Origin of the sequence: Flavobacterium notoginsengisoli (assembly GCF_014207905.1) — a bacterium.
GTDB classification, from domain to species: domain Bacteria; phylum Bacteroidota; class Bacteroidia; order Flavobacteriales; family Flavobacteriaceae; genus Flavobacterium; species Flavobacterium notoginsengisoli_A.
This window is the reverse complement of the sequence record NZ_JACHLB010000003.1, coordinates 519,042-576,712: the sequence shown is the minus strand read 5'-3', so window position 1 is coordinate 576,712 and position 57,671 is coordinate 519,042. Positions and strand designations below refer to the sequence as shown.

Below are 57,671 nucleotides of genomic sequence, written 5' to 3'. Positions count from 1 at the left end.
TTTACAATGTTGCACAAGGAATTCAGCAGCAAGTAAAAGACGAAACATTAGACACGCCAGATGTAGAAGAACCTGCAAAAGCCGAAATGTTTGTTTACCCAAATCCTACCGCTGACTTTGTTAATATAAGTATGAATGGAATGGAATTGGAAGGCGGACAGCGATCGTACCGACTTTACGATATCCAGGCGAGGCTTTTAAAGCAAAACACAATCAATCAAGCTGATACCCAAGTCAGTCTAAACAATCTTAGTCCATCTATATATATATTGGTAGTATATGTAGATAACAAGATTTTGAAATCATTTAAAATTATTAAAAATTAAAAACGGAAGATCTAATGAAACTGGCACATACCCTCATATTATTATTTGTAACTGTATCACTTAAGGTATTTGCACAATCACCTGAAAAAATGAGTTATCAGGCAATCATTCGTGCACAAGATAATAGCTTAGTTGTTAATTCGAAGATAAGCCTAAAAGTTATTGTTCATCAGAGTACCGCAACAGGAACTACAGTTTATCAAGAAACACATTCTCCGACTACCAACAGTAACGGTTTGGTTTCTTTAGAAATAGGAACTGGTACAATTGTAACAGGAGATTTTAGTAAAATTGCTTGGGATAAAGGACCTTATTATATAGAAACGCAAGTTGATGTTAAGGGAGGAAGCAATTTTAATATTACAGGAGTAACACAACTTTTAAGTGTGCCTTATGCTTTGTATGCAAAAACTGCAGGAGGAACTTCAAGCACTCCGTTTAGATCAGCAATTATTGCATTTACTTCTTCTAGAAATATTGCAGCTGGCGATGTCAACAATACAATCGAATGTGCAACAACGTCTACATTGACCTTGACTTCAGATTTTGGAAGCATGGCGGTTGGTGAAACTATTAACTTAGAAGCTCATAATGGTGCTGTATTAACTGTACAAGCGGCTTCGGGTGTAACGCTTAATTATACTGCAGCTGGAAGCGCTAAATTTACAAGTACAGCCGGAAACGTGAGATTTGGATTTCTTAGAAAAACAGGAACAAACTCCTATATTATATCAGGACAATGAAACATTTAATTTATTTTTTACTTCTTTCAACGGCCGGTTTTTCACAGAATTATCAATATGCACTAGATGAGGCTCCGGTTAAAACTACTCCAGAAACTCCAGTTGTAAATAATCAGGCTGAAGAGACAGCCTATTTTAGTGCCTATTTGTTGCCTATCACACAAAAAGCAACTATTCAGCAGGCTTTAGATAAATATGGTTCTGTAAGATTGGAAAAAGGAGATTATTCAGGAGTTAATATTGTGATGAAAAGTAATCAGAGATTATACGGACATCCTACATTAACTCGAGTTTCTAATATTACGATAGCTGCAGGAAGTAGCAATGTTCGTTTAGAGCAATTGTCATTTGTAGATAGAACGCTAAGTTTTGAGGCTGGTGCGGTAATTTCAAATAGCATATTTAAAACTTTAAAATATGTCTATGTAAGTGCGGTTGGAGCAAAGTTGGAAAATAATGAACTAATTAATATTGGTGGACAAATCAAATTTGATTGCAGTGCATCTGGATATTTTAGAAATAATAAAATAATCAAACATCAGGCACAGTCTATTTCTAATCAGTTGATTATGAAAGGGAATAGTACAACACCAAGTTACGGAAACGTTAATTTGCATTCTAATTATTTAACTCCAGTTGGAGATGCTACCGACATTGATGGTTTACAATCTGCTACTTTCGTAGGAGTTGATAGTGAAGGGTGGAATCTTAATGGACAAGGTACAAAAGCGATGTTTAGCGCTAAAAATATGGGTGATTTAAAAATTACCGACTTTGGAGGTGGAAATGCTTATTCTGCTGTTAAAACAGGTTCTTTTGACATTGATGCTCAAAATGTATTCTTTTTGAATAAATATCTTCGTAATACAAATGATATCATATCGGCAAGAACCAATATGTTTTTGGTTGACGGTGAAGGTGGATACAAAAGAGGAAGCGGAACTGTGACTGGATTTGATTTATGGGCTAATTTAGATCATAGTAATTCTGTTAAGTATAATAGTGTTGAACAAACGGCTGCTATAACAAACTCCACTTTACTTGCAAATCTTAGTAGTGTTATTTTAGGAACTAAATATACCCCGTGGGCAAGACCAAATTGGGAAACATTGCCAGATCCGTTAGGAGCAAATTGGAAAACAAATAGAACTGGTAAAACAGATCAAACGGCTTATATTCAAAATTTAATTGATACAAAAGGAATTGCAGAGTTACCAGAAGGAATATTTTATATAGGATCTACTTTAAAGGTTCATCTAGACGGAAATCATGGTATAATTGGGCAAGGAACAGGAAAAACTGTTATTGTCGGTTTAAAAGATGATTTTCCTTTGATTACTCTTGATACGGGAACTGATAGTAATTTTACTCTAGCGCATTTGACATTGCAGGGCGGTAGTGTCGGAATTTACGCTGGAAAAGTAAACAATGTTGGAATCGGTCAGATTGCGTACCAAAATCTACGATTTATTGTTTTTAGAGACCAAGCTATCGGAATTCAGCTGTATCAAATTATGGGACTAGATAATAACTTCTTTGAATACTTAGGTTTCGTTAATTGTGGAAAAGGTTTTTCTCAAGAACCATTATTGCCATACGCAGGAGATTATAATACGTCTAGTTATGTAGATAAAACCATGTATTATAGAAGTCAGTTTATCAATTGTGATATTGCTCTTTCAATGCCTGCAACTAGACCTGACAACTTAAATGCTTGGGTTGAATGTAAATTTGATGGAGGATCAAAAGCTCTAAGTATGACAGCACAAAATTATCCAGTTATTGCAAATTGTGATTTCAGTAATTATAAAGGAGCAAATGTTATTAGTAGTAATACTATTTCTATATACAGTTCTAAATTTTATAATAATAGCCCTTCAGCTTCGGTGATTAATTCGATGATTACTTATATTGAAGGAAGTAATTTTTTGGATACTGCTGCGATGTTTTCGCCAGTTATGTATAACTCGACATTCCATTATATTTTAAATTCGACTGTTGCAGGAAATGTAGTTGTAGCTAAACCTTCGAATTTATACTATGATTCGTCTGCTATTTACGTGAATTCTACCTTATCGGCAAATCCTACTTTGAGTAAATTATTAGTCAATGTAAAAGCTGGTTCGCCAACAGTAATAATTAATACAACGCCAACTCCATATCCGAGATTTTTGGTTACACAATAAGTGTGGATAAAAAATATATTTAATAAAAAAAGGCTCAAATTTAACGTCCTAAATTTGAGCCTTTTTTTATGTTTAAAGATTAATTTATCCCTTAAAAGGTTTTTTAATCCTGTTTGATGGAAATTAAGATTTAAGCATTTTTAGGTTTTTTAATTCCATACAATAATTTATTCTTCTATTTGCTTGAATTCTGAGCGTACAAATTGTTCTTTTTTCTAAAAACTAGATTTCCTTTCAAATTTTTAACTCCTTTTCTGTGTTATTGTAGGAAAACACAGCCTTTTTACACGTAAAACTACGTGCTCAATATCTTATAAAATATATTTTTTGATCATTTTTAACCTAGTCTAGGAGCCGTAAAACCCAACATGGTGTATTTTATCGGATTTTAAAATCCGTTGAACAGATTTATTATTATATGGCCAAAACATTCTATATTTTTGATCGAAAATTAAAATGAATGATAAAGAAAAACGGTCATTTAGCTTTAAACATTGTTAATAATTGAATAGTTACTGTTAAAAGGTGATTTATTTACAATAATAAAGCAAATGCAATTTAAAACTACTTTGAGTTTTTATTGTATGATGATAGTGTTTCAAAATATGAATTATTTATACTTTTTATTTTTTATGAAATATAGTGTATACGAAAATATTAGAAAAATAAGAGAATTAAAAAATTTCACCCGTGAGTATGTAGCTGCTGAACTAAAAATGAGCACTAGCGGTTACGGAAAAATTGAAAGAGGTGATGTTGATTTAACAGTTTCTAAATTAATAGAAATTTCAAAAGTTCTCGAGGTCTCGATTGAGTTCATATTTAAATTCGATGTTTCCATTTTTTTTAGTGAAACTAGATAAAAATTCTTGTGTAATTTATTGAATATTAGAATAATAATAGAGCTAATAGATTAAAATAAAAAAATAAGATCATGGAAAATTACTACTTAAAAATTAAAGAGTATCGGTTACAGAACAATCATACTCCTGAATATGTAGCTATTCAAATGGAAATGAGTGTAAAAACGTACGAGAAAATCGAAAACGGAATGGTTGACTTAAAATTGTCAAAACTAGATAGATTAGTTAAAATTCTAGGCATTAAAAAAAGTCAAATATTTCAATTAGAAAATTAAAATTTTCGATTGAAATCATTCAGTTTTTTTATAAAAAAGAGTGAAAAAAGATTTGTATTTCTTTAATAGCTCTTTATTTTTTGGTTTATTGCTTATGTTTTAATTTCAAAACATAGCCTAAAGATTCTAAAATTAAAACATAATGTGTTTTCGTAATGTCTTTTACGACTGCATTTTGATCGCAAAAAGGTCCAGAATTTAAATGTACCTTATCACCAATTTGATATTGCATAACCGATATTTCTTGAGAAGTATCTCCAGTATCAAGCCATTCTTTAATAGTTGCAATTTCGTGATCTTTTACAATTGCATGTTTTCCTAACCAAAATAAATACCTTACTACTCCAGGAGAATCAAATATTAAGTTTCTGTCTTTTTCTAAAAGTTGTACAAATATGTAGTTGTTGAATAATGGAACTTCGACCTTAACCTTTCTGTCAGATCTTTGCTGTATTTTTTGTATCACAGGACAATAACTGTTAATGTTGAATTTTGATAATTGTTCTGCGGCTCTTTTTTCCCATTTAGGTTTTGTGTACACTACATACCATTTCATAATCTGTAAAAAATTTTAGTTGTATTTTTTTTAAATAGTTTTTTAATGAAAATGCTGTTTTTTTATGCTATTGATTCTTTTTTACTCTTTATCAAAAACAATATTCTTCATGTAACTAATATTTCAAAATAGAAACATTTGGAAAAGAATTATTACTCAATCGATGTAAATAAGAGCTTTTAGCAAAATGTCAATGTATACAAGACTTTCGGTCTGTAAACTAAGTGGTAAATTTAATTCTAAGCCTCAAAAATAATCAATGTATTTTATACTAAAATTTCCTTATTAAGGACATTTAGCAACAAAAATGAGATTTCCGATCAGCCCTATTATTATAATTTTATCTCAAATTATTATTAGGAGTAGGTTCGTAAAATTGATCCAAAATTCTAGTCTTTTTTCTAACAATTTTGATCATTTTTTGACCTTTCAAAATAGATAATTTTAAAAGTTTTTTACCATTTATAACTTAATTTTTTGAGCAGTTACAATGTAACTATTCACGGGGAACCCTTTTTTAAAATTTAAAAAAAAGCGCCGAAACCCCAGTAAAATGGCAGATTTTAATTTTGCAAATCATTCTACATTAACTAACATATTTTTTTAATTTAAAACATTAAGCATATGAGAACTGGAATTACATTTAGTGCATTTGATTTGTTGCATGCAGGTCATGTTAAAATGCTTGAAGAAGCAAAACAACATTGTGATTACTTAATTGTTGGTTTACAAACAGACCCAACATTAGATCGTCCGACAAAAAATAAACCAACACAAACTGTGGTAGAAAGATACATACAGCTTAAGGCATGTAAGTTTGTTGATGAAATTGTTCCTTATGCAACAGAACAAGATTTGGAAGATATTTTAAAAGCATTTGCTATCGATGTACGAATCTTAGGAGACGAATATAAAGAAAGAGATTTTACTGGCAGAACATACTGTGAGGAAAAAGGAATCGAATTGTATTTTAATACTAGAGACCATCGTTTTTCTAGCACTAATTTACGTCATGAAGTTTATCAGAGAGAGGTTTTAGTGCATTCGAATGGAAATTAGTACTGTTACACATGTTATTTTAACGGGAGGAGTTGGAAGCAGATTGTGGCCTCTTTCCAGAAAGACATTGCCTAAGCAATATCTTGAACTTTTTGATGGGGAGTCACTATTTGAAAAAACAGTGGCCCGTAATTTAAATATTTCAGATAAAACCATAGTGGTTGGAAATATTGAGAATTACAAAATGAGCAACGATATTATGTCGAAATTCGAGAAGCCTTTTACGCATATTGTAGAAGCGCTTCCTCGAAATACTGCAGCAGCAATTGCGTTTGCAGCTTTTGCATCAGAACCAGATGACGTTTTATTGATTACACCATCCGATCATATTATTGATGGAAATGACTTGTATACTAATGCTTTGAAAAAAGCTATTGCACTTGCAAATCAAGATTATCTAGTCACTTTTGGTATCAAACCAACTAAACCAGAAACTGGTTATGGTTATATAGAATTTGAAGATGAAAATGTTATTGCATTTCATGAGAAACCAAATTTAGAGACAGCAACTACATACCTGGAAAAAGGAAATTATTTCTGGAACAGTGGACTTTTTTGTTTCAAAGCGAGTAAGTTTTTAGCGGAGCTTGCTAGTCAGGAACCTGAAGTTTATTGGGCGTCAAAGACGGCTTGGGAAGAAAATAAAGACGGTTTTCTAGATTATGAATTGTCTCTTAATATTCCATCTATAAGTATCGATTATGCTGTTATGGAAAGAAGTGAATCTATTAAGGTTGTACCTGCGCAATTCGAATGGTCAGATCTTGGTTCTTTTGAATCTGTTTATGATTATTTAGTTGACAAAGGCCATCCGATAGATGCAAACAGAAATATCGTAATTGGAACTTCTTTGCACACAACTTTTATAGGAGTTAAAAATTGCATTCTGATTTATACGGCTGATGCTTTAATGGTATTGCAAAAAGAAAATTCTCAAGATGTAAAACAGGTTTATCAGCAATTAGAATCTATTGCTTCTCCATTATTATAATTGAAAAGAAACGAACAATGATTACTAAAAATTCTATAATATATATTGCCGGGCATAAAGGAATGGTAGGAAGTGCCATTTGGAGAAGTTTAACTGCAAAAGGATACAATAATCTTGTTGGAGCAACGAGCAAGGAACTAGATTTGAGAGATCAAATTGCGGTAAGAGACTTTCTTCAAAAAACACAGCCAGATGTTATTATAGATGCTGCTGCAAAGGTTGGAGGTATTTTAGCTAATAATGATTTTCCGTATCAATTTTTGATGGAAAACATGCAGATTCAAAATAATCTAATTAGTGAAGCTCACAACCTAGATGTAGACAAGTTTATTTTTTTAGGAAGTTCTTGTATTTATCCAAAACTTGCTCCTCAGCCCTTAAAAGAAGATTATTTGCTAACTGCTTCTTTAGAAAAAACCAACGAATGGTATGCTATTGCTAAAATCACGGGTGTAAAATTATGCGAGGCTATTCGCAAACAATACGACAAAGATTACGTGAGTTTAATGCCAACTAACTTATATGGTATTCACGACAATTTTGATCTAAATAGCTCTCACGTTTTACCGGCAATGATTCGCAAGTTTCACGAAGCTAAAGAAAACAGTAATGCGCCAGTAATTTTGTGGGGAAGCGGTACTCCAATGCGAGAGTTTTTATTTGTTGACGATATGGCAGAAGCGGTAGTTTTTGCTTTAGAAAACAAATTGCCAGAACATTTGTATAATGTTGGAACTGGTGAAGATTTAACTATCAAAAAGTTAGCTTCTACTATACAAAAAATTGTTGGACATACTGGAGATATTATCTGGGATGACAGCAAACCTGATGGTACTCCAAGAAAATTAATGGATGTTTCTAGAATGCATAACATTGGATGGAAACACCAAGTGAATTTAGAAGAAGGAATTCAAAAAACGTATAATTGGTTTTTAGAGAATATTGAATCTTTTAAAGAAAAGAGTTATTAATATGCCGTTTTCTTTCATCTAACAAATTTCTATAAAAACAATCAATTAAGACTTTATCAATTTAGCAACATTGCAACACAATGCCTTTGTGCCTTATAATAATATTATGAATCCAGTAAAAAAAGTAGCATTCATCACAGGAGTAACAGGACAAGACGGAGCCTATTTAAGCGAATTTCTATTAGAAAAAGGTTATATCGTTCACGGATTAAAAAGACGTAGTTCTTTGTTTAATACCGACAGAATTGACCATTTATATCAAGATCCGCATACAAAAGACAGAAATTTTATTTTGCATTATGGCGAAATGACGGATAGTACTAATATTACACGTTTAATTCAAGAAATTCAGCCTGATGAAATTTACAATTTGGCGGCAATGAGTCACGTGGCAGTTTCATTTGAAACACCTGAATATACTGGAAATGTAGATGCATTAGGAACCTTAAGAATTTTAGATGCAGTTCGTTTATTAGGTTTAGAAAAAAAGACTAGAATTTATCAGGCATCAACTTCAGAATTGTATGGAAAAGTACAAGAAGTGCCACAGTCAGAAACTACTCCTTTTTATCCACGATCTCCTTATGCAGTAGCCAAAATGTATGCTTTTTGGATGACTGTAAATTATAGAGAAGCTTATGGAATGTACGCTTGTAATGGTATTTTATTCAATCACGAATCACCAATTAGAGGAGAAACATTTGTGACACGTAAAATTACTAGAGCAACATCAAGAATAGCTTTAGGATTACAAGAAAAATTATACTTAGGAAATCTAGATGCTCAGCGCGATTGGGGACATGCTAAGGATTATGTTCGAATGATGTGGATGATTTTGCAAGCCGAAGAACCTGAAGATTTTGTGATTGCGACTGGAAAAACGACTAGAGTTCGCGAATTTGTACGAATGAGTTTTGCTGAAGTTGGTATTGAATTAGAGTTTAAAGGTCAAGGTGTTGAAGAAAAAGGTTTCGTCGTTTCTTGTAGTAATCCTGATTATCAGTTGCCGATAGGAAAAGAAGTATTAGCTGTAGATCCGCATTATTTTAGACCGACAGAAGTAGATCTGCTAATTGGAGATCCTACCAAAGCTAAAACAAAATTAGGCTGGGAATGCGAATATGAGCTTTCTGAATTAGTAAAAGAAATGATGGAATCTGATATAAAACTAATGAGAAAAGAACAGCTTTTAAAAGATTCTGGTTTTGCAATTTTGAATTATTTCGAATAAAAGATTAGTAAAAAGAAAAAGAAACATTTTTTGCCTCGAAAAAGATAATTAAATGAAAATCAAAAATATTTGTTGTTTAGGCGCAGGTTACGTAGGTGGTCCTACAATGTCTGTCATTGCATTAAAATGCCCAGAAATAAAAGTAACCGTTGTCGATTTAAATGAAAAGCGAATCGCAGCTTGGAATGAAGAAGATTTAGATAAATTACCAGTTTATGAGCCTGGACTTGCCGAAGTTGTTAAAGAAGCAAGAGGACGTAATTTATTTTTTTCTACTGATGTTGACAGCGCAATTGAAGCAGCTGATATGATTTTTATAGCCGTAAATACTCCAACAAAAAATTACGGAGAAGGAAAAGGAATGGCTGCAGATCTAAAATTTGTCGAATTATGCGCAAGGCAGATTGCCCGAATAGCAAAAAACGATAAAATTATTGTAGAGAAATCAACTCTTCCCGTTCGAACAGCCGAAACCTTACAGACTATTTTAGATCATACAGGAAACGGAGTTAAGTTCGAAGTGCTTTCTAATCCTGAGTTTTTGGCAGAAGGTACCGCTATCGAAGATTTGTTAAATGCCGATCGTGTACTAATTGGTGGAAATCAGACAGAAAGTGGTAAAAAAGCAATTCAGGCTCTGGTTGATGTTTATGCTCATTGGCTGTCTCCTAAACAGATTTTAACTACAAACGTTTGGTCTTCAGAATTATCTAAATTAACGGCTAATGCATTTTTGGCGCAAAGAATTTCTTCAATTAATGCCTTATCTGCTTTATGTGAAGTAACAGAAGCCGATGTTGATGAGGTAGCCACAGCAATTGGAACTGATAGCAGAATTGGACCTAAATTTCTTAAAGCTTCAGTAGGTTTTGGAGGATCTTGTTTTCAAAAAGATATTTTAAACTTAGTGTATTTGTGCCGTTATTTTAATTTGCCAGAAGTAGCAAATTATTGGGAACAGATTACCATTTTAAATGATTATCAGAAATACCGTTTTGCACGAAAAATTATTACTTCTCTTTTTAATACGGTAAGCGATAAAAAAATAGCTTTTTTAGGTTGGGCATTTAAAAAAGATACTAACGATACTCGAGAATCTGCCGCCATTTATGTAGCAGAACATTTAATTGAGGATGGTGCTGAAATTCATGTTTATGATCCAAAAGTTTCTGAGGAAAAAGTTAAAGCTGATATGAGCTATTTGTGGGAACTTAAAGGAGTTGCAGAACAAAAAATTCAAGCAAAACTAAAGCAGATTTTTGTATATAAATCACCAGAAGAAGCTTTAAATCAGGCACACGCAGTAGCAGTTTTAACTGAGTGGGACGAATTTAAAACGTACGATTGGAATGAGATTTACATTAATATGTATAAACCTGCTTTTGTATTTGACGGACGTAATATTCTTGATGCGGAAAAATTAAAAGCGATTGGTTTTCAAATAAAAGGAATCGGAAAAGGTTAAAAATTATTAAGACTAATACAATGAAAAAAAAGGTTTGTTTAGTTATAATTAATAATAGCAAATGAGTTGGTCATTAAATAGAATAAAGCAACATCAGCATTACGATAGAGGTATAAATTTTATAAAGTTAATTTCGATTGTCGGAAGTACTGAGGTAATCTTAAAATTAGTTGGTTTTGTCTCGGGAATATTGATTGTTAGAATGTTGCCTATTCAAGAATATGCTTTGTATACACTAGCCAATACAATGCTAGGAACTTTGGTAATGTTTACCGATTCTGGAATTTCTAACGGAGTTATGGCTTTTAGTGGAAAAGTCTGGAAAGATCCTAAAAAACTAGGAATAGTTTTGGCAACTGGTTTAGATTTAAGAAAGAAATTTGCATTCATAGCCTTGGTAGTCGCAACACCAATAATTATTTATTTATTATTAAAAAATAATGCAAGCTGGTTATCTGCAATTCTGATTTTACTGTCTTTAATACCAGCTTTTTATGCTGCATTATCAGATTCGTTATTAGAGATAACGCCAAAACTGCATCAGGATATTAGTACTTTACAAAAAAACCAGTTACGTATAGGTTTTGGAAGATTACTGTTAACAGTTCTAACAATATTTATTTTTCCTTGGACAGCTGTTATTATTTTAGCTTCAGGAATTCCTCAAATTTATGGGAATTACAGATTAAAAATAATCAACAAAAAATTTGTTGACGCTAATCAAAAACCAGATCCAAAGATTCGTAAAGAAATTCTAAAGATTGTAACGAAAATTCTACCTAACATTATATTTTACGCTTTATCTGGTCAAATCGTAATTTGGATATTATCTGTTTTTGGAAACTCAACAGATTTGGCAAGTATAGGTGCTTTGGGCAGATTTGCAACGCTTATGGCTTTTTTTACCACTATTTCTGGAACGTTGTTTTTGCCTCGTTTCTCGAGATTAGAAGAAAATAAAGATACTTTATTAAAGTACTTTTTATTTTTTCAGTTAGTTCTTTTTCTAGCAGCGGGATTTATATTGTTAATCACGTTTCTATTTCCTAATCAAATGTTATGGCTTTTAGGAACATCTTACAGCTCATTGTCTTCAGAACTTTTTCTTATTATGCTTTCAAATTGTATCGGTTTGATAACGGCAATGGCGGGCAATTTAATTGGAAGTAGAGGACACTTTTTAAATCCAATCTTTGTCATCGGATTGAATTTAGGTGCAGTTGTAATGGCTTACTTTATTTGGGATTTAACAACTCTTAGAGGTATACTTTATTATAGCATATTTTATCAAACCATTTCATTAATAGTTAATTATATATTTAGTCTTTGGGTTATACTTTTCAGTAAGAAAAAAATAGAAGAATAATTATAAAAATAGAATGCTTTTTAAACTTAAAACATAAAGAAATAATTCAATTCTGAAAACATGAATAAATTACCTGGTCAAGGCGGACTTACAAAAAGAATTACCGTAGCTAAAGGAAAATCAAATAGAAGAAAATTTGATAAAGAAATTTCATCAGGTTTATCAAATTTGATTGCTAAAATCGATAAAAAGAAAAACATTGAAATGGAAATTGCTAGCTTTTCTTCATTTAATGATTTTCAAGAACAGCTCTTATCTATTTTATCTTTTGTTCGTTATGTTGGAACGCCATTGAAGTGGACACTTTATTCTGATGGATCTCATACGAAAGAGCAAATAGATCAACTTGAAAAAGGTTTTGGTTTTGTGAAAGTGATCAAAGGAATTAATTGGAGTGAGATCAAAACGCTAAAAGGGTTGAGCAGAGAAGAGTTAGAACCTTATGAAGAATATTTAATTCATTTCTGTAAAACATCTCCGTATGGCAAAAAGTTATTTTATTATTTAAACCATACGATAGAAAAACCGACTCTTTTTTTAGATTCAGATATTTTGTTTTATGAACACGCCAATGTTTTAGAATTGGTTTTATCTGAAAAACCTGGTGCAAACGGATGGTATATGCCAGATGTTAATTGGGGTTGTTTAGACAGCCGCTACAAAGCAGTAAATTCTGAACAAGTTTATCAGATAAATTCAGGTTTTATTTTTGCAAATACAGCTTTTGAACGTATCAACGAATCTTTAGATTTTTTCAAAACATTCAATTTTACGTACGAATATTTTAGCGAACAAACTATTTACCATCATTTATTAAAAAACAACGTTTATATGCCTTTAACTCCAAAAACTTTCATTTTGGATGCAGGCGATCAGTTTGATTTTTCTTATTTGTTTCATCCAAAACAAATGGCAGTCAGACATTATACAGGCCCTGTGCGTCATAAAATGTGGCAGAAAGATTATAAGTGGCATTTAGGTTTATAAAAACAAATTTGATGAAAAAAGGTATCGTTTTAGTGGCCAATTTAAAAAGCCAATGGTATAGTGAAAACTTAATTTATTCCATTAGAAAAAGCGGTTGTACACTTCCAATTCGACTAATCCATTTTGGAGGAGAAAAAGTTAATTCGGAGTATATTCTAAAAGAAGTAGAATTCTTAACCGTCGATGATTTTTCTGAAGAAGCAAAAGTTTTTATAAAAAATCTAAGAAGTGTTTTAACAGAATGTCCACTCGGATTTTTATATCGCTTCTTGGCTTTATTTTCAGATTGGGATGAATTTATTTATACAGATAATGATATTGTAGCTTTAATGAATTGGGAACGTATGTTTGATTTTGATTCAGAATACGATTTAATTCATGCCGATACAGAATACACAACCGAAGGAATTCATAATTATCTGCTTCCAGAAAAAGTATTGGAACATTTCGGAAAAGACGGTTTAAATACAGCAATTACCGCAGGACACATATTAGTAAGAAGAAGCGAAAAAATTATTGCAGATATGAATGCTGCAATTGAGTGGTTTAAGCAGCATCCAGAAATTCCAAAAAAGCACGATCAATCTTTATTGCATATCGCCTCTTTGATTGGAGATTGGAAATTACTGAATCTTTGCAAACCGCCACACAGTTGGTTGAGTTCCTGGTCAGGCGATTATGTAAACAGTCTAGATTTAATTCACGCAATTCAAGGTGGCTATGAGCAAAAAACAACTTCTTATAAAATGTGGTATGCTAATTTATCTGAAGAAGCAAAAACAGTAGTGGATAAAGAAACAATTTTTTCAAAAACTTATGTACCCATTACCCATTTGCACTATTCAGGAAGAGGACGTTTAGGACCAGAATCTATAGATGAATTGATGTATTCTAGCCAAACAGACAAACAACGAATGAGAAGTTTGTATAAAGTTGAAAGTGCAGATATGTTTTACATCACTTTCATCAGGCATCAATCAAAACGTGTAAAAAGAAAACTTAAACAGCTATTAAAATTATAATATTATATGAATGCAGCAGTTTGCACTATTTTCGAAGGTCACTACCATTATGGTGTAGCCGCACTTTCTAATTCATTATGCGAAAACGGATATAAAGGAGATATTTATGCAGGTTACAGAGGTGCATTACCTAAATGGGTTTTAAGTGGAAAAAAGGAAACAGTTGGTAAATGGAATGAAGCAATCGTTTTAACTCCGGTTGAAGGAATAAGAATCATTTTTCTTCCAATAGAAACCAATTATAATATGGCAAACTACAAGCCAGATTTTATGTTGGAATTATGGGAAGGACCAGCAAAAGATGCAGAAGCATTCTATTATTTTGATCCAGATATTGTTATAAATGATTCTTGGACTTGCTACGAACAATGGGTAAACTGCGGAGTAGCGCTTTGCGAAGATGTTAATTCGCCTCTTCAAGAATTTCACCCGAGAAGACAAGGTTGGAAATCATATTATAAAAAACATAATATAGATTTAAAATTTAAAAATGCCATTTATGTAAATGCTGGCTATGTCGGACTTCTTAAAAAAGACATCTCTTTTTTAAAATCATGGGTTCAAATGCAAGAGTTAATGGCACCAGCAATTGGAGGTTTAGAGAATTCTATTTTTTTAAATCAATCTTACAATTCTACGGTTTTGAAAATGGAAGGATTTCAAATTTTTGATAAACCAGATCAAGATGCTCTTAATGCAGCAATTGAAGTTTTTGAAGGCCCAGTAAGTTATATGGGAAAAGAGGGAATGGGATTTACTGAGGGTGAATCGACAATGTCTCACGGAATGGGAAGCCCGAAACCTTGGAAAGCACATCATTTACTGAGAGCAATTCAAGGTAAAATTCCAAGAAATTTAGATGTTATTTATTGGAAGAACTGTTCTTATCCAGTATTAGCACATTCTAAATGGGAGATTAAAAGAAAATCAATAGGTATCAAATTAGCCAAAGTTATTGGAAGATTTTATAAAGTTTGAGTCTAAAAAAATGATAAAAGAAAAATTATGATTCCAAAAACAATTCATATTTGCTGGTTTAGTGGAGAAGATTATACGCCGTTTATAAAAGAGTGTATGGAAACTTGGAAAGTTCATTTGCCAGACTTTAAAATACGCATATGGAATAAGGATAGTTTTGATTTTGATTCTGTTCCATTTGTAAAAGAAGCAATTTTGGCTAAAAAATGGGCCTTTGCAGCAGATTACATTAGACTTTATGCTTTATATACCGAAGGAGGTTTGTATTTGGATTCTGATGTTAAAATCCTAAAGCCTCTTAAAGAATCATGGTTTGAGTACGATTTTTTTAGCGCTCACGAAATTCATCCAGGATTGTATGAAAATGCAGGTGGAGATAACCAACTAAATTCTTCTTATCTGCCTAAAGTTGAGGGTGATATTATAACAGGTTTTGCAGTGCAGGGAGCCATTTTTGCTTCGGCACCAAATCATCCTTATATAAAAGAATGTTTAGATCAGTATACGAATTTGCATTTATTTGGTAAAGACGGAACTATGGATTTAAAACAAGTGATAATTGGATATGTAATCACGCCTATTGCAGTAAAATACGGATACATATATAAAGATACTGAGCAAGTTTTAAAAAACAATATGCTTATTCTTCCCGCAAATATTTTGGTAGGAAATGCTATTTTTTTAGATAAAGAATCTTATGCAATTCATTTAATTAATGGAAGTTGGAGAGGAAAAAAGGGAATAGAAAAATTCATTCATTTGATACGCAATAATTATCCAAGATTATTTCCTATTGTAAATTTCATAGATAAAAGCTTTAAAAAAACCTTTCGAACGTCAAAACAACTCTTAAAAGTTTTTCTGGGAGGCTAAAAAATAATATTCTTTCATTTTAAGTAAACTAAATCTCGTGATTTGGTTGTTCAAAAACTCAAAAAACAAAACTACAAATGGACATACTTTTTCTTTGCGGCTCTGCCGAACTTGGAAATGATGGTGTAGGCGATTATACGCGTCGATTATGTGGCAAACTTATAAAAGCAGGCCATAGAGCACAGATTTTGTCTCTATGCGATCAGATTATTTATTATTCTAGCGAAAGTCAGGTGGTTGAAGAAATACCTGTAATCGTACACAGAATTCCTGCATCAACTCCAAATAAACAGCGTTTGATATGGTTACAGAATGTTTTAAAAGATTTTGAACCAGATCTGATTTCTTTACAATATGTACCCTATAGTTTTAACCCAAAAGGACTGCCTTTCTGGTTACCTTCTTATTTAAAGAAAATAAGAGGAAATCATAAATGGCATATCATGTTTCATGAATTATGGCTTGGAATAGATACAGAATCTTCTCTAAAACACAAATTAATTGGCAAACTACAACAGGTAATTGCCAAAAAGATAATCCAAAATATCAAGACAGATTTTATTAATACGCAAAATCAGCTGTATCAATATTTTCTTAGATCTCATAATATCAATGCCGAGATTTTACCAATTTGCGGTAACATACCTCTAACGGCTGTAAAAATAGAAAGCAGAGAATTTGCTCAATTTGTTTTATTTGGAACTATTCATAATGGAGCGCCTTTTGAAGATTTTATTGAGGATTTAATGATCACTTCTGGTCAATTTAGCAAACCGATAAAATTTGTTTTCATCGGTAAAAATGGCCCTGAATTAACAAATTACACTGCGATATTAGATTATTACAATATTCGTTATGAAGTTTTAGGTATTCAGCCAGAAAATGTGATTTCGCAAGTGCTTAGAAATAGTGATTTCGGAATATCTACAACGCCTTATTACCAAAGCGAAAAAAGCGGAGTTTATGCCGCTTATAAAGAACATCAGCTTAATACAATCTGTGTGTCACGCAATTGGACTCCAACAAAAGGCAAGTATGTAATTCCGCAAATCATTAAATACGAAAAAAATAATCTAAATATAGTTCCAATGAATATCGAAGGAGCTAATTTGAACAATATGGCCGACCAGTTTATTAATTCAATTTCTGTTTTATGAAGCTGCTTGTTTCTCATCCGACTTTAAATGCAAATTCAAAAAATTTAGTAACTGGATTACTAAAGAATCAGCTTTTGTTTAAATTATTTACATCAGTTGCTATTTTTCCTGATCAATTGCTTTTTAAATTAGGAAACAATCCAAAATTAAAAGATTTAAAAAGAAGAAGCTTAAATAAAGCTTGGCAGCCATATACAAAGTCTAAATCTTTTTTTGAGTTTGGACGTTTGTTAGCTTCTAAACTGAATTTAGATTTTTTAATAAAACACGAAAAAGGTATTTTTTGTATTGATAATGTCTATCAAGAACACGATAAATGGACTGCCAATAATTTAGCCAAAGCAAAAAAAAATGGACTAGCAGCAGTTTATGCTTACGAAGATGGAGCTTTATCTACTTTCAAAGAAGCTAAACAATTAGGACTTCAGTGCATTTATGATTTGCCAATTGGTTATTGGAAAAGTGCTCGTTTATTGATGCAAAAAGAATTTGATCTTAATCCAGATTGGTCAAGCACACTTACGGGTTTTAATGATTCAGAAGAGAAACTGAATAAAAAAGATCAAGAATTGGCTTTGGCAGATGTCATTTTTGTCGCTAGCAGTTTTACTAAAAAAACACTCCAAGAATATACAGGAAATCTAGCAGAGATAAAAGTTATTCCATACGGTTTTCCTGAGGTTAAAGAACAGAAAAAATATCTGCCTTTAGAAAACAGAAAACTTAAAGTTTTATTTATTGGCGGATTATCACAGCGCAAAGGAATCTCTTATTTATTTGATGCTGTTGAAGAATTACAAGATAAAGTAGAATTGACAGTAGTAGGGCATAAATCGGTTGGTCATTGTGAGGCATTAAACAAAGCGTTAGAAAAGCATAATTGGATTCCGTCTTTATCTCATGATCAAGTACTCGAATGCATGAAAGAACATGATGTTTTTGTTTTTCCTTCACTATTTGAAGGATTTGGTTTGGTAATTACAGAAGCAATGTCGCAAGGAATTCCTGTCATTACAACAGATCGTACAGCTGGTCCCGATTTAATAGAAAATGAAAAAGATGGATGGATTGTGCCATCAGGTTCTTCAGAAGCTATAAAAGAGGTAATTAACAGAATAATAGAAAAACCAGAATTATTGGAGCAATATGGGTTAGCGGCCCAAAACAAAGCACAAACAAGACCGTGGTCGGTTTACGGACAAGAGATGGCAGATGCACTTTCTTCGCTAAATAATTAAAAGAAAACGTTTTTATGAATACAATAGCAATAACGCAACAAGAAGTGATGGTAGACTACAAGTCTATAAAAACAGCTATTTGGCTGTACTTTTTGCTATGGATTTTTGAAGGAGCTCTTCGTAAATGGATTTTGCCAAGTTTAGCAACTCCGTTATTGATTGTACGTGACCCTATCGCTATTTACATTCTTTTAAGAGCTTTTTATTTAAGAGTCAAATTTGTAAATATGTATGTCGTTCTAAGCTTTATTATTACTTTATTAAGCTTATCGATTACGATGACTTTTGGACACGAAAATATGTTTGTAGGCATCTATGGTGCTCGTATTATGTTGCTTCATTTTCCGTTAATTTTTGTAATTGGCGCGGTTTTTACCAAAGAAGATATTCTCAAAATGGGACGTGCAATGTTGGTTATCAATATCATCATGACACTCATAATTTATTTTCAATTTATAAGTCCGCAAACTGCTTACATAAATACAGGTTTAGGAGGAGAAGGAAGTGCTGGATTTGATGGTGCAATGGGGTATTTTCGTCCATCTGGAACTTTTTCATTTACAACAGGATTATCTTCTTATTACATTTTGGCTTCTGTTTTTGTCTTTTATTTTTGGCTGTCTAAAGAAGCTTGTTCAAAAGTATTATTGATAAGCAGTACTATTGCCTTAATTATTGCTTTGCCAATAACAGTAAGTAGAACTGCTGTACTAGGTGTTTTGTTGGTTGGTTTTTTTGCTTTTATAGGATCTTCAACAAGTTTCAAATCTATTATTAGATTATTGATTACGATTGTAGTAATCGGTCTTTTGTTTTTCATTTTGCAGAAAACAACAACCGTTTTTAGTCTAGGAACCGAAGTTTTTATGAGTCGTGTAGATACTGCCAAAGGTCAAGAAGGAGGATCTATAATTGAAAGATCAATTCAAGGATTTACAGAACCTTTCGAAACCTTACTGAAAGCACCATTGTTTGAAGGTAATTTAGGTATGGGAACAAATGCTGGAGCACAATTACTAACAGGAAAAAGAGCTTTTTTAGTTTCTGAGGGAGAATTAAATCGAATTGGTGGAGAGCAAGGACTTATTTTAGGAGGAGCTATGGTTGTTTTGAGATTAGTTTTTGCATTTGGACTTTTCTATAGCTCTATAAAAAAGCCTAGTGAATTTAAGCTCTTACCAATGACATTCTGCGGCACCGCTTTATTTTTAATTACTCAAGGACAATGGGCACAGCCAAGTATGTTAGGATGTTCTGTAATTGCGGCGGGTCTTTTGGTAGCAAGCTTAAATATTAATATGAAAAACGAATAAATGAAAATTATACTTTTCGCACACCCTTCGTTTTTAAAACACCAAAGTATGCCCCGTTATGCCAATATGCTGCAAAACGGAATGATAGAAAGAGGACATGAAGTAGAAGTATGGAGTCCCAAAGCAAGATTTTATAAAATTCCGTCGACTGATTCTCTAAAAAAATGGCTTGGTTATATCGATCAATATTTGATTTTTCCAATAGAAGTAAAATTTAAATTAATTAATTCTTCAAAAGAAAACCTTTTTGTATTTGCTGATCAAGCATTAGGGCCTTGGGTGCCACTTGTAAAAAACAGAAAACATGTTGTGCATTGCCATGATTTTTTAGCTTTAAAATCGGCTTTAGGAATGATACCAGAAAATCCAACATCACGAACTGGAAAATGGTATCAGGATTATATTAGAAAAGGTTTTTCTAAAGGAAAAAATTTTATTTCGATTTCTAAAAAAACGCAACAGGATTTACACGAATTGCATTTAGGAAAAATAGAAAATTCAGCAGTTTGTTATAACGGTTTAAATCGAACTTTTTGTTCAGAACCGCAACAATCTTCTAGAGATTTACTTCAGAAAAAACTGAATATAGATTTATCAAAAGGGTATATAATGCACATTGGAGGAAATCAATATTATAAAAACCGAAAAGGAGTAATGGAGATTTATGAAACTTGGAGAAATTTATATAATGTAAAAATTCCTTTGATTTTAATAGGTGAAGAACCATCTGATGAATTGGCTGTTATGCATTTGCAATCGTCTTTTAAAAATGATATTCATTTCATTAGCAATTTATCAGACGAATATATCAATAATGCTTACTCTGGAGCAAGCTGTTTATTATTTCCGTCATTAGACGAAGGTTTTGGATGGCCAATTATCGAGGCTATGGCTTCTGGATGTCCAGTTATTACTACAGATAAGGCTCCAATGAATGAAATAGGAGGGATTGCAGCTTACTACATTGCTAAAAGACCAGTAGAAAAAGAACATTTGCAAAAATGGAAAACAGATGGAGCAGAAATGGTTCAAAAAGTTTTAACACTGGAAGAAACTCAACAAGAAGAGAATACAGCAGAAAATTTTAGTCAATCACAAAAATTTACGATGGAAAATTCCCTAAATGCGATTGAAGTCGTTTATAAACAAATTAATCAAATTGTATGAAAGTAGTCCATTTTATTGCCGGAATTGATAAGAAAGAGGGAGGCACTTCAGAATACATGAGATTGTTAGGTTCAGAACTTAAAAATCATATTGAAGTTATTGTAGCAACTGGCAGATCTGCCAATCCGATAGATATTAAAGGTGTCAAAATAAAATTTTTTGAGACCAGTGTTTTAAGATGGTTTTCAATGCTTAATGAATTTCGTTCTTTCTTACTTGCCGAAAAACCAGATATTGTTCATATAAATGGGATATGGAGTCCGCAAAATTGGGGTTTTCAGAAAAAAGCACAAGAGTTGGGAATCAAAGTGATTCTATCTCCGCACGGAATGTTAGAGCCTTGGATTATGGCTCAAAATTCATGGAAGAAAAGATTAGGATTGTTTTTGTATCAAAGAAAAGCTATTCAGAGAGCAAAATGTCTGCACACCACTGCAGAAATGGAAGCTTTAAATATACAGTATTTAGGTTTTAAAACGCCAATTCATATTATTCCGAACGGTATTGATTTGAATGATATCAAGGGAATGAAGAAAGACTATGGAACAAAAAGAATAGTTTTTCTGTCTAGAATTCACCCTAAAAAAGGAGTCGAATTGCTGCTAGAAGCTTGGCGTAATTCTAACACAAATGGTTGGGTTTTAGAAATTGCCGGAAATGGTGATGAGAATTATATCGAAAATTTAAACCAAAGTGCTAGAGATCTTAAAAACGTAAACTTTGTTGGTGCCAAATATGGGCAGGAAAAATGGGATTTTCTTCGTTCTGCAGATGTAATGATTTTGCCAACACACAGTGAAAATTTTGGAATTGTGGTTGCAGAGGCACTAGCAATAGGTGTTCCCGTAGTAACGACTCAAGGAACTCCTTGGGAAGATTTGGAAATTCACGAATGCGGATGGTGGATTAACTTATCGGTTTCTAATCTAGAAAATATTATTGCCAAAATAATTAAGACTCCTGCCCATGAACTTCAAATTATGGGCGAGAAAGGAAGAAAATTGGTTACAGAAAAATATGAAATTCGATCTGTAGCTTGTAAAATAAGCGATTTATATAAAAAAACACTTGACTAATAATATTGTGGATTTATCAACTTACAGCCATTCTTTTAGTTTAAAAAACAAAATTTCAAGACTAATCTGGAATTTTGCCCGACTAATTTTATTCCGTCCGTTTGCTTCTAGATTATGCATCAAATGGAGAGTTCTTGTTTTAAAATGTTTTGGAGCAAAAATAGATTGGACAACCAATGTTTATGCATCGGTAAAAATCTGGGCTCCATGGAATTTAGAAATTGGTAAAAACTCAAGCCTTGGCCCACAAGTAGATTGTTATAATCAAGGGAAAATAACCATTGGTTCTAACACTATAATTTCACAAAAAACGTATTTGTGTGCCTCTACTCATGATTATACTCAGAAAGATTTTCCGCTAATATTAAAACCAATTACTATTGGCGATGGTGTTTGGGTAGCAGCAGATGCTTTTATTGCGCCAGGAATAAATATAGAAAATCATGCAGTTGTAGCTGCTCGCTCTGCTGTAATTAAAGATGTAGAAAAAAATACTATTGTTGGGGGAAATCCCGCTAAACTTATAAAATCTAGAAGCTTTGAATAAAATTCCAATTACCGTAGTTGTTTCTGTTAAAAACGAAGCGCTTAATTTACCGTCTTGCTTAGATAAATTAAAACGATTTGATCAAATTATTGTGGTAGATTCTGGCAGTACTGATGATACTATTGCTATTGCAACCGAAATGGGAGCAGAAGTACTACAATTTCAGTGGAATGGAAAATTTCCTAAGAAGCGCAATTGGACACTCCAAAATGGAAACCTTCGCCATGAATGGATTTTGTTTTTGGATGCAGATGAATTTGTAACCGAAGCATTTGTTGATGAGGTTGCAGTAAAAACATTAGATCCAAATTACAATGGATTTACCATTCAGTTTGAAAACTATTTTATGGGAAGAAAACTAAAATATGGTTATGGTTTTCAAAAGTCAGCTCTTTTTAAGAAATCTAAAGGAGCTTACGAAAAAATTGAAGAAGACTTATGGAGTCATTTAGATATGGAAGTGCATGAACATCCTATTATAGAAGGAAAAGTTGGTATCATAAAATCTAAAGTTGTTCATAAAGACTTTAAAAACTTAGAACATTATATAGCCAAACACAATGCCTATTCTTCTTGGGAAGCTCAACGATATCTTCAGTTGAAGAAATCAAAAAACGAAGTGCTTTCTTTTAACCAAAAAATTAAGTACGGTCTTTTAAATACAGGTTTACTTCCTGCGGTTTATTTTCTTGGAGCCTATTTTCTAAAATTAGGATTTCTAGATGGCAAAGAAGGATTTTATCTGGCACGTTTTAAGTCGCATTATTTTTTTCAAATTCAAACCAAAGTAGATTCAATCAAAAATAATATAAACTAATATGAAAAGAATATTGATAACCGGTGGAGCTGGATTTGTGGGTTCACATTTGTGCAAAAGATTACTAAATGAAGGAAATGAAGTAATATGCCTAGATAACTACTTCACAGGAGCCAAATCTAATATTATAGAACTGCTGGATAATCCTTATTTTGAAATGGTTCGACACGATATTACAGAACCATATTATGCTGAGGTTGATGAGATTTACAATCTTGCTTGTCCGGCATCTCCAGTACATTACCAATATAATCCGATTAAAACAATCAAAACTTCTGTAATGGGAGCAATAAATGTTTTAGGATTAGCCAAACGTGTTAATGCAAAAGTTTTGCAAGCCAGTACAAGTGAAGTTTATGGTGATCCTCTTGTGCATCCTCAGCCAGAACATTATTGGGGACATGTAAATCCGATTGGTATTCGTTCTTGCTACGATGAAGGAAAACGTTGTGCTGAAACATTATTTATGGATTATCACAATCAAAACAAAGTGGCTATTAAAATCATCAGAATATTTAATACCTACGGTCCTAATATGAATCCGGCAGACGGAAGAGTAGTTTCTAATTTTATTGTACAGGCTTTGCAAGGAAAAGATATTACGATTTTTGGAGACGGACTGCAAACTCGTTCTTTTCAATACGTTGATGATTTAGTGGAAGGAATGGTGAGAATGATGAATTCTGATCCTGCATTTCTAGGACCAGTAAATTTGGGTAATCCAAATGAGTTTACAATGTTAGAGTTGGCCCAAGCTGTTATTGAATTAACAAATTCTAAATCGAAAATCATTCATTTAGAACTTCCACAAGACGATCCGAAGCAAAGACAGCCAGATATTACTTTGGCTAAAAGCAAATTAAATGGGTGGGAACCTAAGATACAGTTAAAAGAAGGTTTGGTTACTACCATTAACTATTTTGACCAATTATTGTTAAATCAATAAACATCTTTTTGTAAAATAGAGAGTATCACTTTAGACTCTTTTCTTTTTTTACAATTTCCTTATTAAGGACATCAATATACTAAAATTTGGGTTTTAACGAGGATTGTGGCGCTTCGTCGAGAAGTTTTTCTAGTGGCGTTCTTTTGTTTTAGTTTTACCTTGAAATTATGAAAAACATTTACTTTAAAATGTAATTATTATGAGAATCACTATTATCACAGTATGTTACAACAGAAAAGCTACTATAGAAAAAGCGATCAAAAGTGTGTTGTCTCAAAATTATCATGACATAGAATATATCATAATTGATGGCAATTCTAAAGATGGAACACAATCAGTAATTGAGTCTTACCGAGACAGAATAAGCCAATATATTTCTGAGCCAGATAAAGGTATGTATGATGCAATAAACAAAGGGTTGAAACTCGCAACTGGAGATGTAATTGGTTTAATGCATTCTGATGATGAATTCTATGATACAAAAGCGATTTCGAGAATTGCTGCTCGTTTTAGTACTGATTCTAGTATAGAGGGTATTTATGGAGATGGAGTTTATGTAACCAATGATTCGGACGAGCGTTTAGTGCGTGACAGAATTGGTGGTGTCTTTAGCCTTAAGAAAGTAAAAGGAGGCTGGTTACCTTTACACCCAACCGTTTACTTGAAAAAGAGTATAATTGACAAACATGGTTTGTATAACCTTGATTTTAAAATAGCTTCAGATACAGAATTTTTACTTCGCTATCTGTACAAGTATAAAATCAAGATGAGTTACATCGACAAGTATATCGTTAAGATGAGAATGGGAGGCATGAGTACCAGTTTTAAAACAGCATTGAAAGTTTTAAATGAAGACTACAAAATCTATAAGTATCACGGATTGACGGCAGCACAAGCAGTATTTCTTAAAAAAAGTCTTGCTTTAAGACAGTACATAGTTCAATAATTCTTAAGTGATAAAAAATATTAATATATACACCGTTAACATGAAGAAATTTTTCTTTCCTATTATTTTATCGCTTTTATTTATGTTGGGGTCTTGTACTACCAGAAAACAAATGTTGTATTTGCAGGATTTAGATAGTTATGCAAATTCGACCCTAACTTATACATCGCCTAAAATCCAGCCTAATGATATCTTAAAAATCGACATTGGTGATTTAAACCCTGTAGTAGCAGCACCTTTCAATATGAATAGTGGAACAACAGGGGCACAAAATTCAGTTGATATGATGAGATTGTCTGGTTATCTGGTTAATCCGCAAGGAACTATTATGATGCCTATTTTGAATGAAGTAAAAGTAGGTGGACTAACACCAGCTAATGCAGAAATTAAAATAAAAGAACGCTTGATAAATGAGAACTACTTGGTAAATCCTACTGTTCAGGTTCGAGTACTTAACAACAAATTTACCATTTTAGGAGAAGTTAATGCTCCAGGTGTAATTCCTTTTAGTGAAGAATCAATCAGTTTGCTTGATGCAATCGGAATGGCGAGAGATTTAACTTATTCAGCCATTCGAAAAGATATTAAACTGATTAGAGAAGTAGACGGAAAACGTTTGGTGTATCACATTGACCTGACAACAGCTTCTTGGATGTCTAATCCGAACTTTAGAATCAGACAAAATGATGTAATTGTGGTAACTCCAAATAAGCTAAAAGCAAATAGTGGAGGACTTATTAAAGATCCAATTCAATTGTTAGGAATAGTAGCATCGCTTTCGGCTTTGATTATTGTTATTGCTCAATAGAAAGGGAAGAGTATAAAAAGATTGTATAAGTATTTCAGAATTAGAATTTACTTATTGTTATTAATTCGACTGTATTTAATTAGATAATTATGGATTTCAAAAAAGAACTTGTAAAGTATTTGAGATATTGGCCTTGGTTTGTACTAAGTTTAATAGTATTTGTGGGTGCAGCTTATATTTTTATTAAAATAACGCCATCTACTTACGAAACTTCAGCTACGATTTTGTTCGACAAAAAACAAGAAGACAAAACAAAAATAATTACAATAAGTACAGCTGAAAAAAGCAGTGAAGATAATTTGGAAGATGAAATTCGACTAATTACTTCAAACGAATTTTTATTGGATGTTGTAAAGAAATTGAACTTAAACTTTTCTTATTTCGAAAAGGTATATACGGTACAAAACAATTACGTAAATGAAGTTCCTTTTGCATTAATACCAACCGTTTCTAAAGATTCTCTTCCAGAAGCTACTTATGAAATTAAAGTAAATAATGATGGCTTTGTTGTAACAGAACCTGCAACTGAAAAAACTTGGAACGTAAAAGGATATAAAGGAACTGAAGCTGTTGAAGGTTTGCCATTTAAAATTCAATTATCGGCAAAGGCAAAAAAGAATCCTTCTGCCTTTTTTGAAAGTGAATATAAAGTAGTAATGCAACCAACTGCGGTAGCTTTAAAAGATTTAAAATCTTCTCTTTTTGTGGTAGCAGATGAAAAAGCAAAAGGAGTAATAGAGCTTAGTCATGTGAGTGTAAGTCCAGATCGTTCAAGAAAAATTTTAAGTGAAATTATTGTTTTATTAGACAAAAGCATTGTTTTAAATAAGCAAAAAGTATTTAGAAATACTGTTTCTTATTTAAATCAAAGGATAAAAAATTTCACGAAAGAAAAAGATTCGATCGAAAGCGTAAAAGAAAAATACTTGCAAAACAACGATATCGGTGTAATGGACAACTATATTGTTGAACAAACTGCCGATAGAAGCCAAAAAAAGGAAAGCTCTTCTAATAACGAGAAACAAGTCTCTCTGGCTAGTTTTGCACTTAACGATATTAGACAAGCAGGACCTACTCAAACTTTAGGAACAGGTTATAACTTAGAATCTCCGTCTGTAAATCAAATGCTTCTAGCCTATAATGCAAAAATTTTAGACAGCCAGTTGATTTTAGAGAGAGCTCAAAAAAATAATCCTGCTTACATTAGTTTAATGACTCAGTTAAAAGTTCAAAAACAAGAGTTATTAAATACATTAGAAGGATATTTAAATTATCTGAATCAAAATAGTAGAGTTAACAGAGCAGAACAAAGTGCTGTAGATGCTAAAGTAAAAAGTATTCCAACAAAAGATAAAGTTTTAGGAAACATCAATAGCAACCTTACGCTTAAAGAAGAAACTTATGTTGCCTTATTGCAAAAGAGAGAAGAGGCCGTTTTAAATGGAGCTATTTTAGAGTCAAATTTAAAAACGTTAAATGCGCCAGAAACTAATTATTCTGCGATTTTCCCTCAGCCAAAAGTATTCATGCTTGGTTCGTTTTTATTTGCGTTGCTACTTCCATTCGGAATTACGTATTTACTCTTGTATTTTGACAACAAAATACACAATGAAGACGATATTGAGAAAGTGCTTACCAATATTCCGATTTTAGGACATATTCCTTTAATCAAAACAAATGATAAGTTAGACAATACAGCAACTTCACGTTCTATGATTGCAGAAGCCTCTCGAGCGTTAGTTTCAAATGTATCTTACTTATTACCAAGAAAAAAGGAAAGCAAAGGAAACGTTATATTGTATACTTCGGCTATTCAAGGAGAAGGAAAATCATTTTGTGCTTTTCATAACGCGATTACAATTAGCAACCTTAATAAAAAAGTATTATTGATTGGTGTCGATTTAAGAAATCCGCAACTGCATGATTATTTTAGTATTGATAGACGTGCTTTTGGACTTTCAGATTTCTTAGCAAACAAAACCGACGATTGGAAAGAGTTTTTGCAAAAAGACAATAATTTTTCACAAAGTCTAGATGTTTTATTTGCAGGAGAAACTCCTCCAAATCCTTCGCAATTGATCACCAATTCTAATTTTGAAACATTGATTGAAGAGGCAAGAGGGCTTTATGATTATATAATTTTAGATAGCGCTCCAGTGCAAATTGTATCAGATACGCTAAACTTTAGCCATTTGGCAGATGTAACAGTATTTGTCGTAAAATATGATTATACGGAGAAGAGCAATCTGGTTCAGGCAAATAATTTCATTAAAAAAGAACAACTAAAAAATGTTGGGATTCTTATAAACGGAGTAAATGTAAAATCTTCATACGGTTATGGTTATGGCGCAAGCTACGGCTACAAATATGAAGAAGCGAAAGCAAAGAAGCCTTGGTATAAAAAAAGCCTTAAAGTAAAAGAGGCCTAAAAAAAGAGTTTTTACCTAAAGCTTATTTACTAAAATTTAATAATAAAAAATGTTTAATAAAATAGTTCTAGTGCTATTGCTAACAGTTATCGGGATTGTGTTTTATTTCTCTTGGCTCTCAGATCCAAGTTTGTCAAGTGAAACTTATTTACCAAGATGGCTTTTGAACTGGAGTAACCATTATTACAATTTGCGTACTGCTGTTCCTTTTTTTGCTGTTGGCTTTTTATTAGAAATATATACAGAGCATAGAGGAGCATCAGATGTAAATTATAATAAGAATTTAAATTTTATACAGAATATAATTATTGCAGCAATAATAGTGTGTGTAGCCGAAGGAGGACAGTTTGTAATACAAAGAAGAAGTCCAGATTTAATGGATGTTTTCTACGGAGTTATAGGAAGTTTTACAGGAGCGATAAGTTATAATTTACTGAAAAAAATAAGAAATGCGAAACAGACATAAATTTACTTTCATAATGTGTTGTGCTATTGCCGATATGATTGCGATGGTGTTTGGTACAATTATATTTTTGAATTTTGCGATTGAAGAGAAAGTAGGTTGGAATACTTTATTTGTAAATAAAATGATTCCTATTACAATCTTAAGCTGGTTGTTTTCAGTTACTTATTTTCAATTATATAGAGTAGACGTTCTTTTTAGTTTAGATGAATTTTTCCGTAATAGCTGGCGTGCTTTTTTTACACAAAGAGTTTTATGGCACGGATATATTTTCATTTTTCAGGACGACGTATTGTATTTCTTTGGAACGAAGGCAAATTTAATTCAGCTAAGTTTCTTATTGTCTTACTTTTTATTGTCTAGAATCCTTTTTACTCTAGTGATAGGAAAAATCAAAGGATGGGTTTTTAAACAATATACAGTAGCAATTTGGGGATTTAATAAGACAAGTATCGAATTGGCTTCTCATTTAGAAAGCAATTCATTCTTTATCAATTTTGTCGGTATTTTAAATGAAAATTCGTCTGAAGAATATACCAATAATGAAGATTTCTCTTTGGCACTTTGCGCAGGAATTGACAAAGCTTCGAGAGATAATATTAATGAATTGTATATTGTTTCTAAACCTGATTTTATTTCAGATCTGAATGATTTTTTTGAGCTTGGAGATAAGCATTGTATGCGTTTGAAATTTGTGCCGGATTTTTCGTCTATTTCAAAAAAGCATTTCAACTCAAGCCATTTAAATAATTTTCATGTTATAAAACCTCGTTTTGAGCCTTTACAGAATGCATACAACAGATTAGCAAAGAGAATATTCGATCTTGTATTTAGCAGTTTGGTTATCATTTTCATTTTGTCTTGGTTGTATCCTTTGTTGGCTATTATCATTAAAAAACAAAGTCCAGGGCCAGTTTTATTTAAACAAATGAGAACCGGAAAAAAGAACCAAAGCTTTTGGTGTTACAAATTTCGAAGCATGTATGTTGATAATGCCAATGAAGCTCAGCAAGCGCAAAAAGGCGATAGCAGGGTTACGCCAATTGGAAGATTTATTCGCCGTACAAGTTTAGACGAAATGCCGCAGTTCTTTAATGTTTTGATTGGAAATATGAGTGTAGTAGGACCTCGTCCGCACATGATTAAACATACGTCAGATTATAATGACCACATTAATAATTTTATGGTTCGTCATTTTGTGAAACCTGGAATTACTGGTTTGGCTCAGGTTTCTGGTCTGCGTGGAGAAACAAAAAAAGTGTCTGATATGAAAAGACGCGTTACAACAGACATCGAATATGTGCAACGTTGGAGCTTAATAAAAGACATTAAAATTTGCTTTTTGACTGTAATTGTAACCTTAAAAGGAGATAAAAATGCCTTTTAAATAATAAATGAACTTAAAAATAAACTCAAAATAACTTAAAAAAAAAACTAATAAACTAATAGAATCATGGACATAACTAATTACTTAATCGGTTTACTTACAGGAGTTTCTGTTACAACCTTTTTTATCGGAAAAGAATGGTATAAATATTATACTAAGTACACTATCCAACAAAAACAATTGGATCGTATTTTAAAATTAAATGACAAAATCAAAAAATTAAAAACTTTGAGTCCATCAGAAACTCAAAATTACAACGTTGGGGTTTAAGACTGTTTATATTTAGATTTTTCCTTTGTGCTCTTGCGGGTTACATACAATTCTGTAAGTGTACTTTTTAGTGAAGTGAAATAAAAAATATTTACTTTTTGAATTTTTACTTTGATTGTAAGATCAAGTAAAAATAAACTGCAACCAAAAGTTTAGACGATTTTATGATTAAATCTAAAAGGAATTAGCTCGAAAAATATCGGGCTTATCCCTTTTAGATTTGGTCGTAGCACAAAAATTGTCGCCCATATTGAAAGCTCTCCAAAATCTTCCATTTTTAGTCTCTTTTTCGAATGCTTTGCTATTCGTAATCTTGTAGACTCTTTCCTTGTTATACGTTGCTTAACAATTATTATTTGGCTCTTGACCAATAATAATCCTCATCTGCGATAAATTATAACCCCTTTTGTTTTTTGGTATTTTTTATAGAAATCTATGCGTTTGATTTTTACAGTATTCTAGTAAAATTTCAGACCAAGATGGCTATCGGCTTTGCTTTTTTAACGAGCGAAAGTTTAATTTATTTATAATAATTCCGCAAAGAAATATGGCGGAATTAAAACGGGGTGTTTATGTCATTAAAATATAATTTGTTTTAAGAGATGGTCAATAAAGAAAGAGTTCTGGTTCGAGATAATAAGGGGATTTTTTTAAAAATGTTCAAAAGGAAATTTAAAAATGAGTTTGAATTTTCCGAAGATTCCTTTTTGCTAGAAAATGAAAAAAAATCAAATACTTATGATCATTCGGTATTCGTAGTTTACGAATACTCTGAACTATTGGATTTCTTTGAGTTAGAAGGTATAAATAACAATTTCATGGTTTGTTTATTTAGTAAGCATCTCTATAATAGCTTGTCGATGATAGAAGAGATAAAAGATCTAATCTTGATAGATGCTTCAAAAAGCAAGACAGAAATTTTTCAGGATTTAAGAACCTATTTTAAATCTTCGAGTTTAATTCCAAAAATTTCCAATAAGACTTTTGGAAAATCACAAATGCAGCAAAAACAATTAGAAGTTTTACAAAGAGCTTTATTCTTTATGATGTAAATTATTTGGTGAACACTATTTTTCATATAAATCTAAACAAAAGCCCACTCAATTGAGTGGGCTTTTGTTTTTGTAATGTATATTTTTAAGTATTTAAATTTAAATTACTGACTTTAAAATATTTTTTATTAAGATTCAAATAACGTAACTTAGTGTAAAAGGCTTAAATAAAACCCTAAATCACAAGTAATAATGCATTTTAAATCAATATTCATTTTCCTTATTTTATATTCAATTCATTCCAATTCACAGATTGTAGAAGAAAAGAAAAACTTCAGAGCAGCAGATTCATTATTAAAAGAAAACAGTTTTTCGGTTCACCGTGACAATTATTTTCTGACAGGAGTTCCACTAAGCGAACCTATTACACGCAATTCTGCCGATGTAAAGTATCAAGTAAGTTTTAAGCTTCGATTAAACTCAAAACCAATTTTGGGAGGTTTTTTTCCGTATTTAATGTACACACAGAAAGCTTTTTGGGATATTTATGCTAGTTCAAAACCTTTTTCAGAAATTAATTTTAATCCAGGAGTCGCAATGGTACGTCCGTTTTATCTAAAAGGCGGAAGACTTACCTACGGGACAATTTCGTTTGAACACGAATCAAACGGTAGAGATTCTATTTACTCACGAACTTGGAATATGCTGGCCTTTTCATTAAAATCGCAAGTTTCTCCAAGATGGACCGTTGGAATTAGAGGATGGATTCCTTTGGTTGACAAAGAAGATAATCCCGAACTTACAAAATATGTTGGTTATGGTGAAGCAAGTGCCACATATCTTATAAAACCTGGACGTTGGAGTGCCGATGTTCTTTTTAGAAAAGGAAGCGGACTTATTAATTATGGTTCTTTACAGACTCAATTGAATTGGAGACCTTATAAAGAGGAAAATTATTATGTAACCTTGCAATGGTTTGTAGGCTACACAGAGAGTTTAATAGATTATCAGGAACATAAAAGTATGATCCGTATCGGATTTACAATTAAACCCGAAGGTATGGGCATATTTTAAATTGAGAGAAGTCTGAAATCGCTGTTTTCTAATTGGCTAAATTTTGCAATTGATCAAAGCATTTCGAATGAATTTCCATCCCTTCCTGATATTCTTCTAGTGACATTCCATATAAATAGATTGAATCTACAATTGAACTAGTAATCGGTTTAGGAAAATGCGGTTCTTTTTCTTGATTGAAGAATTTTTCGTTTAATTCTGTATTGGTGTGGTTTGACATAGATAATAAAGTTTAATTCAATACTTACGAATATTTAATTAAGAGATCAATAAATTAATTCTTTCAATGGCTAGTTTGTTTTCGTTTGCGACTTCAACCAAAGCGAGTAAAATATCATTTCTCAGTATAGTTCTGTTTTTTACATTTCTAATTAATGATTTAGTTGGAGCGCTTTGGCCTTTCTCAACAATTCGGTTAATAGTTAAGTCGACATACGTAGAAGGTAAATGCTTGTTAATAAATTCATAAGCTTTTTGATTGTGAGAATTATCTTCTTTAAAATCGTTATTATTGATTAATTTTGACATATATTTGCAGTTTATAACTTAATATTTCCATATTTAATGTAAATGTAAGAATAATATTATATTTTATGGTCTTTTTTATGTTAAAAAATATATTATGACTACATTTTGTGTTGAATTTAAATGATGATGTACAACGAAAAACTAAGCAAATTCTTTAAAGCTAAAGGATTAAAGCAAAAAGAGGTAGGGGCAATTTTAGGATTTAGCCCAGCAATGATTGGAAGATATTTACATGGTACAGCTAATATTGGTTCTGAATTTATTATTAGTTTGAGTAAAAATTTTCCAGATGTAGATTTAAATGATCTTTTTGCTCCAGAAAACGAGCAAAATATGGTTAATGACGCTGGCGCAATCTATGAGAAAAGAAATATTCTCAATGATTTAGAAGAAATTGAAGGTCGTATTCATAATATTCGATTGCGCTTGGCAGAAACGAAATTTGAGGAATAAACTCAAAAGTTTTCCAAAAATATCAAACAAACTTACCAATTAATGAATCACAAAAGCCACTTAAGTAAAGTGGCTTTCTGTTTTTATAATTGTTATTGTTAAATGTATGGATTTGAATATTTTAAGCTTTTTTTTATTAAATTTGGGTTAAACAATTTCTAGCAATAACTATATGGAAAAATTAAAACGACCAGTTTATATTAAAGCTGGAACGGATGATTTTTTTAAAAAGATGCGTTTAGAAGTTAATGAAACGGTCTTGAAAAATTCATCTTTGTACGTATTAAATGTTGTGAAGTCTTTAGGACTTCTCGCCGCTTTCTTTTTGTTTTACGCCTGTATTCTATTTTTTGGTAACCAGACACCTTTACTCTTTCTTTTTTATATTTTGTCTGGCATTACTATGATTGTTCTCTTTATAAATGCCTTTCATGATGCCGCTCACGGAGCATTGTTTAAAAAAACAAAACACAACGAATGGTTTCTATATGTTTTAGAATTATTTGGCAGCAACCATTGGCTTTGGATGAGAAGACATATTGGGCTTCATCACGCTTATCCAAATGTGCCAGATTGGGATATTGATATTAAGCAAAGCAATATTATCAGAATTTTTCCAAATAGTCCTTTATTCGATTATCATAAATACCAGCACATTTACATGTGGTTTATTTATCCGCTTTATAGTTTAAATTGGATTTATATTCGTGATTTTAAAGATTTCTTTGGAAAGAAAGATAATTACGTGAAAAAGATCGTAGAGAAAATTCCGGCCCAAGAAGTTTATCGCTTATTTGTAGCAAAAATTATAAATCTGATTTATTTGCTTTTCATACCCATGATGTTTTTAAATCAGCCTTGGTATATTGTTCTTTTAGCGTGGTTAAGTCTGCATATGTGCGGAAGCGCACTTGGTGTCGTAGCACTCGTTTCTACGCATGTAGATGAAGATGCCAATTTTCCGAATACCGATGAAGATGGAAATCTTTCGGCAACTTGGGCACTGCATCAAATGATAGTAACGAAAGACTTTAGTACAGAAAGCAAATTGGCCAATTTTTTATACGGCGGATTTACACATCACGTTGCACATCATCTTTTTCCAGCAGTTGGGCATACGTATTACCCGTATATCACGCCCATAATTAGACGTTACGCAAAAGAATATGATTTACCGTATACTTCTTATCCATTTTATCACGCCGTTCGCTCTCATTTTAGAATGTTGAAAAATAAAGGTGTGAAAGAAAATATTTTAATGACAGGAGAAATATAAATAATTGACAATTAACAATTATCAATTAACAATTATCAATTAACAATTATCAATTTTTAACGTTTTCCTTTTTAATATTCAGATCTTTCAAAAAGCCGTCTTTTATTTCAATATCAAAATTATCCTCTTTAAAAACAGTTAGTTTAGATTCGGCAAATTTGTAGACATTTATTTTATTGTTTTTCACATCAATAAAAAGGTCATAAGAAAATGAATTGCAATCATGTTGTTTACAGCCCCAAGCGTGCAATATGTTTTCTTGTTTTTCAAAAGGCGTTTCGGTATTCCAATTTTTAACCATTTCTTCGTAATCTGCTCCAAGCAATTTTTTTAATCTTACGGCCAAACTGCTTTTAGTTAAAAACTGCGTTCCAATAACGCTTTTGTCTACCAAAGTGTATAAAGAATCGGTTGGATTTAAAACGGTGCTATCTGTTTTTAAAGCTTCTGTTTTTATAGAAGTAGAATCGGTTGTGGGAACACTTTTTATGATTTCTTTTTTGCATGAATAGAAAAGGAAACTACTTAAAAGGACTGCTGCAATATATTTGATTTTTAAATTCATAATGACTGATTTTTAGAATTAGTAAATAAATTGTAAAGCCTGATAGGTCTAATATTCATAAAGATATTAAAACATTATTAATTTTGAAAGAGATTTAAGACGTTTCGCTAGCAAAAATCTTAAGTTTTCACAATAAAACAACAAATTATTAAAAGCAAGGTTTTGATTTTTTGCTTAACTTTCATTTTTTAAATTACATCACAATGAATAGCTTTTTAAAACTTCTTCTGCTCTCTCTTTTTTTTATTACTTCGATAAACGCTCAGAATGAAACCTACACTGACGAAGTTTCTGGAGAGATTTCTGATACCACTTTTGTGAATTTAAGAGATTACAGCAATGATTTTGTTTATGATATGAAGTATGCAACTGAAGATAACTTTCTGAAAGCAAAAGTTTATGATTGTGCAGAATGTATGCTACGTTTAAAAACCGTTAGAGCACTTATTGCGGCAAATAATGATTTTATGAAAAAAGGGTTTAGAATTAAGTTATATGACTGTTATAGACCTTTAGATATTCAAAAAAAGATGTGGGAAATTGTGTCAAATCCAGAATATGTTGCGGATCCAAAAAAAGGCTCCATCCACAATAGAGGAGGAGCCGTTGATATTTCTTTGGTAGATATAACTGGAAAAGAAGTAGATATGGGAACTTCCTTTGATTTTTTCGGAATTCAGGCGAGTCATAATTTCAAACAGCTTTCAAAAGAAATTCTTTCTAAAAGAGCTTACCTGAAAAAAACAATGATTAAAAATGGCTTCAATTCATTTGACTCTGAATGGTGGCATTATAACTTAAAAGCAGGTTTAAAGGATAAAGTAGCCAATGAAAAATGGAAATGCAATTAGATTATTCTACACATCTAATATTTTCCATGAAATAAGTATTTGGGTTTGTCACTTTGCCCGTTAACTCCGATGTAAGTTCACGTTTTACGATATAATCTTCTACGTTTGTCAGATATTTTATTCGCATAATCGAAATTGGAGATTTCTTTAATTCTTCAAAATTATCTTTCATAAACATAAAAATTCCGGTATTTACACGATTGTCATAGCCTTTGTCATCGCGAACCAATGTACCACAGCTCTCCTGATTGATGTGCATTAGTGTAACAATTTTTCCGTTTTCTAGTTGAAGGAAGATTTTAGAATTTTTATCAAAACAATTGGCTTTAATAAAATCTTTACTTTTCTGAATAAGCTGTAAGTTTAATGTTGGCAAACCATCGGTTTGAGCAAGAGAAAAGAAAATGTAATCGAAGTTTCCTCCAAAATATTTCTCACTCATTAAGTATTCATTTGTTACTTTATAAGATCCAATTGAGTCATTTACATTTACACTGTATTCACATGGTTTTTGTTTTTGGGCAAATGCAGTAAAGGTTAATAGAAAAAATGTTAGCGTAATTAGTTGTTTCATTGTTTAGATTATTTTGGTGCAAATTAAAACTATTTTGTTATCTTTTACATCTGTTGTAAAAAAACAATACAAATTACCTCCATTTTTTATTTTCCATTTTTTGCGAATGTTTTCTACTGTCTCCGGAAAATTGCGAGTAGTAATATTAGCTTGCTTATTGGCAAGTTCTGTTTTCATCTCATTTTTATGGTATGGAATGGCTTTTTGAACCTCAAATCTTCTTCCTGGAAAATCAATTAAACTTTCAGAAGTATACAAATGTGAATGTTTATGTAATTTATCTATTTTAAAAATAACACTTACTTCATCAAAGCCTCCAGATTTCATAATTGCAGCGTTCGGCTCGTAAATGTTTTTTTTAGGAAAATCATAAGTTGGAATCGAAGTTTCTTCGTTCAAAACAAATTCAAAAGTTTCTGTTTTCTCTTTTAAAATATTTGCCGTTTTTAAAGTGATTTCGCCTGTATAATTTTTATGAATTTCAAAAAGAAGTTCTTTTACTTCATTTTCAAGCGCAATTATATGAATGTTTTTGACATTTTTTAATTCTGATAATCCTGCCGAAATATCTAAAAGTGGTGCTGTTTTTATTAAAATAGAATCTGCTTTTTCAAAATAAAAATCAAGGAGTTCGGGTACATTTGGCAGACAGTCTTTGAGCATAAAAACTTTGCCTTTTGCATCATTTCTTCTTGATGGATCGATGTAAATCCAATCAAATTTTTGATTTGTTTTTTCTAATAAATCAATAGAATCGCCTGGAAAAAAACTACAATTCTCAATCTCTAATTGTTTGAAATTATGTGCCACAATCTCAGACAATTCTTCGTTTATTTCACAATGTGTTACCGATTTAAATTTCTTCGAAAAATAATAATCATCAACACCAAAACCTCCAGTAAGATCAATTAAAGTTTTACCAGAAATCAAGTCGGCTTTGTAAGACGCTGTTTTTTCTGAAGAAGTTTGCTCTACCGAAACTTTACTTGGATAAATAATATTAGGAGCCGAAAACCAAGTCGGGAGTTTTTCTTTGGCTTTAGATCTTGCTTCAATTTGATTTAAAATCAATTTCCACTCAACTTCCGGAAATGGATTTTTTTGAAGTGCTAATTTTGTTAAGTCTGCACCAGTATTTTGAATTATAAATTCCTGAATATCTGGATGCAAAAGTAAAGTGTTCAAAGCTAAATTCTTTCAGTTAATACGGAGACGATTTTATTGTTTGGAAAAAATTCTTTCAAAATTACTTTTATAATTGTAAAAGCTGGAACTGCAATGATCATACCCACAATTCCGAACGTTATACCGCTAATCAAGATAATTAAGAAAATTTCTAACGGGTGCGAATTTACACTTTTTGATGAAATTATTGGTTGGCTCACATTATTATCAATTGCTTGAACTATTAAAAATCCAATAATAACATAAATAGTCGTTGGCAGAATTTCCGATTGAAAATCTTGCCCGATCATGCTAATCATAGTTAGAATTCCGGCCAAAGTAGTTCCGATAATTGGGCCTAAATAAGGTATGATATTTAGAATTGCGCACAAGAAAGCGATAACAAAGGCATTTTTATTTCCAAAAATTAATAGTACAATTAGATATAGAATAAAGACAACAATAAGCTGTAATAATAAACCAATAAAATAGCGTGTTAGAAGATGGTTAATTTTAGTAATTGAATTTAGAATTTTGTCTTCGTTTGAATCTGGAAGTATTCTTCTAGCTTGATCTTTAAAAACATCTTGGTCTTTGATAAAGAAAAAAGTGATAAAAAACACTGATACTAATCCCATTCCCATATCGGCCATAAAATTGATGATCGAATTTATAAATCCAGTAAAATAACTAAAATCAAGTACAGATGTAAGTTTTGAATCTTTAATTATTTTGTTTAAATCGATATGCTGAATATTAAAATACTCTTCAAGATGTGTTTCTGTTTCAATAAATTTAGTTTGAAGATGCGCCGTATCTAATAATGCTAAATTGTTGGCTTGAGAGATAATTAAGGGAACAAATAATAAAATGAAACCCACAATTAGAAAAATGAAAAGGATAATTGTGGTTGTGGCAGCCATAGAATTGCCAAATTTCAGCTTGTTTTTTAAGAACAAGATCAACGGATTTGAAATCAAACATAATAGTAATGAAATACAGAGGTAAACAATTACGGTTTGAATTTCGTATAAAAAATATAAAACGATACCAATTATTAAGATAGTTGCTAAAGCTCTTAAAATTCCGTTCGAAATAGTTTTTGATGTGACCATGTTAAAAATTTAGACTATAAATATAGGAAAAAGCATTTTAAAATTTTACTATAAATAAAAAAAGCGAGATGTGTTAGATCTCGCTTTATGCTTTACTTTGCCAGCAATTATTGAGCAAAAGAAGCTCTAGCTCCTCCAGCTGTAAATATTGCTGCTATTCTATTTTTTTGTCCTGTCGAAAACATGTACATTGCCGCGTCATCAACATAATCCATGTAGTTCATTGTCATTTCTACTGGCGTTCCAGAACAAGTGCTATAGTGAGGATAAGCAGGAACTCCATAATTTTCTTCATTATGAGTTGGTGTATCTGCAACTAGATCGCTTCCGCAAGTTGCATCTCCCCAAATGTGGCGTAAATTCATCCAATGTCCAACTTCATGAGTTGCTGTTCTTCCTAAGTTGAATGGAGCATTTGCAGCGCCAGACAGTCCAAAATAGCGAGGATCAATAACAACTCCGTCAGTAGACGATGCACCACCAGGAAATTGAGCGTAGCCTAAAATTCCGCCTCCAATGTTGCAAGTCCAAATGTTTAATTTAGTTGTTGGAGAAGTTGGTGCAATTCCGCCTTGAGCAGTTTTTTTCATGGCGTCATTTGTTCCCCAAGAAGTTTTGGTAGTCGATTTTCTAATAATCTGATCCAAAACAAAAGTAATTCCTACATTGGCTTTTACTCCAGAAAATAATGCTGGAACATTATTGTAATCAGAATTTAGAGCGTTAAAATCTTTGTTTAAAACATCAATTTGAGATTGAATTTGTGCATCAGAAATGTTTTGAGCAGATGTTCTGTAAAGAACGTTAACGACAACAGGAATCTCGATTTTACCATTTACCAAGCGGCCAGTAAAACCACTTAAACCATGTTTGGCTGTAAAAGCTTCAATTTCATTCATTTTAATAGCCAGCATTGGGTCAGCTTTAAGTTGTGCTTCTAAGACTTCTTGGGTTGCGCATCCGCGTCGTGAAGCTGCCATAGTTTCTGAATTGGTTGCATCAGATTGCTCATTTTGACAAGCAAACAGCATCAAAGCTGCAAATGTTGTAATAATAACTTTTTTCATAATAATTTGGGTTTTTTGTTATAAAAACATTGTTTGGTTAAATATTTACGCAATTTTATAACAAAATGAAATTACAGAAAAATTTTATAACAGATATTTTGTGAGAATTTTTGCAATGCCTTATAAACTCTAGTTCTTACAAAAATCGACAATAGTAATATTAGTACGATTTTACTTTCTTTTTATTTTTTTTAATGTATTTCGTCGTGTTTTTTTGTTGTTTTAACGATGATTTTAAGAAGATAAATAGTTTAAAAAAGAAAAGTCTTTCGAAAGAAACACTTAGAGTTCAGTCTTTTAGAGAGAAGTTAACTCGTAAAGTGCAATACTGGCAGCTTGTACGACATTCATACTGCTGTTTTTTCCAAACATATTAATATGCACAATTTGATGAGAAAGTTTTAGAAGTTCTTCTGAAATTCCGTTGATTTCGCTTCCAATTAAAAGAGCGATTTTTTTGTTTTCAGGAACAAGTACTTCTTTAAGAGGTTTACTGTTGGAAGCAATTTCCAATGAGATAATTTCAAAATTATTATCTAATAGAAAAGATTTAAGTTCTGCAAATTCTTCAATTACAGAATGGGCAACATGTAGATGTGTGCTTCGAGAAGTTTTATTGATTTTACGTGGCGTAAGCGGAATATCTTTTCCGAAAAAGATAATATTTTCGACTCCGAAAGCTTCAGAAATTCTAAATAAAGAACCAATATTCTGCTGAAAGTAAATGTGATCGCAAACTAGCGTTATCGGAAATGTTTTTCTTTCAAATTGGTTTTCTTCGTGAGTCAGCTGCATTTTTTGTTAGTGAAAAGTGAAAAGTGATTAGTGATTAGTGATTAGTGATTAGTGAATAGTGAATAGTGGTGACTCTGAATCTAAATGATTTTTCTTTTTAATTTGATGAATTACTAGTCACTAATTAGTAAAAATATAGTTGATAATATTTGCGCCCATTTTTAGTGCTTTGTCTCTTACATTTGCTGGATCGTTATGAACTTCGGCATCTTCCCAGCCGTCACCCAAATCACATTCGTAAGTATAAAGTAAAACCAATTTGTTATCTATAAAAATGCCAAAAGCTTGCGGACGAGTTCCGTCATGTTCGTGAATTTTAGGCAATCCATTTGGAAAAGGAAATGGTTTTTGAAAAATAGGATGATTTGCCGCAATTTCAACTAAATTATTATTCGGAAATATCTTTTTGATTTCCTTTCTAATAAACTGATCCATTCCGTAATTATCATCAATATGAAGAAAACCACCTCCAGTTAAATAATTTCTCAAGTTTGCAACATCTGCATCGCTAAAAACGACATTTCCATGCCCCGTCATGTGAACAAACGGATAAGAAAATAAATCAGGATTACTCGGTTCGACAGTCGAAGGCTTATTCTTGATTCGGGTATTGATATTGGCATTGCAAAAAGAAATCAGATTTGGCAAAGAAGTCGGATTAGCGTACCAGTCGCCACCTCCGCTATATTTAAGCAAAGCAATTTCTTGTGAAAAAGAAGGGATTGAAAAAAGTAATAATAAGTAAAATATTTTTTTCATTTGATTTCTAAATATCGTGTTTTCGCATTTTTTGTCATTTCGACGAAGGAGAAATCTTCGCAAGTAGCTCCATAAAGTGAGTTCCAAGCTTTGTCGATTTTCTAACGAAGATTTCTCCTTCGTCGAAATGACAAGATTGTGTTTAAGTTTATCTATTCATTGAAAAACACAACGCTATGGCAAGCCACAACAGCAGCCGTTTCTGTTCTCAAACGCGTATTTCCTAAAGTTACTGGTTTATAATTGTTTTCTAATGCTAAAGCAATTTCTTTCTCAGAAAAATCTCCTTCTGGTCCAATTAAGATTGTAACGTCTTCATTTGGTTTTAAAACCTCTTTCAGTGATTTTTTATCTGTTTCTTCGCAATGAGCAATTAATTGCAAACCATTTTTTTGTTGTTTAATAAATTCTTTAAACGAAATAGCTTCATTCAATTTAGGAAGAAATGTTTCGTTGCACTGTTTCATTGCCGAAAGAATAATTTTTTCAAAACGCTCTCGATTAATTACTTTTCTTTCAGAACGATCGCAAAAAATAGGCGTTATTTCCTGAATCCCAATTTCGGTCGCTTTTTCCAGAAACCACTCAAAACGATCATTCATTTTAGTTGGTGCAACGGCAAGATGCAGATGGAATTTAGGCTTTTCGGCATTTTTTATAGAAAGTACTTCAACGGTACATTTGTTGTCAGATGCCAATGTAATTTGTGTTTCAAACAATAGTCCAAAACCATTTGTGACATGTAATATGTCGGAGTCTTTTTTGCGAAGAACCTTTATAATATGACGGCTTTCTTCTTTATCAAAAGAAAAGCTTTCTGTGGTTTCATTTATATTCGGATTAAAAAATAACTGCATGATTAAAACTGAATTCTTGCTTTAGAAACCACTGCAGAAGTTTCAAAACGATTTGATAAGTATTTTTGATAGCCAACAATTCCAATCATAGCAGCATTATCGGTTGTATATTCAAATTTCGGGATAAAAGTTTTCCAGCCGTATTTGCTTTCGGTTTCTTTCAATGTATTTCTAATTCCAGAATTTGCAGAAACTCCACCGCCAATAGCAATTTGGGTAATTCCGGTTTCTTTTACAGCCAATTTTATTTTATCCATTAAAATCTCAATGATGGTATGCTGAATAGAAGCGCAAATATCATTCAAATTTTCTTCGATGAAATTTGGGTTTGCTTGTTTATTTTTTTGAATGAAATATAGAATAGCAGTCTTAAGCCCAGAAAAACTAAAGTCTAATCCAGGAACTTTTGGTTTTGTAAAAGTAAAGGCTTTCGGATTTCCTTCTTTTGCATATTTGTCAATCAATGGGCCGCCTGGATAAGGAAGTCCAAGAATTTTGGCGCTTTTGTCGAAAGCTTCACCTACAGCGTCGTCTGTTGTTTCTCCGATAATTTCCATATCAAAAAAACTATTCACTTTTACGATTTGTGTATGTCCTCCGCTAATGGTTAATGCTAAAAATGGAAATTCTGGTTTATCATAACCTTCTTCATCAATAAAATGAGCCAGAATATGAGCATGCATATGATTTACAGCAATTAACGGAACTTTTAATGCTAAAGATAAAGATTTGCTAAAAGAAGTTCCAACCAATAACGAGCCCATTAGTCCAGGGCCTTGCGTAAAGGCAATTGCGCTTAACTGTTCTTTTTGTACATTTGCTTTACGAAGTGCGGCATCTATAACAGGTACGATATTCTGCTGATGTGCTCTAGAAGCCAATTCAGGAACAACACCGCCGTATTGATTATGAATTAATTGATTGGCTACAACATTTGACAATACTTTGTCGTTATGTAAAACCGCGGCAGCAGTATCATCGCATGAACTTTCGATGGCAAGAATAAAAACCTCTGGATTTTGCATATAAAGGCACAAATTTTGAATTATATTTGACAAATCAAATGGAATGAATTTATTTGATTTAAGCAGTGTCCAAAATTAAAGAATTTTTATCAAAAACAGTTGTTCTTTGTCTGCTCAAAATAAATTTAAAAGAAAACTAAAATTAAAACAGCTATAAAAACAGTAAAGAAAATAATATCAAGAACCCTATTTGGGTTGATTTTACTTGCACTGGCATTAGCTATTATACTTTCTTTGCCTGTTGTTCAAACCCAGATTGCCAATTATGTTACGAACTCTTTAAATGAGGATTTTAAAGTTAATATCAGCGTAGAAAAAACCGCAATTAATATTTTTGGAGGCGTTAAATTGAAGAAAGTGATGATTTTAGATCATCATAAAAATACGCTTATCTATTCGGATATTATTACTACTGATATTGCTAGTTTTAGCCGATTACTCGATGGTGATCTAATTTTTGGCGATTTGCGTCTTACAGGTTTAATCTTTAATCTAAAAACATATAAAGGCGAAAATGAGAATAATATCAATAAATTCATTAAAGCCTTTGAAGTTGAGAATACGCCTAAGAAAAAATCTACTAAACATTTTCTTTTAACGGCTAAAAATGCCTACATCGAAAAAGGAAGGTTTTCTGTTGTTGATGAAAATAAAACAACACCTAAGTTTTTAGATTTCACTAAATTAAATGCTTATATCAGCGATTTTAAACTCTATGGACCTGATGTAAATACGACCATTCATAGATTTTCTTTTATGGATCATCGAGGTTTGTATGTTTCTAATTTTGCTGGTAAATTTAGTTATACCAAAAAACAAATTAAGGTCGAAAATTTAGCGGTTAAAACGAAAAGATCTTCTATTTATGGTATTGCCATTTTAAATTATAAGCCATCAGATTTTCTTGATTTTACGGACAAAGTAAGGTTTAATGTTGTTTTAGATTCTGCATCTATTGCGACAAATGATATTCGTCATTTTTATGACGGATTGGGTAAAAATCAGCACTTTAAAATCAAAACAAAAATGAGCGGCCCGCTTAATGATTTAACGCTTACTAAATTAAGATTGAGTGATACAAATGGGTCAAAAATTAATGGAACAATAAACTTTAAGAATCTTTTAGGTAGTAAAACTCAAAAGTTTTTTATGGATGGAAAGTTTGATAAACTGCTATCAAGTTATGATGATTTAGTAATTCTGCTTCCGGGCGTTTTAGGTAAAAAGCTTCCAAAAGAACTTAAACGAATTGGTAAATTTAATATTGTCGGAAAAGCCAAGGTTTCTACAACCGCATTAGAAACCGATTTTAAAATGGCAACAGATTTAGGTAACGGAAAAGTTGACCTTCATCTGAATAATATGGACTTTATTGATAAAGCTTCCTATTCTGGAAATATTGTGTTGGATAATTTTAATGTAGGAGCACTTTTAGGCAGAAAAGACGTTGGGAAAACAAGTTTAAATCTTGATGTTGATGGAGTTGGTTTTACCGAGAAATATTTGAATACGATTATAAAAGGAGATATTTCTAAGTTAGATTATAATAAATACACTTATAATAATATCGTTGTAAACGGAAATTTCAAACTTCCTTATTATAAAGGGCAAATTGCTGTAAATGATCCGAATCTGAATTTGACTTTTGATGGTTTATTGGATTTAAGCAAGAAAGAAAACCGTTATGATTTTCATATTAATGTAGAAAATTCAGATTTAAGGAAACTTAAATTTGTGGGAGATTCTATTTCTAATTTCAAAGGAGATGTAGAAGTGCAACTGACAGGAAATTCAATCGAAAATCTGCAAGGGAATATTTATATTAAAGATACCGAATACCAAAATCCAAAAGCAACTTATGTTTTTGATCAAGTAAATATTAATTCTAGTTTTGACGCCGAAAGAACAAGAACAATTACAATTAGTTCGAATGATGTTGTTGACGGAAAAATCGTTGGTAAATTTAGATTTGACCAATTAGATAAGTTGGTAATGAATTCAGTTGGTAGTTTGTATACCAATTACAAACCGTATAAAGTTAGAAAAGGGCAGTTTTTGAGATTTAATTTCCGTGTTTATGATAAAGTAGTCGAAATGCTTTATCCAGAAATTAATATTGATTCTTCTACAGTTGTAAGAGGAAAAATCGATTCTGATCTTCAGGAATTTAAATTTAGATTTAGATCTAAAAAGATTACTGCTGCCAAAAACACATTTGATAACATTCGCATAAATGTCGATAATAAGAATCCGCTGTACAATGCTTATGTTGAGTTAGATAGTATTAAAACTCCTTATTATAAGATTCGTGATTTTAATTTGATTAATGTAACTTCAAAAGATACGCTTTTTGTTCGTTCTGAATTTAAAGGAGGAAATCAAGGAGAAGATTATTTCAATCTGGATTTGTATCATACAATAGATAAGAACAAAAATAATATTGTCGGAATTAAGAAATCCGAAATGAAATTTAAAGACTATATCTGGTATTTAAATGAAGAAGCGGGCCCAGACAATCAGATTGTTTTTGATCAGTTTTTTAAGAACTTCACATTCGATAATATTGTTTTATCTCATGAAAATCAGAAAATTGATTTGAATGGAGTTATGAAGGGAAGTGATTATAAAGATCTCGAACTGAATTTTGAAGATGTAGATATTAATAAGATTACGCCATTAAATTCCAAATTTGTGTTTGATGGTAACTTAAATGGAAAGGTAAACTATAAACAGAATAAAAATGTTTATCAGCCAACTGCATCCATAAAAATTGATCACCTTGTTCTAAATAAAATAGAATTAGGAACGCTGAACTTCGATATTTCAGGAGATGAAACTTTTAGAAAGTTTACCGTTAATTCGTCTATTCAAAATGGGTTTACAGAATCTTTTAGAGCCAACGGAACTTTCGCTATAGAAAATAAAGAAACAATCATGGATATGAGTCTGAAATTAGAAGGATTCAATCTAGCAACTTTAGGAACAATTGGTGGCGATGTGTTATCTAATATTCGAGGTACAGTTTCTGGAAATGCAGCTGTTGTTGGTAATCTGAAAAAACCAGAAATCAATGGGCGTCTTTATGTAGAAAAAGCTGGAATGACAATTCCATATCTCAATACCGATTATGAATTAAGCGATCGAACAGTAATCGATTTAACGAATGAGAAGTTTTTGTTTAGAAATAACCAGTTAACAGATACCAAATACGGAACAAAAGGTTTGCTGAACGGAAGTATTGAGCATAAGAATTTTGGCGATTGGAAACTGGACTTGAATATAACGTCTAAACGTTTGCTGGCTCTTGATACTAAGGATAGCGATGACGCAGCTTATTTTGGAACGGCATTCATAAACGGATCGGCAAGTATTAGAGGTCCTGTCGAAGGTTTGTTTATAAAAGTGGATGCTAAATCTGAAAAAGGTACTGAAGTTAAGATACCTATTAATAATGTACAAAGTGTTGGAGAAAGCAGTTGGATTCATTTTGTTACGCCGCAGGAAAAATACAATCTTGCAAATGGAATTGAAGAAAAAACTAAAAACTACAACGGACTCGAACTGGAATTTGATTTTGATATTACACCAGATGCAGAAGTAGAGGTTATTTTAGATCGAAATTCTGGACATGGAATGAAAGGTAAAGGATACGGATCTCTTTTATTTAAAATTAATACATTGGGTAAATTTAATATGTGGGGAGATTTCCAGGCATACGAAGGAACCTATAACTTTAAATATGGAGGACTTATTGATAAAAAGTTTGCGGTTAAAAAAGGAGGTTCTATTATTTGGGAAGGAAACCCAATGCGTGCTCAATTGAACTTGGAAGCAGTTTATAAAACGCAAGCTAATCCAGCTGTACTTTTAGATAATACTTCTTCATTCAATAAAAAAGTTCCTGTAGAAGTTGTAATTGGATTGAGGGGAGATTTAGCAAGTCCAGAACCTAATTTCGATATTCAGTTTCCATCTGTTAGTAATGTATTGAAATCGGAAATTCAATATAAATTAGATGATAAAGATATTCGTCAGACGCAAGCATTGTATTTATTGTCAACGGGTTCATTTATGAGTACAGACGGATTTAGTCAAGGAGATTTTTCTGGAACATTGACAGAAACAGCGTCAAGTTTATTAGGAGGTATTATAAAATCTGATAATGATAAAGTAAATATTGACTTGAATTATATTGCAGCCGATAGAAGAACAGGGCAGGAAGTCGATGGTCAGTTTGTAGCCAATATTTCTTCTCAGGTAAATGAGCGAATTACTATTAATGGAAAGGTTGGGGTTCCGGTTGGAGGAGTTAATGAATCTGCAATTGTCGGAGATATTGAAATCTTATATCGTGTAAATGAAGATGGAACAATGAACCTTCGATTATTTAATAAAGAAAATGATATTAATTATATAGGACAAGGAATTGGTTATACACAAGGTGTCGGTGTATCTTATGAAGTCGATTTTGATACTTTTAGTGAGCTTGTAAATAAGTTGTTCAAAAAGAGTAAAATCGAGCGTGCTTCTAAAACCTCGGATGATCTTCAGGATTCTTATTTAAATCCAGATTATGTAAACTTTACAAGCAAGAAAGAATCGGAGAAAAACAAAAAGAAAGCAGAAAAAGAGGAAGAAAAAAAGAAAAAAGAAGAAGAGAAGAGGAAGGAAGAGGAAAAGAAGAAAAAACAACAAGATCAAAACAATAATCAAGGTCTGATTCCAGATAACGATTATTAACACTTTGTTAAAAATATACATTTATAAAACCATTATTCTCATAATGGTTTTTTTTATGCTAAATTTAGGCCCGCTTTAGGAATTTTTCAAGTGAGCGAAAAATTCTAGTTTTATAACACTTCATTTGGGTATTGTTAATTTTTGACGATTTAATAAAAAAATAGCAATTTTTTATTTTTAATGAAATTTTTTCATAGAAAAAACTTATTAACGAAAACGTTTGAATTTAACAGATTTTATTAATTTATGATAATCGTAACCCAAAAAGTGCTGAATGTTTGCTAATTTTACACTTTAATACTTAAATAATGCCAAAAACAATAAAAAAAGTAGGTGTTCTTACCTCAGGAGGAGATTCACCTGGAATGAATGCTGCAATTCGAGCGGTTGTTCGTACTTGTGCATTTCATAATATAGAATGCATCGGAATTTATAGAGGGTATCAAGGAATGATTGAAGGAGACTTCAAAGAAATGGGACCTCGTAGTGTAAATAATATTGTAAACAAAGGTGGAACGATCTTAAAATCGGCTCGTTCAGTTGAGTTTAGAACCCCAGAAGGTAGAAAAAAAGCGCACGAAAACCTTTTAAAGGCAGGTATTGATGCTCTTGTTGTAATTGGTGGAGATGGAAGTTTTACAGGAGGATTAATTTTCAATTCAGAATACGATTTTCCAGTAATGGGAATTCCGGGTACAATTGATAATGATATTTATGGTACAAGTTTTACTCTAGGGTATGACACAGCTTTGAATACGGTAGTAGATTGTATTGATAAAATTAGAGATACGGCAAGTTCACATAACCGTCTGTTCTTCGTAGAGGTAATGGGAAGAGATGCTGGACATATAGCTCTTAATGCAGGTATTGGAGCGGGAGCAGAAGAGATTCTTATTCCTGAAGAAGATTTAGGATTAGATCGTCTTTTAGATTCACTTCAAAAAAGTAAAGCTTCAGGAAAATCATCAAGTATTGTAGTTATTGCTGAAGGTGATAAGATTGGTAAAAACGTATTCGAACTAAAAGATTATGTTGAGGCAAATCTTCCAGAATATGACGTAAGAGTTTCTGTTTTAGGACACATGCAACGTGGTGGTTCTCCATCTTGTTTTGACCGTGTTTTAGCTAGTCGATTAGGTATGAAAGCTGTAGAATCTTTATTGGAAGGAAAATCTAACTATATGGTTGGATTGAAAGAAGATAAAGTTGTTTTGACTCCTTTAGAACAAGCGATAAAAGGAAAATCAGAAATTGATAGAGAATTATTAAGAGTGTCTGACATCATGTCGACATAACCAAACATAAAAGTTTAAAAAAGAAGAGAAGTTTATTGTGAGGAAATTAGACTTTGAAAATAGTGTAATAAAAACAAAAGCAAAAATTTAGTAAAATGTCAAAAGTAAAATTAGGAATAAACGGATTTGGACGTATCGGAAGAATCGTTTTTAGAGAGTCTTTCAATAGAGATAACGTAGAAGTTGTTGCAATCAATGACTTGTTAGATGTAGATCACTTAGCTTATTTATTAAAATATGATTCAGTTCACGGTCGTTTCGATGGAACTGTAGAAGTTAAAGAAGGAAAATTGTACGTAAACGGAAGAAACATCCGTATCACGGCTGAAAGAAATCCAGCTGACTTAAAATGGAACGAGGTTGATGTAGACGTTGTTGCTGAGTGTACTGGTATCTTCACAACTATCGAAACTGCAAGCGAGCACTTAAAAGGTGGAGCTAAAAAAGTAATCATTTCTGCTCCTTCTGCTGATGCTCCAATGTTTGTAATGGGAGTTAACCACGAAACTGCAAAAGCTTCTGATTTAGTTGTTTCTAACGCTTCTTGTACTACAAACTGTTTAGCTCCTTTAGCTAAAGTTATCAATGATAACTTCGGAATTGTTGAAGGTTTAATGACTACAGTTCACGCTACAACTTCAACTCAAATGACTGCTGACGGACCTTCTAGAAAAGACTGGAGAGGTGGACGTGCAGCTGCAATCAACATCATTCCTTCTTCAACAGGTGCTGCAAAAGCGGTTGGAAAAGTTATTCCAGATTTGAATGGAAAATTAACAGGTATGGCTTTCCGTGTTCCTACTGCTGACGTTTCTACAGTAGATTTAACTGTGAAATTGGCTAAAGAAACTTCTTATGAGGAAATCATGTCTGTATTGAAAAAAGCTTCTGAAAACGAATTGAAAGGTATCTTAGGATATACTGAAGATGCAGTTGTTTCTCAGGATTTTATCTCTGATAAAAGAACTTCAATCGTTGATGCTACTGCTGGAATTGGATTAAATTCTACTTTTTTCAAATTAGTATCTTGGTATGACAATGAGTACGGATACTCAAGCAAATTAATCGATTTATCTGTACATATTGCAGGTTTAAAATAATAATATATATTTTTGCAAAATCCCGTTACTACAATAACGGGATTTTCTTATTTTGTTACCTCTATAATTAATGTAAAAAATACACTTTTAAATTAAAAATAGAAAAACCTAATTCCAAAAACTAAACAAATGAAATTAATAGTTGACAGTGGATCTACTAAAGCCGATTGGATTGCAATAGATGATAATGGAAAAGTATTATTCACAACACAAACTTTAGGATTAAATCCTGAGATTCTTGATGGTCCGGAAATTATCGAAAGATTAAACGATCGTTTTGACATCTTACAAAACAAAAAAAATGCTTCACATTTATTCTTTTATGGTGCTGGATGCGGTACAGATAGAATGAAAGAGTATTTGAAACAGGTTTTTCAAGAGTATTTTTCTAACGCGATAGTAGACGTTCAAGAAGATACTTATGCTGCTGTTTATGCAACAACTCCAAAAGGTGAAGAGGCAATTGTTTCTATTTTAGGAACTGGTTCTAACTGTAGTTATTTTGATGGAAAAGTATTGCATCAAAAAGTACAGTCATTAGGCTATATAGTTATGGATGACTGTAGTGGTAACGTTTTTGGAAAAGAATTAATTAGAAAATATTATTTTAATAAAATGCCTAAAGAATTGGCTGTTGAGCTTGAAAAAGAGTACGACGTTGATCCTGATTTTATTAAAAACAAATTATATAAAGAACCGAATCCAAATGCGTATTTGGCAACTTATGCTAAGTTCTTAATCAAACATAAAGACACAGAATTCTGTAGAAAAATTATCTTCAAGGGAATGAAGTCTTTTGTTAAGAATTATATCAAACAATTTGATAACTGCAAAGAAGTTCCTGTGCATTTTGTTGGTTCAATTGCATTTTATTTGAAAGATGAATTACAAGAAACTTTCGATAAATATGAACTTCAATTAGGTAATGTTTTAAGAAGACCTATTGACGGATTAATTGCATACCATGTCGCTAATCAATAGTTCTGGTTTTATGGAAATTGCCATTATTGCTCATGATGGAAAAAAAGCTGATTTAATTGAGTTTTTAATTAAAAACGAAGCTGTTTTACATAATGAAAAAATAAGACTAATTGGTACAGGTACAACTGGAGGAAAAGCTGAAGCGGCGGGTTTTAAAACTCAAAGAATGCTTTCGGGGCCTTTAGGAGGTGATGCGCAGATTGCAGGAAGAGTAGCAGAAGGAATTACAAAAATGGTTTTCTTTTTTAAAGATCCTCTGTCAAGTCATCCGCATGAGGCTGATATTAATATGCTGATTCGTGTTTGCGATGTGCATAATGTGCCGCTGGCAACAAATGAAGCAACGGCACAATTATTATTAGATGCTATTGCACAGCAATTATAGATATTTCTACATTAACATTTTTTGGCAAACAAGCCACTTGAACCGTTTCACGAGCTGGAGCGGTTTTTTCGTTAAAATAAGAACCGTAAACGGTATTTATTGCTCCAAAGTTATTCATGTCCATAATGAAGATAGTAGACTTTACTACGTTCTCAAATGTCATTCCTGCAGCTTCTAGAATCGCAGCAATGTTTTTCATAACTTGATTGGTCTCGTCATTTATATTCTCTGTAATCAATTCTCCTGATTCAGGATTGATTGCAATTTGTCCAGAAGCATAAAGAGTATTTCCAGATAAAACAGCTTGGTTATACGGACCGATTGGAGCCGGAGCTTTTTCGGTAAAGATGATTTTTTTCATAATGAAATTATTTGATTCGAAAGAGTAGTTTATCGATTTGAAACGCTTCGTTTATTCCATTTAATGTCACTTAACATACCAGATTTAATTCCGATAAAAAAGTTCCAGTTAGAGTTTGTTCCAAGCGGTTGCCAGTTAAAAGCCATCCTCCAGCTTAACAAATCTCTTTCGAAACGGAATTGAGTAAAGGTAACCCCTTTTTGTACAAAATCATAACCAGTAGAAACTCCACCTTTCCATTTAGGTGTAATATCTGTGTTGATAGAAATCATAAGAGAGTTATTGGATATTTTGTTCTCACGATTTATATTAGAATAGGTTAAAGAGTATGCCAGAGTCATGTCAAAAGGGATTTTAGAGTTGAAAAACTCGGTAATTACATCCTCTTTTTCAGGTTCATTAGCAAACTGGCTATTTCGGGTATCATTTAGGTCGGTATTCGTACCGAATAAGTCATCACTTCGTCCACCATTCCGCTGACTTTGGTTATTCTTTTCTTTGCTGCCATCGCCTTTACTAGAAAAAGAATAGTTGACAGTTACGTTTGCGCTGGTCATTCTAAATAAACTTCCACCGTTATCAATGTTGAATTTATTTAATTTGTTGCCGCCATTGTCAATCGCGTAAGGATCTAGCGTTGCACCAAAGTTCATGTTCATTTTATTGTCAAAAAACTGTGTTCCACCACTTACTAATACAGGTTGCCATCCAAATGTTGTTTTTCCGTCTGCATTGAAATTATAACTTGTGCTGAAGTTTAAGTTGTTTAACAGCATTATTTTTTTAGGCTCAGTTTTAGTGCTGTCTTTGTCTCTTACTTTTGCTTCAAAAGTATTGCTCAAAGAAAAACCAACAACGTTAGAATTGTCTTTACCAGGTTGGCCGAAAAGACCGTTTTCAAATCTGGTATATTCAGAAGTTATTCTTCCGCTTGCATCTACTGCATATGTATCATAATAACGCTCAAAACTTGGTGTGTAAGCATAAGTTATACTTGGACGCATAACGTGTCTTATAGATTGAATTTTCTTGTCTTCCCCAAAATTAAAAGTTCCGTAAATGGTTGTTCCTAAGTTTGTACTGAAATTATAAGTTCTGAAAGAATCAAAACCATCTACAGGTGTAGGTTCTGCTTTTCCTGTTGAAGCGTCATATTCCTTTTTGATTGTTTTATTTACCCAAGTTTCTTGATAAGTAGTTGAAGCACTTGCACTAAAATACTTAAATACTTTGAAGTTAGTACTAAGCGGAATAGTATGCTGCATTCCAATTTGGGCATCTTTAAACATCTGAGGTTTGAAAAACAAAGAATCTTTTGTTTTAAATTCATTTTTTCCACTTACGTTATATTGTAAGTTGATGTTCTTGATTATTCCTTTTTTAACACCATCTTTTCCGGCAAACGGGTAAATACGGTCGATACTTCCTTGTAATGAAGGAAGTGTCATTATAATGTCTTCTGTTTGCGTATTTTGTTGGTGTGTTGCTGATAACGAAATACGTGATCCAGGAATAGTGTTAAAAGTTTTATTGTATGAAATAGAGGAACTTAAAGTGTTATTTAAGTTTGATCCGATATTAGCTTGATTAATTGATTGTTTAAAGTATTTACTACTACCCATATTTACCGATGCTGAAAAGGTTGAATTTGGGTTTGATTTAGTGTCTTTTGAATGTGACCACTGGATGTTATAAATGTTTTGTTTTGAATAATCAGGATAACCACGTTCACTGCTTATTAAATTTTCAAAACGAATATTTACATTTCCTCTGTATTTGTATCTTGTTGCATATGAAGATTCAAAACGCATAGCGTAACTTCCATTCGTATAATAATCTCCGAGCACAGTTAAATCGTAATGGTCGCTCAAGGCAAAATAATATCCACCATTTTGAAGAGAAAAACCTCTTGTGTTAGAATCGTTGTAGCTTGGGATGATAATACCAGAAACACTTTTTTCCTGACTCATTGGGAAATAAGCAAAAGGAAGTGCCAAAGGCGTCGGTACATCTGCAATTACCATATTGGTTACACCTGTAATTACTTTTTTTCCAGGAATAAATTTTACTTTACTAGTTTGAAAATAGTATTCTGGATGATCGACATCTGTAGAAGTTGTGAAACGAGCGCCTCTCAAGAAATAAACAGAATCGTTTTCTTTTTTAGTAACTGCAGCTTTAATCTTGAATTCACCCTGTTCGGTTCTAGAATTATAAATTAATGCTTTTTTTGTTTTGAAATTAAAGCGAATAGAATCCGGTTGAACTTCGCTAGAACCTTGTTTGAAATTAGGATATTGAACTAAAACGCCAGCAGAATCTTTTATTCTTCCGGCATAAACTTCATCTTTTTCATAATTAAGAATAATGATACCCGATTTTAATTCTACATCTTTGTAGTATAGCTCGGCTTCATTATACAAGGTGATAAGCTTATTTTTTTGATCAATTTTTGCATAATCTTTAGCTTTATACTTTACTTTTCCATCCAAAAAAGTCTTTTTGGGCCTAACAGTATCTAGCTTTATAGTGTCTGTAGTCTTAGCGACTTCTTTATCTGTTTGTTTTACAGCAGGTAAAGGCTTTTTTTTGTTTTTTATTTCTTGCGAATATAAATTACCACAACCTATAGTTAGGAAAAATGATATTAAAACGATATTAAATAAGTTTGTATGCAAAGGTTTAAATGCTATTTTTGTAAAATTATGGCGTGTTTTTTGACATGTCAAACTTACATATAATTTTTTGGCAAAAATAATCAATTCTGAAAATTATAACAGCTACGTTTATTAAAATTAACTTTTAGATTTATGAATGGAATTAATAAAATTAAGGTAATCTTTACTTTATTTCTCACAATACTGTCTTTTTGTGCTCATAGTCAGTCCAATGTGTTTAAGGTGACTCTTGATGCTGGACATGGCGATCATGACTTTGGAGCCGTTTACAGTGGCAGAATTGAAAAAAACATTGCTTTGGCGATTGTTTTAAAAGTGGGAAAGATTTTAGAATTAAATCCAAATGTTCATGTAATATATACTCGTAAAACAGATGTTTTTATCGATTTGGTGGAAAGAGCCAATATTGCGAATAGAGCCAATTCAAATATTTTTGTTTCTATTCACTGTAATGCAAATAAAAATACAGCTGCCGATGGAACTGAGACTTATGTAATGGGATTAAGTAAAGTTGCATCAAATCTTGAAGCAGCGAAAAAAGAGAACTCGGTAATTACTTTGGAAAAAGATTATAAGCGTAAATATGAAGGTTACGACCCAAATTCTCCAGAATCGATGATTGGAATGACTTTAATGCAGGAAGAGTATTTAGATAATAGTATTTCTCTAGCTACTAAAATTGAAGATAATTTTGAGAAATTAGGAAAAAAACTTCGTCAAGGAGGAGTAAAACAAGCGCCTTTCATGGTTTTGCATAAAGCATATATGCCTAGAGTTTTGGTTGAGACTGGATTTGTGTCTAATCCAACTGAAGGTAATATTTTAAACTCAGAAGAAGGTCAAGATGATATTGCAAAAGCAATCGCAGAAGCAATTTTAAGTTATAAAAGAGAGTATTTTGGATCTGGAACCGAGTCAGATGACAGTCGGCCCATAAGAGATACTTCAACACCAGCAAAACCTAAAACAACTGCTCCAGTTGCAGTAGTGAAAAATGCACCGAAAGGAACATTCTTTAAAGTGCAGCTTATTGCAAGTATTAAGAAAACTCCATTAGAACCTAAAAACTTTAAAGGGCTGAAAAACGTAACGATGTTATTTGAAAACAATATATATAAGTATTTCTACGAAGAAACTTCAAGTTACGAAACTGCTCAAAAATATTTGCAAGAGGCTAAAAGTAAAGGGTATGGCGCAGCTTTTTTAGTGGCAACTAAAGATGGAGAAAAAATCAGTATTCAGGACGCGATTAAATAATAAGCCTAAGTTCGAATATTTATATTAATTTTGTACAAACACTTAGAATTTTGAAACTAACAAGAGAAATTAAAACGGCTATATTAGTCATCGTATCGATTTTATTATTTATTTGGGGTTATAGTTTTCTAAAAGGTAGAGATCTTTTTACAAATTATAAAACTTTATATGTTCACTATGACAATGTTGAAGATTTATCACCTTCAGCACCAGTTACACTTAATGGACTTGCAATTGGTAAAGTAAGTAAAATCACTATAGACGAAGTAACTGGTAAATTATTAGTTGAACTTCAGTTAAAAACAGATTTTCCAATTTCTAAAACGAGTACAGCATCATTGTATTCTCCTAGTTTGATTGGTGGAAAACAAATTAAAATTGTCCCTAATTTAGGAGATAAAGAACCAGCAGAAGACGGACAAACTTTAGCGTCTGCTGTTGAACTTGGATTGACAGAATCTTTAGGAGGGAAAATTGAACCAATTCAGCAAAAGCTAGATAAAATGCTTGTGAATATTGATGTTTTGGTGACAGGATTAAACAATACTTTAGATAAGCAAACTCAAGAAAATTTAAAGAAAACAATTGCAGAGTTAAGTCAGACAATGCAACAGTTTCATAAAGCTTCTGGTAGTCTAAATAATATTTTAGATACAAATAAAGGACAGATTAATGGAATGGTTTCTAACTTCAATAAAGTATCAAGCAATTTTAACAAAATTTCTGACTCTTTAAACAAAGCTGATTTAGGAAAAACAGTTCGTAGCTTGAATCAGACTTTGGCAAAAGTTGATGGTTTAATGGCGAATTTAAATTCTGGAAAAGGTACTGCAGGTAAATTATTGAATGATGATGCCTTGTATAATAATCTTGCTAAAACTTCAAAAGAACTTGAATTACTATTGCAAGATGTACGTCTTTATCCAACACGTTACGTAAATGTTTCTCTTTTTGGAAAGAAAAACAAACCCTATGTAGCGCCGACAGAAGATACAAATTCAACTGATAAAAAATAATTGTAAATGAGTTATTTAGATAATATTTTGTTTGCCATACTTCTTGTAATTGGTTTCGGTTTTTTTGCAGCGAGCGTAAAAAAAATCATCCGAAACATTAATTTGGGAGTAGATGTAGATCGAAAAGATAATCCTAAAGCTCGATGGAAAAACATGGCTTTGATTGCTCTTGGGCAATCAAAAATGGTGAGACGCCCTGTTGCTGGAATACTGCATATTTTTGTTTATGTAGGATTCGTAATTATTAATATTGAATTACTTGAAATTATTATAGATGGACTTTTTGGGACACATCGAATTTTTGCTC

Annotated in this window: 55 protein-coding genes and 1 pseudogene (2 of these 56 cut by a window edge); 42 read left to right on the top strand and 14 right to left on the bottom strand. The window is 32.0% G+C overall.

What is annotated here, in order from left to right; all coding sequences use genetic code 11:
- The 5 genes from HNP35_RS12785 to HNP35_RS12765 form a co-directional block, all read left to right on the top strand.
- Window positions 1-326: the 3' portion of a T9SS type A sorting domain-containing protein gene (locus tag HNP35_RS12785; RefSeq protein ID WP_184162533.1), read on the top strand. It extends 103 nt beyond the left edge of the window; only the last 326 of its 429 coding nucleotides appear in the window; its start codon lies beyond the left edge, outside the window; its stop codon occupies window positions 324-326.
- 14 nt (window positions 327-340) lie between these two features.
- On the top strand, window positions 341-1,069 hold the full coding sequence (locus HNP35_RS12780; protein ID WP_184162530.1) for a hypothetical protein: 729 nt from the start codon (window positions 341-343) through the stop codon (window positions 1,067-1,069).
- Window positions 1,066-3,255, top strand: a complete 2,190-nt coding sequence (locus HNP35_RS12775) for a hypothetical protein (protein WP_184162527.1) — start codon at window positions 1,066-1,068, stop codon at window positions 3,253-3,255. The genes HNP35_RS12780 and HNP35_RS12775 overlap by 4 nt, the downstream gene beginning before the upstream one ends.
- Before the next feature lie 632 nt (window positions 3,256-3,887).
- Entirely contained in the window at window positions 3,888-4,118 is a 231-nt protein-coding gene (locus tag HNP35_RS12770; RefSeq protein ID WP_144219045.1) for a helix-turn-helix transcriptional regulator, read from the top strand.
- A gap of 71 nt (window positions 4,119-4,189) precedes the next feature.
- Window positions 4,190-4,393, top strand: a complete 204-nt coding sequence (locus tag HNP35_RS12765; protein WP_184162524.1) for a helix-turn-helix domain-containing protein — start codon at window positions 4,190-4,192, stop codon at window positions 4,391-4,393.
- Between the two features lie 85 nt (window positions 4,394-4,478).
- Here HNP35_RS12765 and HNP35_RS12760 read toward each other — a convergent pair whose 3' ends face one another.
- A complete protein-coding gene (locus HNP35_RS12760) occupies window positions 4,479-4,949 on the bottom strand; it encodes a UpxY family transcription antiterminator (RefSeq protein WP_184162521.1) in 471 nt (156 codons plus the stop codon).
- A gap of 624 nt (window positions 4,950-5,573) precedes the next feature.
- Between HNP35_RS12760 and HNP35_RS12755 the strand changes: the two genes are divergently transcribed.
- From HNP35_RS12755 to HNP35_RS12630, 26 genes and pseudogenes are all read left to right on the top strand, one after another.
- Complete coding sequence (locus HNP35_RS12755; protein ID WP_184162518.1) at window positions 5,574-6,008, top strand: adenylyltransferase/cytidyltransferase family protein; 435 nt, start codon at window positions 5,574-5,576, stop codon at window positions 6,006-6,008.
- Entirely contained in the window at window positions 5,998-6,999 is a 1,002-nt protein-coding gene (locus tag HNP35_RS12750) for a mannose-1-phosphate guanylyltransferase (RefSeq protein ID WP_184162515.1), read from the top strand. Before HNP35_RS12755 ends, HNP35_RS12750 begins: the two co-directional genes overlap by 11 nt.
- A 17-nt stretch (window positions 7,000-7,016) precedes the next feature.
- Window positions 7,017-7,970, top strand: a complete 954-nt coding sequence (locus HNP35_RS12745; protein ID WP_184162512.1) for a GDP-L-fucose synthase family protein — start codon at window positions 7,017-7,019, stop codon at window positions 7,968-7,970.
- 106 nt (window positions 7,971-8,076) lie between these two features.
- Window positions 8,077-9,201 (top strand): GDP-mannose 4,6-dehydratase, encoded by a 1,125-nt coding sequence (gmd, locus tag HNP35_RS12740; RefSeq protein ID WP_184162509.1) that lies wholly within the window; start codon window positions 8,077-8,079, stop codon window positions 9,199-9,201.
- Window positions 9,202-9,253: 52 nt separating this feature from the next.
- On the top strand, window positions 9,254-10,666 hold the full coding sequence (locus HNP35_RS12735) for a UDP-glucose 6-dehydrogenase (protein ID WP_184162506.1): 1,413 nt from the start codon (window positions 9,254-9,256) through the stop codon (window positions 10,664-10,666).
- A gap of 61 nt (window positions 10,667-10,727) precedes the next feature.
- Complete coding sequence (locus HNP35_RS12730) at window positions 10,728-12,032, top strand: polysaccharide biosynthesis protein (protein ID WP_184162503.1); 1,305 nt, start codon at window positions 10,728-10,730, stop codon at window positions 12,030-12,032.
- Window positions 12,033-12,092: 60 nt separating this feature from the next.
- Complete coding sequence (locus HNP35_RS12725; RefSeq protein WP_184162500.1) at window positions 12,093-13,019, top strand: hypothetical protein; 927 nt, start codon at window positions 12,093-12,095, stop codon at window positions 13,017-13,019.
- Between the two features lie 11 nt (window positions 13,020-13,030).
- Entirely contained in the window at window positions 13,031-14,041 is a 1,011-nt protein-coding gene (locus tag HNP35_RS12720) for a hypothetical protein (protein WP_184162497.1), read from the top strand.
- A gap of 6 nt (window positions 14,042-14,047) precedes the next feature.
- Window positions 14,048-15,019, top strand: coding sequence for a hypothetical protein (locus HNP35_RS12715; RefSeq protein ID WP_184162494.1), 972 nt, complete (start codon window positions 14,048-14,050; stop codon window positions 15,017-15,019).
- Window positions 15,020-15,040: 21 nt separating this feature from the next.
- A pseudogene (locus HNP35_RS12710) lies at window positions 15,041-15,892 on the top strand (glycosyltransferase family 32 protein); the annotation flags it as partial.
- Window positions 15,893-15,969: 77 nt separating this feature from the next.
- Window positions 15,970-17,049 (top strand): glycosyltransferase, encoded by a 1,080-nt coding sequence (locus tag HNP35_RS12705; RefSeq protein WP_184162488.1) that lies wholly within the window; start codon window positions 15,970-15,972, stop codon window positions 17,047-17,049.
- Window positions 17,046-18,287: a glycosyltransferase family 4 protein gene (locus HNP35_RS12700; protein ID WP_184162485.1), complete on the top strand. Its 1,242-nt coding sequence runs from the start codon at window positions 17,046-17,048 to the stop codon at window positions 18,285-18,287. Before HNP35_RS12705 ends, HNP35_RS12700 begins: the two co-directional genes overlap by 4 nt.
- 14 nt (window positions 18,288-18,301) lie before the next feature.
- Window positions 18,302-19,600 carry a hypothetical protein gene (locus tag HNP35_RS12695; protein WP_184162482.1) on the top strand — a complete coding sequence of 433 codons (1,299 nt, stop codon included), beginning with the start codon at window positions 18,302-18,304 and terminating at the stop codon, window positions 19,598-19,600.
- Complete coding sequence (locus HNP35_RS12690; RefSeq protein ID WP_221433446.1) at window positions 19,601-20,767, top strand: glycosyltransferase; 1,167 nt, start codon at window positions 19,601-19,603, stop codon at window positions 20,765-20,767.
- Complete coding sequence (locus tag HNP35_RS12685) at window positions 20,764-21,843, top strand: glycosyltransferase (RefSeq protein WP_184162479.1); 1,080 nt, start codon at window positions 20,764-20,766, stop codon at window positions 21,841-21,843. Before HNP35_RS12690 ends, HNP35_RS12685 begins: the two co-directional genes overlap by 4 nt.
- Window positions 21,836-22,390, top strand: a complete 555-nt coding sequence (locus HNP35_RS12680) for a putative colanic acid biosynthesis acetyltransferase (RefSeq protein ID WP_184162474.1) — start codon at window positions 21,836-21,838, stop codon at window positions 22,388-22,390. The genes HNP35_RS12685 and HNP35_RS12680 overlap by 8 nt, the downstream gene beginning before the upstream one ends.
- The gene (locus tag HNP35_RS12675; RefSeq protein WP_184162471.1) at window positions 22,383-23,207 is read left to right on the top strand and encodes a glycosyltransferase family 2 protein; all 825 of its coding nucleotides are present in this window, start codon (window positions 22,383-22,385) and stop codon (window positions 23,205-23,207) included. Before HNP35_RS12680 ends, HNP35_RS12675 begins: the two co-directional genes overlap by 8 nt.
- Window position 23,208: 1 nt before the next feature.
- Complete coding sequence (locus tag HNP35_RS12670) at window positions 23,209-24,153, top strand: UDP-glucuronic acid decarboxylase family protein (RefSeq protein WP_184162467.1); 945 nt, start codon at window positions 23,209-23,211, stop codon at window positions 24,151-24,153.
- 199 nt (window positions 24,154-24,352) lie between these two features.
- Window positions 24,353-25,099, top strand: coding sequence for a glycosyltransferase family 2 protein (locus HNP35_RS12665; protein WP_184162465.1), 747 nt, complete (start codon window positions 24,353-24,355; stop codon window positions 25,097-25,099).
- Between the two features lie 40 nt (window positions 25,100-25,139).
- Window positions 25,140-25,907, top strand: a complete 768-nt coding sequence (locus HNP35_RS12660; protein ID WP_184162462.1) for a polysaccharide biosynthesis/export family protein — start codon at window positions 25,140-25,142, stop codon at window positions 25,905-25,907.
- An 89-nt stretch (window positions 25,908-25,996) separates the two neighbouring features.
- The gene (locus tag HNP35_RS12655) at window positions 25,997-28,336 is read left to right on the top strand and encodes a GumC family protein (protein WP_184162459.1); all 2,340 of its coding nucleotides are present in this window, start codon (window positions 25,997-25,999) and stop codon (window positions 28,334-28,336) included.
- A 49-nt stretch (window positions 28,337-28,385) separates the two neighbouring features.
- Window positions 28,386-28,802, top strand: a complete 417-nt coding sequence (locus HNP35_RS12650) for a VanZ family protein (protein WP_184162456.1) — start codon at window positions 28,386-28,388, stop codon at window positions 28,800-28,802.
- Window positions 28,786-30,186 carry an exopolysaccharide biosynthesis polyprenyl glycosylphosphotransferase gene (locus HNP35_RS12645; protein ID WP_184162453.1) on the top strand — a complete coding sequence of 467 codons (1,401 nt, stop codon included), beginning with the start codon at window positions 28,786-28,788 and terminating at the stop codon, window positions 30,184-30,186. The genes HNP35_RS12650 and HNP35_RS12645 overlap by 17 nt, the downstream gene beginning before the upstream one ends.
- A gap of 66 nt (window positions 30,187-30,252) precedes the next feature.
- Entirely contained in the window at window positions 30,253-30,456 is a 204-nt protein-coding gene (locus tag HNP35_RS12640) for a hypothetical protein (RefSeq protein WP_184162437.1), read from the top strand.
- A gap of 602 nt (window positions 30,457-31,058) precedes the next feature.
- Window positions 31,059-31,508, top strand: coding sequence for a hypothetical protein (locus tag HNP35_RS12635; protein WP_184162434.1), 450 nt, complete (start codon window positions 31,059-31,061; stop codon window positions 31,506-31,508).
- 192 nt (window positions 31,509-31,700) lie between these two features.
- The gene (locus tag HNP35_RS12630; RefSeq protein WP_184162431.1) at window positions 31,701-32,522 is read left to right on the top strand and encodes a phospholipase A; all 822 of its coding nucleotides are present in this window, start codon (window positions 31,701-31,703) and stop codon (window positions 32,520-32,522) included.
- 28 nt (window positions 32,523-32,550) lie between these two features.
- On the opposite strand, the gene HNP35_RS12625 is transcribed toward HNP35_RS12630, so the two are convergent.
- Complete coding sequence (locus HNP35_RS12625) at window positions 32,551-32,742, bottom strand: hypothetical protein (RefSeq protein ID WP_184162428.1); 192 nt, start codon at window positions 32,740-32,742, stop codon at window positions 32,551-32,553.
- A 38-nt stretch (window positions 32,743-32,780) separates the two neighbouring features.
- A complete protein-coding gene (locus HNP35_RS12620; protein WP_184162425.1) occupies window positions 32,781-33,050 on the bottom strand; it encodes a hypothetical protein in 270 nt (89 codons plus the stop codon).
- Window positions 33,051-33,173: 123 nt separating this feature from the next.
- Here HNP35_RS12620 and HNP35_RS12615 point away from each other — a divergent pair, with 123 nt between their 5' ends.
- Together HNP35_RS12615 and HNP35_RS12610 are read left to right on the top strand one after the other, a co-directional pair.
- Window positions 33,174-33,503 carry a helix-turn-helix domain-containing protein gene (locus tag HNP35_RS12615; protein WP_184162422.1) on the top strand — a complete coding sequence of 110 codons (330 nt, stop codon included), beginning with the start codon at window positions 33,174-33,176 and terminating at the stop codon, window positions 33,501-33,503.
- Between the two features lie 172 nt (window positions 33,504-33,675).
- Window positions 33,676-34,779, top strand: a complete 1,104-nt coding sequence (locus HNP35_RS12610) for a fatty acid desaturase family protein (RefSeq protein WP_184162419.1) — start codon at window positions 33,676-33,678, stop codon at window positions 34,777-34,779.
- 49 nt (window positions 34,780-34,828) lie between these two features.
- Here the strand turns inward: HNP35_RS12610 and HNP35_RS12605 are convergent, their stop codons facing one another.
- Window positions 34,829-35,344 (bottom strand): hypothetical protein, encoded by a 516-nt coding sequence (locus tag HNP35_RS12605; protein WP_184162416.1) that lies wholly within the window; start codon window positions 35,342-35,344, stop codon window positions 34,829-34,831.
- Window positions 35,345-35,547: 203 nt separating this feature from the next.
- Between HNP35_RS12605 and HNP35_RS12600 the strand changes: the two genes are divergently transcribed.
- The gene (locus HNP35_RS12600; protein WP_184162395.1) at window positions 35,548-36,195 is read left to right on the top strand and encodes a M15 family metallopeptidase; all 648 of its coding nucleotides are present in this window, start codon (window positions 35,548-35,550) and stop codon (window positions 36,193-36,195) included.
- 1 nt (window position 36,196) lies between these two features.
- Here the strand turns inward: HNP35_RS12600 and HNP35_RS12595 are convergent, their stop codons facing one another.
- The 8 genes from HNP35_RS12595 to tsaD form a co-directional block, all read right to left on the bottom strand.
- Window positions 36,197-36,769, bottom strand: a complete 573-nt coding sequence (locus tag HNP35_RS12595; protein ID WP_184162392.1) for a hypothetical protein — start codon at window positions 36,767-36,769, stop codon at window positions 36,197-36,199.
- A gap of 3 nt (window positions 36,770-36,772) precedes the next feature.
- On the bottom strand, window positions 36,773-37,954 hold the full coding sequence (locus HNP35_RS12590) for a THUMP-like domain-containing protein (RefSeq protein ID WP_184162389.1): 1,182 nt from the start codon (window positions 37,952-37,954) through the stop codon (window positions 36,773-36,775).
- Between the two features lie 2 nt (window positions 37,955-37,956).
- Complete coding sequence (locus HNP35_RS12585; RefSeq protein WP_184162386.1) at window positions 37,957-39,048, bottom strand: AI-2E family transporter; 1,092 nt, start codon at window positions 39,046-39,048, stop codon at window positions 37,957-37,959.
- Between the two features lie 107 nt (window positions 39,049-39,155).
- Window positions 39,156-40,115: a zinc metalloprotease gene (locus HNP35_RS12580; RefSeq protein WP_184162383.1), complete on the bottom strand. Its 960-nt coding sequence runs from the start codon at window positions 40,113-40,115 to the stop codon at window positions 39,156-39,158.
- A 297-nt stretch (window positions 40,116-40,412) separates the two neighbouring features.
- Window positions 40,413-40,910 (bottom strand): TrmH family RNA methyltransferase, encoded by a 498-nt coding sequence (locus tag HNP35_RS12575; protein ID WP_184162380.1) that lies wholly within the window; start codon window positions 40,908-40,910, stop codon window positions 40,413-40,415.
- 120 nt (window positions 40,911-41,030) lie between these two features.
- Entirely contained in the window at window positions 41,031-41,669 is a 639-nt protein-coding gene (locus tag HNP35_RS12570; protein WP_184162377.1) for a DUF4159 domain-containing protein, read from the bottom strand.
- A 152-nt stretch (window positions 41,670-41,821) separates the two neighbouring features.
- Window positions 41,822-42,526 (bottom strand): 16S rRNA (uracil(1498)-N(3))-methyltransferase, encoded by a 705-nt coding sequence (locus HNP35_RS12565; RefSeq protein ID WP_184162374.1) that lies wholly within the window; start codon window positions 42,524-42,526, stop codon window positions 41,822-41,824.
- Window positions 42,527-42,528: 2 nt separating this feature from the next.
- Window positions 42,529-43,551 carry a tRNA (adenosine(37)-N6)-threonylcarbamoyltransferase complex transferase subunit TsaD gene (gene tsaD / locus HNP35_RS12560; protein ID WP_184162372.1) on the bottom strand — a complete coding sequence of 341 codons (1,023 nt, stop codon included), beginning with the start codon at window positions 43,549-43,551 and terminating at the stop codon, window positions 42,529-42,531.
- Between the two features lie 195 nt (window positions 43,552-43,746).
- On the opposite strand from tsaD, the gene HNP35_RS12555 reads away from it, so the two are divergent.
- The 5 genes from HNP35_RS12555 (at window position 43,747) to HNP35_RS12535 (ending at window position 52,052) form a co-directional block, all read left to right on the top strand.
- Window positions 43,747-48,291, top strand: a complete 4,545-nt coding sequence (locus tag HNP35_RS12555) for a translocation/assembly module TamB domain-containing protein (protein ID WP_184162369.1) — start codon at window positions 43,747-43,749, stop codon at window positions 48,289-48,291.
- Window positions 48,292-48,599: 308 nt separating this feature from the next.
- Entirely contained in the window at window positions 48,600-49,586 is a 987-nt protein-coding gene (gene pfkA / locus HNP35_RS12550; RefSeq protein ID WP_184162367.1) for a 6-phosphofructokinase, read from the top strand.
- Between the two features lie 95 nt (window positions 49,587-49,681).
- Window positions 49,682-50,686 carry a type I glyceraldehyde-3-phosphate dehydrogenase gene (gene gap / locus HNP35_RS12545; protein ID WP_184162365.1) on the top strand — a complete coding sequence of 335 codons (1,005 nt, stop codon included), beginning with the start codon at window positions 49,682-49,684 and terminating at the stop codon, window positions 50,684-50,686.
- Window positions 50,687-50,815: 129 nt separating this feature from the next.
- Window positions 50,816-51,667 (top strand): N-acetylglucosamine kinase, encoded by an 852-nt coding sequence (locus tag HNP35_RS12540; protein ID WP_184162362.1) that lies wholly within the window; start codon window positions 50,816-50,818, stop codon window positions 51,665-51,667.
- 10 nt (window positions 51,668-51,677) lie between these two features.
- Window positions 51,678-52,052, top strand: a complete 375-nt coding sequence (locus HNP35_RS12535) for a methylglyoxal synthase (RefSeq protein ID WP_184162609.1) — start codon at window positions 51,678-51,680, stop codon at window positions 52,050-52,052.
- Here the strand turns inward: HNP35_RS12535 and HNP35_RS12530 are convergent.
- Both HNP35_RS12530 and HNP35_RS12525 read right to left on the bottom strand, forming a co-directional pair.
- Window positions 52,033-52,413, bottom strand: coding sequence for a RidA family protein (locus HNP35_RS12530; RefSeq protein WP_109194182.1), 381 nt, complete (start codon window positions 52,411-52,413; stop codon window positions 52,033-52,035). The two genes, HNP35_RS12535 and HNP35_RS12530, sit on opposite strands and share 20 nt — an antisense overlap.
- 29 nt (window positions 52,414-52,442) lie before the next feature.
- A complete protein-coding gene (locus HNP35_RS12525; protein ID WP_184162359.1) occupies window positions 52,443-55,142 on the bottom strand; it encodes a putative LPS assembly protein LptD in 2,700 nt (899 codons plus the stop codon).
- A gap of 81 nt (window positions 55,143-55,223) precedes the next feature.
- On the opposite strand from HNP35_RS12525, the gene HNP35_RS12520 reads away from it, so the two are divergent.
- The 3 genes in view from HNP35_RS12520 to HNP35_RS12510 are tightly spaced (at most 50 nt apart) and all read left to right on the top strand, a layout consistent with a single transcriptional unit that may run on beyond the window.
- Window positions 55,224-56,348 carry an N-acetylmuramoyl-L-alanine amidase family protein gene (locus HNP35_RS12520; RefSeq protein WP_184162356.1) on the top strand — a complete coding sequence of 375 codons (1,125 nt, stop codon included), beginning with the start codon at window positions 55,224-55,226 and terminating at the stop codon, window positions 56,346-56,348.
- Window positions 56,349-56,398: 50 nt separating this feature from the next.
- Window positions 56,399-57,364, top strand: coding sequence for an MlaD family protein (locus HNP35_RS12515; RefSeq protein WP_184162353.1), 966 nt, complete (start codon window positions 56,399-56,401; stop codon window positions 57,362-57,364).
- A gap of 6 nt (window positions 57,365-57,370) precedes the next feature.
- On the top strand, window positions 57,371-57,671 hold the beginning of the coding sequence (locus tag HNP35_RS12510) for a (Fe-S)-binding protein (protein ID WP_184162351.1). Its footprint extends 1,034 nt past the window's final position; the window shows 301 of its 1,335 coding nt (coding positions 1-301); its start codon is at window positions 57,371-57,373; its stop codon lies off the right edge, out of view.

Excerpts from the sequence above, each read along its gene's own strand:
- HNP35_RS12720 (WP_184162497.1), top strand. The coding sequence starts at position 13,031 with ATGAAAAAAGGTATCGTTTTAGTGGCCAATTTAAAAAGCCAATGGTAT.
- HNP35_RS12715 (WP_184162494.1), top strand. The coding sequence starts at position 14,048 with ATGAATGCAGCAGTTTGCACTATTTTCGAAGGTCACTACCATTATGGT.
- HNP35_RS12635 (WP_184162434.1), top strand. The coding sequence starts at position 31,059 with ATGGTCAATAAAGAAAGAGTTCTGGTTCGAGATAATAAGGGGATTTTT.
- HNP35_RS12650 (WP_184162456.1), top strand. The coding sequence starts at position 28,386 with ATGTTTAATAAAATAGTTCTAGTGCTATTGCTAACAGTTATCGGGATT.
- gmd (WP_184162509.1), top strand. The coding sequence starts at position 8,077 with ATGAATCCAGTAAAAAAAGTAGCATTCATCACAGGAGTAACAGGACAA.
- HNP35_RS12705 (WP_184162488.1), top strand. The coding sequence starts at position 15,970 with ATGGACATACTTTTTCTTTGCGGCTCTGCCGAACTTGGAAATGATGGT.
- HNP35_RS12775 (WP_184162527.1), top strand. The coding sequence starts at position 1,066 with ATGAAACATTTAATTTATTTTTTACTTCTTTCAACGGCCGGTTTTTCA.
- HNP35_RS12640 (WP_184162437.1), top strand. The coding sequence starts at position 30,253 with ATGGACATAACTAATTACTTAATCGGTTTACTTACAGGAGTTTCTGTT.
- HNP35_RS12725 (WP_184162500.1), top strand. The coding sequence starts at position 12,093 with ATGAATAAATTACCTGGTCAAGGCGGACTTACAAAAAGAATTACCGTA.
- HNP35_RS12730 (WP_184162503.1), top strand. The coding sequence starts at position 10,728 with ATGAGTTGGTCATTAAATAGAATAAAGCAACATCAGCATTACGATAGA.
- HNP35_RS12685 (WP_184162479.1), top strand. The coding sequence starts at position 20,764 with ATGAAAGTAGTCCATTTTATTGCCGGAATTGATAAGAAAGAGGGAGGC.
- HNP35_RS12665 (WP_184162465.1), top strand. The coding sequence starts at position 24,353 with ATGAGAATCACTATTATCACAGTATGTTACAACAGAAAAGCTACTATA.
- HNP35_RS12660 (WP_184162462.1), top strand. The coding sequence starts at position 25,140 with ATGAAGAAATTTTTCTTTCCTATTATTTTATCGCTTTTATTTATGTTG.
- tsaD (WP_184162372.1), bottom strand. The coding sequence starts at position 43,551 with ATGCAAAATCCAGAGGTTTTTATTCTTGCCATCGAAAGTTCATGCGAT.
- HNP35_RS12595 (WP_184162392.1), bottom strand. The coding sequence starts at position 36,769 with ATGAAACAACTAATTACGCTAACATTTTTTCTATTAACCTTTACTGCA.
- HNP35_RS12580 (WP_184162383.1), bottom strand. The coding sequence starts at position 40,115 with ATGAAAAAAGTTATTATTACAACATTTGCAGCTTTGATGCTGTTTGCT.
- HNP35_RS12745 (WP_184162512.1), top strand. The coding sequence starts at position 7,017 with ATGATTACTAAAAATTCTATAATATATATTGCCGGGCATAAAGGAATG.
- HNP35_RS12620 (WP_184162425.1), bottom strand. The coding sequence starts at position 33,050 with ATGTCAAAATTAATCAATAATAACGATTTTAAAGAAGATAATTCTCAC.
- HNP35_RS12760 (WP_184162521.1), bottom strand. The coding sequence starts at position 4,949 with ATGAAATGGTATGTAGTGTACACAAAACCTAAATGGGAAAAAAGAGCC.
- gap (WP_184162365.1), top strand. The coding sequence starts at position 49,682 with ATGTCAAAAGTAAAATTAGGAATAAACGGATTTGGACGTATCGGAAGA.
- HNP35_RS12585 (WP_184162386.1), bottom strand. The coding sequence starts at position 39,048 with ATGGTCACATCAAAAACTATTTCGAACGGAATTTTAAGAGCTTTAGCA.
- HNP35_RS12735 (WP_184162506.1), top strand. The coding sequence starts at position 9,254 with ATGAAAATCAAAAATATTTGTTGTTTAGGCGCAGGTTACGTAGGTGGT.
- HNP35_RS12600 (WP_184162395.1), top strand. The coding sequence starts at position 35,548 with ATGAATAGCTTTTTAAAACTTCTTCTGCTCTCTCTTTTTTTTATTACT.
- HNP35_RS12575 (WP_184162380.1), bottom strand. The coding sequence starts at position 40,910 with ATGCAGCTGACTCACGAAGAAAACCAATTTGAAAGAAAAACATTTCCG.
- HNP35_RS12655 (WP_184162459.1), top strand. The coding sequence starts at position 25,997 with ATGGATTTCAAAAAAGAACTTGTAAAGTATTTGAGATATTGGCCTTGG.
- HNP35_RS12630 (WP_184162431.1), top strand. The coding sequence starts at position 31,701 with ATGCATTTTAAATCAATATTCATTTTCCTTATTTTATATTCAATTCAT.
- HNP35_RS12700 (WP_184162485.1), top strand. The coding sequence starts at position 17,046 with ATGAAGCTGCTTGTTTCTCATCCGACTTTAAATGCAAATTCAAAAAAT.
- HNP35_RS12565 (WP_184162374.1), bottom strand. The coding sequence starts at position 42,526 with ATGCAGTTATTTTTTAATCCGAATATAAATGAAACCACAGAAAGCTTT.
- HNP35_RS12765 (WP_184162524.1), top strand. The coding sequence starts at position 4,190 with ATGGAAAATTACTACTTAAAAATTAAAGAGTATCGGTTACAGAACAAT.
- HNP35_RS12670 (WP_184162467.1), top strand. The coding sequence starts at position 23,209 with ATGAAAAGAATATTGATAACCGGTGGAGCTGGATTTGTGGGTTCACAT.
- HNP35_RS12695 (WP_184162482.1), top strand. The coding sequence starts at position 18,302 with ATGAATACAATAGCAATAACGCAACAAGAAGTGATGGTAGACTACAAG.
- HNP35_RS12690 (WP_221433446.1), top strand. The coding sequence starts at position 19,601 with ATGAAAATTATACTTTTCGCACACCCTTCGTTTTTAAAACACCAAAGT.
- HNP35_RS12530 (WP_109194182.1), bottom strand. The coding sequence starts at position 52,413 with ATGAAAAAAATCATCTTTACCGAAAAAGCTCCGGCTCCAATCGGTCCG.
- HNP35_RS12750 (WP_184162515.1), top strand. The coding sequence starts at position 5,998 with ATGGAAATTAGTACTGTTACACATGTTATTTTAACGGGAGGAGTTGGA.
- HNP35_RS12520 (WP_184162356.1), top strand. The coding sequence starts at position 55,224 with ATGAATGGAATTAATAAAATTAAGGTAATCTTTACTTTATTTCTCACA.
- HNP35_RS12540 (WP_184162362.1), top strand. The coding sequence starts at position 50,816 with ATGAAATTAATAGTTGACAGTGGATCTACTAAAGCCGATTGGATTGCA.
- HNP35_RS12535 (WP_184162609.1), top strand. The coding sequence starts at position 51,678 with ATGGAAATTGCCATTATTGCTCATGATGGAAAAAAAGCTGATTTAATT.
- pfkA (WP_184162367.1), top strand. The coding sequence starts at position 48,600 with ATGCCAAAAACAATAAAAAAAGTAGGTGTTCTTACCTCAGGAGGAGAT.
- HNP35_RS12615 (WP_184162422.1), top strand. The coding sequence starts at position 33,174 with ATGATGTACAACGAAAAACTAAGCAAATTCTTTAAAGCTAAAGGATTA.
- HNP35_RS12645 (WP_184162453.1), top strand. The coding sequence starts at position 28,786 with ATGCGAAACAGACATAAATTTACTTTCATAATGTGTTGTGCTATTGCC.
- HNP35_RS12610 (WP_184162419.1), top strand. The coding sequence starts at position 33,676 with ATGGAAAAATTAAAACGACCAGTTTATATTAAAGCTGGAACGGATGAT.
- HNP35_RS12755 (WP_184162518.1), top strand. The coding sequence starts at position 5,574 with ATGAGAACTGGAATTACATTTAGTGCATTTGATTTGTTGCATGCAGGT.
- HNP35_RS12780 (WP_184162530.1), top strand. The coding sequence starts at position 341 with ATGAAACTGGCACATACCCTCATATTATTATTTGTAACTGTATCACTT.
- HNP35_RS12625 (WP_184162428.1), bottom strand. The coding sequence starts at position 32,742 with ATGTCAAACCACACCAATACAGAATTAAACGAAAAATTCTTCAATCAA.
- HNP35_RS12770 (WP_144219045.1), top strand. The coding sequence starts at position 3,888 with ATGAAATATAGTGTATACGAAAATATTAGAAAAATAAGAGAATTAAAA.
- HNP35_RS12570 (WP_184162377.1), bottom strand. The coding sequence starts at position 41,669 with ATGAAAAAAATATTTTACTTATTATTACTTTTTTCAATCCCTTCTTTT.
- HNP35_RS12605 (WP_184162416.1), bottom strand. The coding sequence starts at position 35,344 with ATGAATTTAAAAATCAAATATATTGCAGCAGTCCTTTTAAGTAGTTTC.